We start from the raw sequence: 57,671 nt of genomic DNA, 5'->3' as shown, positions 1-57,671 counted from the left end.
TCCACGCATGGAGTGCCTCCTGTTCAGTGCGCTTGCAGTGCACTTTCCGTGCGCTGTGGCTCCGGCGCGGGAGCGCTGTGCCTTCAGCGCCCAATATCGGGGCACAAAGGACGTGGCGCCCATTCATCCCACTCTTACGAGTGGGAACACCCTCCGAATGCACGTATGCCGAAACATGGCGAACCGCATATCGGACCTCGCTTTGGTCATGGCAGTACCAAGCCACGCCAAGCGGGCGGCCAGGCTCGGGTCAAGCGGCAAAAGACCAGATCAAAGCCGTCAACGTTTCATTGACGCTGCCTGAACGGCGTTGAAATGGTCGCGCTAGGCCGACAGGGCCTTGCTCGTGGGTCGCATCCCGCAGACCCGCACGACGTTCGGGCCAGGAGCACGATGACCTCGCCTACACCCTCAGCCACCGCCGCACCCATGGTGGTGGCCGAAGACGCCGTACCGACGGCGCCGAAGACCCCGCCCCGAGGCGGCACCAGCCGCTCCCCCGGCCGGCTCGCCTGGCTGCGCTTCAAGCGCGACCGCACGGGTGTGGTCTCGGCCTGTGTGGTGCTGGTCTTCTTCGTCGCCGGAGTCGGCGCCCCGCTGATCGCCAGGCTGTACGGCAAGGATCCGTACACGACCTACGGTCAGAACACGGCGGGTCTGCTCAACGACTTCGGTTTCCCCGTCCGGCCCAACGGCGGCATCAGCGGCGACTTCTGGTTCGGCGTCGAACCGCAGCTCGGGCGGGACGTCTTCACGCTGCTGCTCTACGGCATCCGCAACTCGCTGCTGATCGCCACGGTGACGACCCTGCTGGTCACCCTGCTGGGCATCGTCGTCGGGCTCACGGCCGGCTATCTCGGCGGCCGGACCGACTACCTGGTGGGCAGGGTCATCGACATCCTGCTGGCCTTCCCCTCAACGCTCTTCTTCATCGCCTTCTGGCCCGTGATGATCTCGATCCTCGTCTCGCCGGAGGACGCCACCCCGACCTGGCTCACGGTGGTCAGCCTGATCTCGGTGATGACCGCGTTCGGCTGGGCGCCCATCGCCCGGCTGCTGCGCGGCGAGGTACTGGCCCTGCGCGAGCGGGAGTTCGTCGAGGCGTCCAAGGTGACCGGGGCGTCACCGGCCCGGATCATCTTCAAGGAGCTGCTGCCGAACCTGTGGACGCCGATCCTCATCCAGGCGACCCTCGCGCTGCCGATGTACGTCACCACGGAGGCCGCCCTCGCCTTCCTCGGCGTGGGGCTCAGTGATCCAACGCCGGACTGGGGCGTGATGATCCAGCGCGGGGCGCAGGTCTATCAGAACGACATCACTTACATGCTGTTCCCCGGCTTGACGATGGTGATCTTTGTGATCGCCTTCAACCTTCTTGGCGACTCCGTTCGGGATGCGCTCGATCCGAAGACAAGGCGTCGATAGCTCCGCTGGATTTGTCGGTTTGAACCTGCGGGTTCGTCGTGGCTGGTCGCGCAGTTCCCCGCGCCCCTGAAAGACAAGGGGCGCGACCCTCTCCCCTCATTCAGGCAGGACACCCATGTCTCTCTCGCGTAGAAACTTCGTCATCGCCACCTCCGTCGCGGCCGGCGGCTCCATGGTGCTCTCGGCCTGCAGCAGTGGTGGGGGCGGCGGCGGTACGGGTGGTGGTTCGGCGAGTACCGCCAAGTACTCCGCCGTCACCATCGGCACGGCGGACGACTCCACCGGGCCCGCGCCCGCGGTCGCCGGGGCACGCAAGGGCGGGACGATCCACCCGATAGGGCCGGACGACTTCTCGCACCTCGACCCGCAGCGCATCTACTACTCGTGGAACTCCACGGTCGGCAACCTCTACATCCGCTGTCTGACCGGGTACAAGATCGCCTCCGGCGGCGCCATGAAGCTCGTCGGCGACCTCGCCACCGACACCGGCACCATGTCGGACGACGGCAGGACCTGGACCTTCACGCTGAAGGACGGGCTGAAGTGGGAGGACGGCAGCGAGCTCACCGTGGACGACGTACGCCACGGCATCGAGCGCGGCTTCGCGAGCTTCACCACCGAGGGGGCCACCTACCTCCAGTCCGCGCTGACCGGCACGAACGACTTCCGCTCGGTCTACAAGGGCCCGTACGGCGGCAAGCACCTCAGCTCGGTCGTCACGGACACCGCGAAGAAGACCATCACCTTCCATCTGAAGACGGCCCGCCCGGACCTCAACTGGACGCTGGCGATGCACTCCTACGGCGCCGTGCCCGTCAAGCACGACACCAAGGAGAAGTACGACAAGGACCCGGTCTCCTGCGGCCCGTACCGGATCAAGCAGCACTCGGTCGACAAGTCCCTGACGCTGGTGCGCAACACCCACTGGGACCCGGCGACGGACCCGATCCGCAACGCCTACCCGGACTCCTTCGTCTTCGAGTTCGGCCCGGAGGGGCTCCAGGCCACGGATCGGCTGATCGCCGACTCCGGGGACGACCAGTTCGCCGTCATGGCGTACAGCGGGGTACCGGCCGAGCGCATCCAGAAGGTGCTCGGCACGGCCGACCTCAAGGCCCGTACCGTCGACGGCCTGCTGACCGGCCTCTACTACTACGCCATCAACTGCAAGCGGATCACCGATGTGAAGGTGCGCCAGGCGCTCAACTACGCCTGGCCGCTGGAACAGATCCGCCGGATCTACGGCGGCCCCTCCGCGGGCGAGTACGCGACCACCGTCCTCTCCCCCGACATCGCGGGCCGGGTGAAGTTCGACATCTACGGCAAGCTGACCAAGCCGCAGGGCGACACGGCGAAGGCGAAGGCCCTGCTCAAGGAGGCCGGGAAGCTCGGCCAGAAGATCGTCTACACCTATCCGCAGGGCGCGAGCGACGCGTACGACAAGACCAAGGTCGTCATCGCCGCCGCCCTGAAGGAGGCCGGCTTCGACCCGGTCGTGAAGCCCGTCGAGTCGACCAGCTACTACGACCAGGTGCAGCAGATAGACAACCAGTTCGACGTGATGTGGTTCGGCTGGTCCCCCGACTGGCCCACCGGCTACACCCTCCTCCAGCCCCTCTTCGACGGCACCACGATCGCCAACGGCGCCAACAACGTCTCCCAGCTGAACGTGGACTGGGTGAACGCGGCCATCAAGAAGGACGCGGTCATCGCCGACCCGACCAAGGCCAACGCCGCCTGGGCCGCGCTGGACCGGCAGATCATGGAGAAGGAGGCGCCGATCATCCCCGAGACGTACCAGCGGCGCTACTACCTGTACGGGGACAAGGTGGGCGGGGGCGAGTTCGACCCGCTGTTCTCGGCGTTCATCCTCTACAAGCTGTACGCCAAGGCCTGAGGCCACCGGCAACCGGCAATCGGCCACCAGGGAATCGCCTCGCCATGTTCCGCTTCCTCGTCCGTCGGACGCTCGGCGCGCTGCTGATCCTGCTGATCATCAGTGCCCTCACCTTCGTGCTCTTCTACGTCGCCCCGCGGGACCCGGCCCGCGCGGCCTGCGGCAAGCTCTGCACGCCCCAGACGCTCGCGCTGGTCCGGCACAACCTCGGGATCTCCGATCCGCTGCCGGTCCAGTACTGGCACTGGCTCGTGGGCATGTTCGCCGGCCGGGACTACACGGGGCTCGGGCACTGCCCCGCCCCGTGTCTCGGCTACTCGTTCACCAACCACGAGCCGGTGCTCGGCCTGATCACCGACCGCTTCCCGACGACGCTCTCGCTCTCCATCGGCAGCGCGGTGGTGTTCGTGGTCTTCGGCGTCGGTACGGGCATGATCGCGGCGGTCAAGCAGGGCAAGGCACTGGACAAGATCGCGTCCTCCGCCTCGCTGGTCGGCTCGTCGCTGCAGATCTACATCGTCGGTGTGGTCGCGATGTACTACCTCTCCGACGAGTGGCATCTGCTCCCCCGGCCGCAGGACAGCACGGGGTTCACCCAGGATCCGGGCGCCTGGTTCAAGGGGCTGCTGCTGCCGTGGCTGGTCCTCGCGCTGATCTTCACGGCCAACTACACGCGGATGACCCGCTCCCAGCTCGTGGAGAGCCTCAGCGAGGACTACGTACGCACGGCCCGTGCCAAGGGCCTGTCCCGCCGGACGGTCTTCTTCCGGTTCGCCTGGCGGGGCGCCATGGGCCCGATTGTCACGATCCTCGGCCTCGACATCGGCTATCTCCTCGGCGGCGCGATCATCACCGAGGAGACGTTCGGGCTGCACGGCATCGGCGCGCTGTCCATCAAGGCCGTACGGGACAACGACCTGCCGCTGCTGCTCGGCGTCGTGCTCACCGCGGCCGCCGCGATCGTCGTCGCCAACATCGTCGTCGACGCCGTCTACGCCCTCATCGACCCGCGGATCCGGCTCGCCTAGGAGAGGACGACCTCATGAGCACCCCTTTCCTCTCCGTACGCGACCTGCGGGTCGCCTTCTCCACCGAGGACGGCCTCGTCAGGGCCGTCGACGGGCTCTCCTTCGACCTGGCCCAGGGCAGGACGCTCGGCATCGTGGGCGAGTCCGGCTCGGGCAAGTCCGTCACCAGCATGGCGATCCTCGGCCTGCACGAGCGCGAACACACCGATGTGGACGGCGAGATCCTGCTCGACGGCAAGGATCTGCTGACGGCGACCGAGCGGGAGCTGGAGCGGCTGCGCGGCAACACCATGTCCATGATCTTCCAGGACGCCCTGGCCTCGCTCTCGCCCTTCCACACGGTCGGCAGGCAGATCGGCGAGACGTACCGCAAGCACACCGGGGCCTCCCGGCACGAGGCCCGGGCGCGGTCGGTCGAGATGCTCCGGCGGGTCGGCATCCCGCAGCCCGACCTGCGCGTGGACGACTATCCGCACCAGTTCTCGGGCGGCATGCGCCAGCGCGCGATGATCGCCATGGCGTTGGTCTGCGACCCTGAGCTACTGATCGCGGACGAACCGACCACGGCCCTGGACGTGACGGTCCAGGCCCAGATCATGGATCTCCTCAAGGACCTCCAGCAGGAGTTCGGCACGGCGATCGTCTTCATCACCCACGACCTGGGCGTGATCGCCAACATCGCCGACGACGTACTGGTGATGTACGGCGGCCGCTGTGTGGAGCGGGGCACCCGCAACCAGGTGCTGCGGACACCCCAACACCCGTACACCTGGGGCCTGCTGGGCTCGATGCCGAGCCTCGACGGGCCGGTCGACGTGCCGCTGTCGCCGATCCCCGGCCTGCCGCCGTCCCTCCTCGACCCGCCGTCGGGCTGCCGTTTCCACCCGCGGTGCGCGTTCGCCGAGAAGGTCCACGGCGGGCTGTGCGCCACGGACAGCCCGCCGCTGGAGATCAACGGCGGCGGCTGCGGTACGGCCTGCCACCTGACGGCCGATCAGCGCAGGGAGTTCTTCGTCGACTATGCGACGCCCCAGCCCAACTGACGCCCGGCTCTCTGCCCTTCAAGCCCAACCGCCGTACGAGAGAAGGTATTTCACGATCATGAGCGGCACGGACCCCCTCCTGGACGTCACCGGGCTCACCAAGCACTTCCCGGTACGGGGCGGCTTCCCCGTCCGCCGTACGGTGGGCGCGGTGCAGGCGGTGGACGGTATCGACCTGACCGTCGCCGAGGGCGAGAGCCTGGGCCTGGTAGGCGAGTCCGGCTGCGGCAAGTCGACGACGGGCCGGCTCATCACCCGCCTCCTGGAGCCGACCGCCGGGAGGATCACGTACGCGGGACAGGACATCACGCACGCCTCGCGCAAGCAGATCGCACCCGTACGGTCCGAGATCCAGATGATCTTCCAGGACCCGTACGCCTCGCTGAACCCCCGGCACACGGTTGGGAAGATCGTCTCCGGCCCCATGGAGATCAACGGCATCGACCCGGTGGGCGGGCGCGAGAGGCGGGCCCGCGAACTCCTGGAGATCGTCGGTCTGAACCCGGAGCACTTCAACCGCTTCCCGCACGAGTTCTCCGGCGGCCAGCGTCAACGGATCGGCGTGGCAAGGGCGTTGGCCGTGAACCCGAGGCTCATCGTGGCGGACGAGCCGGTGTCGGCCCTGGACGTGTCGATCCAGGCCCAGGTGGTGAACCTCCTCCAGACCCTGCAGAAGGACCTGGGCATCGCGTTCGTCTTCATCGCCCACGACCTGGCGATCGTCCGCCACTTCTCGCAGCGCGTCGCGGTGATGTACCTCGGCCGCATCGTCGAGACGGCCGACCGCGACGACCTGTACGAGAATCCGCGGCACCCGTACACGCGGGCGCTCCTGTCCGCGGTCCCGGAGGCGACGTCATCGGACGCCCCGTCCCGGACACGCATCCGCCTGACCGGAGACGTGCCCTCCCCACTCAACCCTCCGTCGGGCTGCCGCTTCCGCACCCGATGCTGGAAGGCGACGGAGAGGTGCGCGGCGGAGGTGCCGGCGCTGGTGCGGGTCGAGGGGAACGGGGTGGGGCATCTGACTGCTTGCCATTACCCGGAGGGCAGGGACACGGCCCCTGGGCCCCGACCCTCCGAGGGCCCCGGGATCGCGGCTTGAGACCTACCCTGGAGTCATGGACTACGCGAGGATGCGCGTGATCGCCGAGGAGCTCACGGAGTACGCCGAGCACCTTGAGGGAGCGTGGATCGTCGAGATCGGGCCCTCCGGACCGCTCCTTGCCATGATGAGCCGCTCCAAGCGCCACGAGGGCGCGGTCCGACGCATCCGGAACCAGCTCAACGAGCAGCTCCCCGCCACCCACCCCGGCTACGTCTGCGAGAACGGTCCCGAGATCGAGCACCCGTCGATCGGCCGCATGCGGCGCCCCGACGCGGTCGTCATCCCCGAGGACGTACTCGACGAGGAGGGCCTCGCCGTCGACGCGAGCCAGGTGCTGGCGGTCATCGAGATCGTCTCGCCTTCCAATCCGGACAATGACTACGGTGCAAAGCTCACCGAGTACCCGGCCATGGGTATCGCCCACTACCTGATCGTCGATCCGCGCACAGGCACGATCGAGGTGCACTCCGACCCGTGCAGGGACCGATACCAGCACAAGGACCCCTACATCTTCGGAGACACTGTTCCGTTCGGCCCGTGGACCGTGGAGACTGCTGCCTTCCGTCGCTACGGGAAGGCGGGAGGCACGCAGCCGTAGCCAGTGGCGGGCTCAGCCCGACTCCCCGCGCTCCACGCAGAATTCGTTCCCCTCCGGGTCCTCCATGGTGACCCAGCCGCCGCCGTCGGGGCGCCTGCGGTCCTCGATCACCCGGGCGCCGAGGGCGATCGCGCGCTCGACCTCCTCCTCGCGGGTGCGGCCCTTCGGCTTGAGGTCGAAGTGGATGCGGTTCTTGGCCGTCTTGCCTTCCGGGACGCGGACGAAGAGCAGCCTCGGGCCGCCGTCCGGGTCCTGGATCAGCGCCTCCGGGTCACCGGGCTTGTCGTCGTCGGCCAGTGACCGTCCGAGCAGCTCGCTCCAGAACAGCCCGAGGTCGTACGGGTCTCCCGTGCAGTCGAAGGTGATGCTGTGAATCCCCGGCGCCAATTGCTTCTCCCGACTCAACTGTCTCCTCCCAAACGAGTCTTCGCCCCCGCCGCCCCTACCCATTCCCGTCACTACTCGGGGGCCAGCCCCCGAACCCCCGCTCCTCAAACGCCGGAGGGGCTAAAAGATTGGGCAGTTCCCCGCGCCCCTAGGTTTTTAGGGGCGCGGGGAACTGCGCGACAAGCCACATCCGGGCCCGCACCCGAAAACGCAACCGACGGGGTCTGGGGCGGAGCCCCAGGGGACGGGAATGGGTAGGGGCGGCGGGGGCGAAAACCGTCAGTTCTTCGTGACGTCCTGTTCCAGGGCCGCCAAGGCCGGGTCGAGGACGATGTCCTCGTCGCGGGCCTCGGTCGTCGGGTCCTCCGGGAAGTGGCAGGCCGTCAGGTGCCCAGCCCGGTTGCCGGAGATCTGCACCAGCGGAGGCTCCTCCGTGGCGCACTTGTCCTGCGCCTTCCAGCAACGGGTCCGGAACCGACAGCCCGACGGCGGATGGATCGGCGAGGGCACGTCCCCGGAGAGCCGGATCCGCTCCCGGTCCTCGACCTCGTCGTCCAGCGCGACCTCCGGAACCGCCGACAGCAGAGCATGCGTGTAGGGATGCCGCGGCCGGTTGTAGATGGAGTCCCGGTCCCCGACCTCCACCACCTTCCCGAGGTACATCACCGCGAGCCGCTGCGAGAAGTGCCGCACGATCGCCAGGTCGTGGGCGATGAAGAGGAAGGCGATGCCCATCTCTTCCTGGACCTTCTGGAGAAGGTTCACGACCTGCGCCTGGATCGACACGTCCAGGGCGGAGACCGGCTCGTCCGCCACGATCAGCTTCGGGTTCAGCGCCAGGGCCCGGGCGACCCCGATGCGCTGACGCTGGCCGCCGGAGAACTCGTGCGGGAAGCGGTTGTAGTGCTCCGGGTTGAGACCGACCAGTTCGAGGAGTTCACGTACGCGCGTCTCCCGGCCGCCCTTCGGGTTGATCCCGTTGACCTCCATCGGCGACTTGATGATCGTGCCGACGGTCTGCCGCGGGTTCAGCGAGGAGTACGGGTCCTGGAAGATCATCTGGATCTCGGACCGTACGGGTGCGATCTGCTTACGCGAGGCGTGCGTGATGTCCTGTCCCGCGTACGTGATCTTCCCGGCGGTCGGCTCCAGGAGGCGGGTGATGAGCCGGCCCGTCGTCGACTTGCCGCAGCCGGACTCACCGACCAGGCCGACGCTCTCGCCGACGCCGACGGTCAGGTCGACCCCGTCGACCGCCTGCACGGCTCCGACCTTGCGCTTGATCGGGAATCCGCCGTAGATCGGGAAGTGCTTGGTCAGGCCCTCGACGGAGAGCAGCGGCTCGCCGACTCCGTCGACGGGGCCCTGCGGCTTCGGCAGGGTGAGTTTGTCGCTCATGTCTCGTTCTCCCTAGCCCAGCCGGGGTTTGATCTGCTCGATGAAAATGGTCGACTTCTGCGCCGCGTCGAGATGACAGGCGGAGCCCCGGCCCTCGGGCAGCTGCGGCCGCTCGTCGGAGCAGCGGGTTCCGCCGACCTCGGCGGTGAAGCCGCAGCGCGGGTGGAAGGGGCAGCCCGACGGCGGGTTCAGCAGGCTGGGCGGAGTTCCTGGGATCGGCGTGAGCGCCTGCGCGGTGTCACCGCCGAGTCGTGGCATGGAGCTCAGCAGACCCCAGGTGTAGGGGTGCTGGGGGTTGCGCAGCACTTCGCGGACGGTGCCGCGTTCCACGGCCCGGCCCGAGTACATCACCAGCAGGTCGTCGGCCATGTTGGAGATGACGCCGAGGTCGTGGGTGATGAAGATGATCGCCGAGCCGAACTCCTGCTGGAGGTCCTTGAGCAGGTCGAGGATCTGCGCCTGGACGGTCACGTCCAGGGCCGTGGTCGGCTCGTCCGCGATCAGCAGGTCGGGGTCGCAGATCAGCGCCATGGCGATCATCGCGCGCTGGCGCATACCGCCGGAGAACTGGTGCGGATAGTCGTTGAAGCGCATGGCGGGCTGCGGGATGCCGACCTTGTCGAGCATCTCGATGGCCCGCGCCTTCGCCTCCTTCTTGGAGGCTCCGGTGTGCTTCATGAACGGTTCCGCGATCTGCCGGCCCACCGTGTAGTACGGCGAGAGCGCGGTCAGCGGGTCCTGGAAGATCATCGCGACCTTGTTGCCGCGAAGCTTCTCCATCTCCTTCTCGGTCGCGGTGACCAGTTCCTTGCCGTCCAGGACGATCTCGCCCTCGACGGTGGAGGTCTTCGGGTTGTGCAGGCCGAGGACGGTCAGGTTGGTGACGGACTTGCCGGAGCCCGACTCGCCCACGATGCCGAGCGTCTTGCCCCGTTCGACGTCGAAGGAGAGCCCGTCGACCGCCTTCACAATGCCGTCCTCGGTGGAGAACCGCACCCGCAGGTCGCGGACCGAGAGGAAGGACTCCGGCCCGCTCGGGGCCCTCTCGCCTTCGGTCTTGGTCAGTGTGGTCACGGTATTTCTCCTAGGCGAGGCGCACGCGCGGGTCGATGTAGGCGTAGGCGAGGTCCACGATGATGTTCAGGATCAGGATGAAGAAGGCCCCGAACAGCATGACGCCCATCGTCAGCGGAAGGTCCTTGGTCAGCGAGCCCTCGACCGCGAGACGCCCGATACCGGCCAGGTCGAAGGTGAACTCCGTGACCACCGCGCCCGAGAGCAGCGCGCTGAGGTCCATGCCGATGATCGTGACGATGGGGATGAGTGAACCACGCCAGGCGTAGCGGAAGAAGACGTACCGCTGCCGCATGCCCTTGGCGCGGGCGGTGCGGACGTGCTCCTCCTGCAGCTGCTCGATCATGGTCGAGCGCGCCATACGCGTGTACTGGGCGGTGAAGATGGTGGCCATCACGGCCCAGGGGATCAGCATGCCCATGAACCAGCCGCCCGGGTCGTCCGTGAACGACACGTACTTGGGGTTCTCCAGCCAGCCGGTGTTGTAGACGAGGAGGCTGAGGACGATGGGACCCAGGAAGTAGATCTGGAACGAGCTGAGCACCATCGAGGAGCCGCTGACCGCCTTGTCGACGGCGGTACCGCGCTTCCAGGCGGCGAGCAGACCCGTACCGAGACCGAAGAGCAGGAAGATCACCAGGCCGCCGATGGTCAGCGAGAGCGTCAGCGGGAAGCGGTCCATGATGGAGTCCCAGACGAAGTCGCCGCTGTCGAAGGAGACGCCCAGGCACGGGGCTGAGCAGTGTCCCTGCGGGAAGTCCCGGCCGGACACGATGCCCATCATGAATTCCCAGAACTGGGTGGTGATGGGCTTGTCGAGGCCGAGGTTCTCACGGATGACCGCGATGTTCTCGGGGGAACAGTTCTTGCCGCAGGACAGCTGCGCGAAGTCCTGGGGGATTGTGTAGAACAGGAAGAACGTGAAGGCGCCGATCAGGAACATGATCACGACGGCGCCGCTCAGCCTGCGGATGAGGAACTGAAGCATGGCGGGTGGGTGCTCTCTTCGGAACGCGGCGGCAGGAGGGGGATACCGTCCGTGGGGGTGCGCTCCGCCTGGCGCACACCCCCACGGATCAGCCGAGCTGAGGGATTACGGCTTCTTCAGGTACAGGTCGTTGATGTCGATGTAGCTCGACTCCGTGCTGTACCGGGCACCGCCGATGTTCGACCCGTAGAGCTGGATCTGCTTCGAGTAGTACACCGGGGCACCGGGGTTGATCTCCTCCACGATGCGGTGGTGAGCCTGCTCCCAGGTCTTGGCGGCTTCCTCGGGCTCCTGCGTCACGGCCTTCTGGATGAGTTCGTTGACCTGCTTGTCGTCGATGTGCGAGTAGTTCGGCGAACCGTCGGCGACCTGCGTGCCGTCGTAGACCGGGGTGATGACCGTGCCCGGGGACGGCCAGTCCTGGCCCCAGCCGGTCATGTAGAGGTCGTACGGGTTCTTCAGCTTGCCGACCTGCTCGTAGAAGGTCGCGCGGTCGATCTCCTTGGCCTGGACGTCGAAGCCGAGCTTGTTCAGCGCGTCCTTGATGATGACCATCTGGGCCTGGCCACGCGGGGTGTTGGAGTAGGCGTAGCTGAGCTTGGTGCCCTGCTTGAAGCCCGCCTCCTCCAGCAGCGCCTTGGCCTTCGCCGGGTCACCGTTGGGCTTCTTCAGCTTGCCGAACGGGTCGTACGTCGGGTCGAAGCCCGGCAGGGTCGGCGCCATCAGGCCGCCCGCGACCTCGCCGCCGTAGCGGCCGCCGTCCGCCTGGACCATGGACTGGTTCGGGATCGCGTAGGTGATCGCGTCGCGGACCTTCTTGTCCTTCATCTTGGCGCTGTCGAGGTTGAAGGAGAGCTGCCACACGTAGGGCTGGTAGCCCTGGATGGTGCGCTTCTTCGCCGCCGCGTTGCCGATGACCGTGGACAGCTGGGCCGGGTCCACCGAGTCCGTGAACTGGATGGCGTTCTTGGCCTCGCCCTGGTCGGCGAGCAGGCGCTTGGTCTGGCTGGCCTGGTCGATGGTGTTGCTGAAGTTGTAGCCGTCGACGTACTGGTGGCGCACCGAGTCCGTCTTCGGGTCCCACTGGGTGTTCTTGACCAGCGTCACCGACTTGCCGGCCTTGTACTCGGAGACCTTGTACGGGCCGAGGGAGGCCGGAGCCTTGTCGTACTTCTCCTTCGTGTCCTGCTTCTCGGGCACGATGGCGTAGCCGGCCATGGCGAGGGCCTGCGGGAGGTCCGGCTGGGCCGTCTTGAAGTGGAAGACGACGGTCTTGTCGTCCGGGGTCTCCAGGACGGAGTCCGGCAGGTGCTTGCCCTTGTACGGGCCGTCCGGCAGCGCCTTGCGGTACTCGGGGCCCGAGAGCCAGTTCTGGACGTAGGTCGGGCCGTCGAAGATGAACTTGGCGTACTGCCGCTCGATGGTGTGGCGGACGTCGGCGGACGTGATGGCGTTGCCGTCCTCGTCCTTGATGCCGTCCTTGAGGGTGTACGTCCAGGTCTTGCCGCCCTCGGACGACTTGCCGGAGTCGGTGGCGACGTCACCGACGACCGTCAGGTTGCCCTTGTCGTCCTCCTGGAAGTTCGTCAGACCGCGGTGGACCAGGTTGGCGAACTGGCCGGCGTCGCTGACGTAGATCTGGCCCGGGTCCATGTGGGTCAGGTCGGACTGCTGGTAGACGTTGATGGTGCCGCCGGTCTTGGCCCCCGCCACCGCTTCGGCCGGGCCGTTGGACGCCTGGGCATCACCGTAGGCGACAGGCGTCGACTGCGCGGCGGCATCGTCCTTGGACTTGGAGTTGTCCTTGGAGTTGTCCTTGCCGCTGTCACTGGAGCAGCCGGTCAGCGCCAGCGACCCCGCTGTGATGGCGACGGCTATGGCGCGCACAGTGCGCGTTCTGATGGGCTTCATGATGCCGATGCACCTACCTGTCGATAGTTGTCCACGAGTACTGCCTGACGGTCCGGTCTCCCGGAACGGGGGTGGCAGTCCCCCCACCACCAATGGACGGTTAGCGTCCGGTCTTGGGGTCGAAAGCGTCCCGGACGGAGTCGCCGAGAAGGTTGAAGGCGAGCACGAAGACCACCATTGCCACGCCCGGGAAGAACATGAACATGGGGTCCTGCTCATAGATCTCGGAGCCGATGGCGAACATCCGGCCCCAGTCCGGCGTCGGCTCGACGAAGCCCACACCGACGTACGAGAGGAAGGCGATGGAGAGGATCGAGCTGGGCAGCATGTAGGTGCCCTGCACGAGGATCGGCGTGACGATGTTCGGCAGGATCTCCTTGCGCACGATGCGCGTCGGAGAGGCTCCCGAGACCTTGGCCGCCTCGACGAACTCCCGCTCCCGCAGGGAGAGTACGGAGCTGCGTACCAGACGGGCCATGCCCATCCAGCCGAGGAACCACATCACGAGGATGATCGCGACGGCGCGCAGATAGACCGGGGTCTCGTCCGTCGGGGAGACGAACAGCGCCGTGACCACGGGCATGAAGGCGATGAAGAACAGCTGCTGCGGGAACGCCAGGAAGAAGTCGGTGACCCGGCCGAGCCAGTAGTCGACCTTGCCGCCGAAGTAGCCGCTGACCATGCCGATGACGACGCCCGTCAGAACGCTGAACACCGTGACCAGCACGGCCATGTAGAGCGACGTCCGCATGCCGTACAGCAGCATCGTGAACACGTCGCGCCCCAGCTTGGGCTCGACTCCGAACCAGAAGTCACCGGATATTCCCCCGAAGGAGCCGGTGGGCATGGCGAAGTCGTCGAGCAGGAAGGGGTAGTCGGGCTCCTGCGCGTACAGCGTGTACGGATCCTTCCCGTACAGCGCCGAGATGACCGGGGCCAGTGCGGCGATCGCGAAGAAAAAAATCACCACGCACGCGGAGATGACTCCGGTACGGTCGCGCTTGAAGCGATGCCACATCAACTGCCCGGGGGAGCGGCCCTCGAGCTTCTCCGCCTCGACCGGCTCGGTGTTCGACGCGAGCTCGGGGTCCAAGGCCGCCGACGGCCCGGAGCCCTCGGCCTTGGTTGGACTGGTCATCTTTGTTCTTCCCCCGGGGGATGGAGAGTTGAGCGCAGCACAGATACCGGCAGGTTCTGTGGTTTCAGGGAACTTTCACCAAGTGGGTCAACGCGCGTCAAGGGCGGAAGACATAGGGATCTCCCTACCGTCCATATTTTGAGCAAAAATTGCAAAGATTGACACCTGCGCGCGCTTGACAGGTGAGAAGAGAATCCGGCGAACCGGACATGATTGACGAAAATTTCGTTTACGTGTCCGAAACTTGATTGGGCAATGCCCGATATGCGAACGCCGCCGCTTCCACTGCACCGTTGCCCGAACTGACACGGTTTCGGCGTCCGGGTACGCCGAAGGCCCGGCTCCCCACCTTTGTGCGGAGAACCGGGCGTTCAGCAGCCCTGAGAGGGCGTCAGCCGTGCTTGGCGCGGCTCGCGGAGCGGGCGCGCGTGCGGGCGTCCAGGTTCACCTTGCGGATGCGGACCGACTCCGGGGTGACCTCGACACACTCGTCGTCGCGGCAGAACTCCAGGGACTGCTCCAGGGAGAGCTTGCGCGGCGGGACGATCGCCTCGAACGAGTCGGCCGCGGCCGACCGCATGTTGGTGAGCTTCTTCTCCTTGGTGATGTTCACGTCCATGTCGTCGGAGCGCGAGTTCTCGCCGACGATCATGCCCTCGTACACCTCGGTGCCGGGGTCGGTGAACAGCACACCGCGCTCCTGGAGGTTCGTCATCGCGAAGGCGGTGACGGCGCCGGCGCGGTCGGCGACCAGGGAGCCGTTGTTACGGGTCGTCAGCGTGCCGAACCACGGCTCGTGGCCCTCGTGGATGGAGTGCGCGATGCCCGTGCCACGCGTGCCGGTCAGGAACTCCGTACGGAAGCCGATGAGACCGCGGGACGGCACGACGAACTCCAGACGCACCCAACCCGAACCGTGGTTGGACATGTTGTCCATCCGGCCCTTGCGGACACCCATGAGCTGCGTGACCGCACCCATGTGCTCCTCGGGCACGTCGATCGTCATGCGCTCCACGGGCTCGTGGACCTTGCCGTCGATCTCCTGGGTGACCACCTGCGGCTTGCCGATGGTCAGCTCGAAGCCCTCGCGGCGCATCTGCTCGACCAGGATGGCGAGCGCGAGCTCACCACGGCCCTGGACCTCCCAGGCGTCGGGACGCTCGGTGTCGAGGACACGGAGGCTGACGTTACCGACCAGCTCGCGGTCGAGACGGTCCTTGACCTGACGGGCGGTGACCTTGCGGTCCTTGACCGCGGCCTTGTTCTCCGCGCCCTTGCCGGTGCCGCCACGGCCGACCAGCGGCGAGGTGTTGGTGCCGATGGTCATGGAGATCGCCGGCTCGTCGACCGTGATGAGCGGCAGCGCGATCGGGTTCTCGGGGTCGGCGAGGGTCTCGCCGATCATGATGTCCGGGATACCGGCGACGGCACAGATGTCACCCGGGCCGGCCATTTCGGCGGGCTTGCGGGTGAGCGCCTCGGTCATCATCAGCTCGGTGATGCGGACGTTGGACATCGTGCCGTCGCGCTTGATCCACGTGACGGTCTGGCCCTTGCGCAGCTCGCCCTGCTCGACGCGGAGCAGCGCGATACGGCCGAGGAAGTTGTCGGCGTCCAGGTTGGTGACGTGCGCCTGGAGGGGAGCCTCCGTGTCGTACTCCGGAGCCGGAACGTGCGACAGGATCGTCGAGAAGAACGGCTCCAGGCTGTCGCTGTCGGCCGGGACGGTGCCGTCCTCCGGCTTGGTCAGCGAGGCCACACCGTCGCGTGCACACGCGTAGACGATGGGGAACTCGATCTGGTCCTCGTCGGCGTCGAGGTCCAGGAAGAGGTCGTACGCCTCGTTCACGACCTCGTCGATACGGGAGTCCGGGCGGTCCGTCTTGTTGATGCACAGGATGACGGGCAGGCGGGCCTGCAGCGCCTTGCGCAGCACGAAGCGGGTCTGGGGCAGCGGGCCCTCGGACGCGTCGACGAGCAGCACGACCGCGTCGACCATCGACAGACCGCGCTCGACCTCGCCGCCGAAGTCGGCGTGGCCCGGGGTGTCGATGATGTTGATCGTGATGACGTCGCCGCCATCCTTCGGGTGGTACTTCACGGCCGTGTTCTTGGCCAGGATCGTGATGCCCTTCTCACGCTCCAGGTCGTTGCTGTCCATCATGCGGTCGTCGAGCGACTCGGCGGCGTGCGCGGCGAAGGCACCGGCCTGCTTGAGCATGGCGTCGACCAGGGTGGTCTTGCCATGGTCGACGTGGGCGACGATGGCGACGTTGCGGATGTCGTGGCGCGTGGCCATATTGAGGCGCTTCTCCCGGAGTGAGTGAACGGCCTCCGCTGCGCGGGGCCCTGCCGGGCTGAAACGTGCCACGGCCTTACCCCATGGTACGTGCACGCTGCCGCTGGGGCTTCGCGGGCTGGGCGGGCCGGTTCTCACAGTGCGGGCTGTGGGGGTCGATCGCGCAGTTCCCCGCGCCCCTTACGGGGCCGCGGCCCCGCTCAGGACGATGGGCTCACCTGCGGCTTTGCGCCCTTCTTCAGGAAGCCCATGTCCTCGTAGAGAGGGGTCTGGAAGCCGAAGGCGCCCGCGTTGGCGAGGTTGGTCCGGGCCGCGGTGAGCTGAGGTCGCTGGTAGAGGGGGATCGAGCCGGCGGCGGCCCAGATGCGGGCGTCCGCCTTGCGGACCAGGGAGCGGGACTCGCTCGGGTCCAGTTCGGCGATGGCCTGGTCGAAGAGCTGGTCGACCTGGTCGGTACCGACCCGGGTGTAGTTCTGCTCGACGTTCAGGGAGCCGTCGGCGGCCGGGACCGGCTTGGAGTAGATCGGCCGGGCGTCGGTCGCGGGGAACGCGGACGCGGGCCAGGAGTACAGCGCCAGGTCGTACTGGCCCGAGGCGATGTGGTCCTTGAAGTAGCTCTCGTCGGCGACCTTGGAGATCTCCGTACGGATGCCGATACGTTCCAGCATCCGCACGATCCGCTCGCCGACCGCCCGCAGCGACTGGGAGCCGGGGCCGGACGGCAGCACGAAGCGCAGCGACAGCGGCTTGCCGTTCTTGGCCAGCGGTCCGGCCGCGGCACGCCCCGGGGCGGCGGTGCCCTTCGGCGCGTACGCCCCGGGGGCGCCGCCGTGCTGGAACTGCGACTTGCCTTCGCGGGCGAGGTTCTTCTCCACCTTGCCGGACGTGCCCGGCCCGTCCATCCTCTGCTGCTTCTCCGGATCGGCCTGCTGCTTCCTGCCGGTCCGCTGCTTCTTCCCGGCCTTCTGCTTCTGCCCCTTCTTCGCCTTCTCGGCCTGACCGCGTACCCCCAGGACGTAGGCCTGATCGAGAAGCGCGACCCGCTGCAGTTCGGCCAGGGGCGCGGGCACGAGCAGGGCCGGGGCGCGGTCGGCACCCGGCTTGTCGTCACCCGGCTTCCCGTCCTCACCGACGATGTACGTACCGTCGTCCCCGGAGCTGTCGGAACTGTCCGAGCTGCTGGATCTGTCCGAGCTGCTGGAACTGTCGGAGCTCCCGGAGCTTTCGGAACCCGTGGAGCCGTCGGAGCCGCTGGAACTTTCCGAGCCGTCGGAACTGCTGGAGCTGCCCGAGCTGCCGGAATCCTCGGAGCCGGTCGAGCCTTCGTCGGAGTCGGAGTCGGATTCCGAGCCCGAGTCCGAGCCCGAGTCCGAGCCCGAGCCCGCGGGGGTCCCCGACGCCTCCGACGCCTCCGAGCCCACCGGTTCCTTGGAGGCCCCGGCGCCGGCCGCCTTCTTCTCCTTCTGCTCCTCCTTGACGGGACCGCCGGACACCCACCCGGCGTCGGCCAGCAGGGCCTGCGCCTCCTTGGTGTCCTGGCCGCCGAGCGCTCCGCTGTTGTCGGCGTACGCGTGCTGTCCGGAGAGTGCGAGATGGCTGCCGACCGGTTCGGCGGGCAGGCCGAGCGGCCGCAGGACGACCCGGGCGAGCTCGTCCCGGTCGAGGGCGCGGGCCACGGCCCGGCGGACCCGCTCGTCGGCGAGCGGCCCCTCCTCGCCGTTCAACGCGAGCTGGGTGAAGGCGGGTTCGAGGGACTTGCGGACCTCGAAGCCGCGCAGGGACGACTGCTCGTCCGCGTACTTCGCGACGGCCTTGCCCCGCTTCTTGCGGGCCAGGATCTCCTCGTCGGCCGCCTCCTCGTCGGAGCCGTGCGCGATGGCCCAGGAGCGCAGCGACCTGCCGGGCGTGAGGGCGGCGCCGGGGCCGTGGGCGAGCGGCGCCCCGTTGCCCTGGTCGCGGGCGGCGAGCGTGATGCGGCGGGCCTCGGCGGAGTCGATCTCGGCCAGGTCGACCTTGCCCTCGGCGAGCGCGGCGGTGCGCTTGTCCCGCGGTACGACGCGCAGGACCAGCTCGGAGAGCTTGGCGGGGCGGCCCCACCAGCGCGGGTTGCGCTTCAGCCTGACCTCGCCGGAGTCCTTGTCGACGGTGTCGAGGGCGAAGGGACCCGCGGTGACCTTCAGCTTGCGGCGGGCGCCGTCGTTGAAGGCGTCCGGGGTGCCCATGACCTCCTTCGGGTACAGCGGCGAGAAGAGCGACTGCCAGTCGGCGTACGGCTTGCTGAAGGTGACCCGCACCTCCAGGTCGTCGGCACCGCGCTCGATCTTCTCGATGCGGTCGTAGCCGGCGTTGCGGGCAGTCCAGTACGCGGTGTCCTTGCCGGACAGGGCGCGCCACTGGGCGGCGAAGTCGGCGGCGCCGATCTCCCTGCCGTCGCTCCAGACCGCCTGCTGGTTGAGCTTGTAGAGCACGACCTGTCTGGGCTCGCGGTCGACGATCTTCGCGGACTCCAGATAGTCGGGGTTGCGCTGCGCCCGGCCGTTCGCGTCGAGCCGGTACATGGAGGGCAGCACGGCACCCGCGACCTTGGAGGTGGCGGCGTCCGCGTCGGCCTGGAAGGTGTTGAGGGTCTCCGGGAGGGCGTCCACGGCCCAGTGCAGGGTGCCGCCGTCCGCGATCTGTCCGCGCTCGGCGGGGGCGATCTCCTGCCCGGCGGTGGGCTTGCCCGCCGGGTCCTTCTCGCTGCATCCGGCCAGGGCGGGCACCGCGAGCACGCCCGCCGTGAGGAACGCGACCGAGCGCATCACCGCGCGGGGTCCGACGCCGTCGTGGGACATGACTGGTACCTCCGGGGCGGTGCTGATCACGATGAGCAGTACGGACAGGGCAGGCCAGGTCAGGCACTGTGATGTAGATCACTTTTGGCGGTATAATGGAGTTGATCTGATCTATCGCCCCACTGAAGGGGAGAGTCGCCGCCTCCGGGCGGCGACACGGCGACCGGCCCACGAAGCCCACCCGTGCGGCCCAACAGCTCCGCGCCACCGTGCGCGCCCCCTCCCGGCCGGGGGCGCGCGACCAGCGCGCAGAGAGCGACACGATCCGTTAATCCATGCAGATCCCTTCACAGGGGCCGATGTGACGCGCGACACTCGCAGGCGCATGAACGTTGCCGCCTTGGGCCGGAGGTCCGCGGAAGTGAGGGCACGCCATGTCCGTGCACGATGACCTGACGTCAGTCCAGCGCTGTCTCGACGACCTGGTGAGGTCCGTGAAGCGTCTGGAACAGCAGATGGGTGGCGGCGGCCTGGAGATGCGCAGGGTGCGCACCGACGCCGACCACCTCCGCGAGAGCGTTGCGCTGCTCCGCGAGGCCGCACCCGGCCTCGGCAAACCGCGGCGCCCCGACCTCGTGTCCATCCCCGACACCCCGTACGACAACACCCTGTGGACGGACTCCGACGACGAGGGTCTCGGCGCCCGCGACCGCCACGCACCCTGAACCCGACCGGAGTCTGAAGTTGGCCACTGGTACGGAACCCCAAATGAACAGCGGCGGCGTACGGACCCGTACGCGCGCCGCGATCGACGCCCCGCATCTGCGGACCGACCGCTGGTGGCTGGCGCCCGCCGCCACCGCGGCCGGGCTGCTGGCCTTCGTCGTCTACTCGACCTGGCGGGCGTTCGCGAACAGCGACTACTACGCGGCCCCGTACGTCTCGCCGTTCTACTCGCCCTGTCTGGCGGAGAACTGCGAGCCGATGCGGAGCGGCCCGAACTGGGAGATCTTCGGCAGCTGGTGGGGCCTGTCCCCCGCCCTGATCGTCCTGATCTTCCCGCTCGGCTTCCGGCTGACCTGCTACTACTACCGCAAGGCCTACTACCGCGGTTTCTGGGCCTCACCGCCGGCCTGCGCGGTCGCCGAGCCGCACAAGAAGTACACCGGCGAGACCCGCTTCCCGCTGATCCTCCAGAACATCCACCGCTACTTCTTCTACGCGGCGGTGCCGGTCGCCGGGATCCTCACGTACGACACCGTGCTCGCCTTCCGTGACGAGCACTACGAGTGGGGCCACATGGGGCTCGGCACGCTCGTGTTCCTGGTCAACATCACGCTGATCTGGGCGTACACCCTCTCGTGCCACTCCTGTCGGCACATCGTCGGCGGCAAGCTCAAGCACTTCTCCAAGCACCCGGTCCGGTACAAGACCTGGCAGTTCGTCGGGAAGCTGAACGCCCGTCACATGCAGCTCGCCTGGGCGTCGTTGGTGAGCGTCGCGCTCGCCGACTTCTACGTGTACCTGGTCGCCTCCGGCGCTTTCGACGATCCGAGGTTTTTCTAAATGAGTGGGGCCTTCTGATGTCCGTGGTCGACCGGCAGGAGTGGGACGTCGTGGTGGTCGGTGCCGGGGGCGCCGGCCTCCGGGCCGCCATCGAGGCCCGCGAGCGAGGCGCCCGTACAGCCGTGATCTGCAAGTCCCTGTTCGGCAAGGCGCACACGGTGATGGCCGAGGGCGGCATCGCGGCGGCCATGGGCAACGTGAACTCCGGGGACAACTGGCAGGTCCACTTCCGCGACACCATGCGCGGCGGCAAGTTCCTCAACCAGTGGCGGATGGCCGAACTGCACGCGCAGGAGGCCCCCGACCGGGTCTGGGAGCTGGAGACCTGGGGCGCCCTCTTCGACCGCACGAAGGACGGGCGCATCTCGCAGCGCAACTTCGGCGGGCACGAGTACCCGCGGCTCGCGCACGTCGGCGACCGTACGGGACTGGAACTGATCCGGACCCTCCAGCAGAAGATCGTGTCCCTCCAGCAGGAGGACTTCAAGGAGACCGGTGACTACGAGTCGCGCCTGAAGGTCTATCAGGAGTGCACGGTCACCCGGATCCTCAAGGACGGCAACAAGGTCTCCGGAGCCTTCTGCTACGAGCGCGAGTCCGGCCGTTTCTTCGTCCTCGAAGCCCCCTCGGTCGTGGTCTCCACCGGCGGCATCGGCAAGTCCTTCAAGGTGACGTCGAACTCGTGGGAGTACACGGGCGACGGGCACGCGCTGGCACTGCTCGCGGGTGCGCCCCTGCTGAACATGGAGTTCGTGCAGTTCCACCCGACGGGCATGGTCTGGCCGCCGTCCGTGAAGGGCATCCTCGTCACGGAGTCCGTGCGCGGGGACGGCGGAGTCCTCAGGAACTCCGAGGGCAAGCGGTTCATGTTCGACTACATCCCCGACGTCTTCAAGGAGAAGTACGCGCAGTCGGAGGAGGAGGGCGACCGGTGGTACGAGGACCCGGACCACAACCGCCGGCCCCCTGAGCTGCTCCCCCGGGACGAGGTGGCCCGGGCCATCAACTCCGAGGTGAAGGCCGGCCGCGGCTCCCCGCACGGTGGCGTCTTCCTGGACGTGTCGACCCGTATGCCCGCCGAGGTCATCAGGCGACGGCTGCCGTCCATGTACCACCAGTTCAAGGAACTCGCGGACGTCGACATCACCGCCGAGGCGATGGAGGTCGGGCCCACCTGCCACTACGTGATGGGCGGGATCGCGGTCGAGTCGGACAGCGCGTCGGCGCGTGGCGTGCCCGGTCTCTTCGCGGCCGGGGAGGTCGCCGGCGGCATGCACGGCTCCAACCGGCTCGGCGGCAACTCCCTCTCCGACCTGCTGGTGTTCGGGCGACGGGCCGGTCTGCACGCGGCCCAGTACGCCACGGGACTCACCGGGGCACGGCCCCTGGTGGACGAGGTCCAGGTGGACACGGCTGCCGCGGAGGCCCTGCGGCCCTTCTCCGCCGAGGGCCCCGAGCCCGGTGCGGACAGTGCGGATCTGGGGGACGCCCCCCAGACCCCCGGTGGCCGGCCGCCGGAGAACCCGTACACCCTCCACCAGGAACTCCAGCAGACGATGAACGACCTCGTCGGCATCATCCGTCGTGAGGCGGAGATGGAGGCGGCCCTGGAGAAACTCGCCGACCTGCGCGTACGGGCCCGGCGGGCCGGGGTCGAGGGGCACCGGCAGTTCAACCCCGGCTGGCACCTCGCGCTGGACCTGCGGAACATGCTGCTCGTCAGCGAGTGCGTGGCACGGGCCGCGCTGGAGCGGACGGAGTCGCGGGGCGGCCACACGCGGGAGGACCATCCGACGATGGACCGGGCCTGGCGGCGCGTGAACCTGCTCTGCCAACTGGTCGATCCCACCGGCGGGTTGGCGGCGACCGACCCCGTGCGCGGGCAGATCGACCTGGTCCGCGAGACCACCGAACCCATCCGCCCCGACCTGCTCGCCCTCTTCGACAAGGAGGAGCTGGTCAAGTACCTCGCCGAAGAGGAGCTCTACGAGTGAGCAGCTATGAGGCCCGCTTCAAGGTGTGGCGCGGGGATGCCGAGGGCGGCGGCCTGGAGGACTTCGGGATCGAGGTCAACGACGGCGAGGTGGTGCTCGACATCATCCACCGCATCCAGGCGACCCAGGCACCCGACCTGGCCGTGCGCTGGAACTGCAAGGCGGGCAAGTGCGGTTCGTGTTCGGCGGAGATCAACGGCCGCCCGCGGCTGTTGTGCATGACGCGGATGTCGGTGTTCACCCGCGAGGAGACGATCACCGTGACCCCGCTGCGGGCGTTCCCGGTCGTACGGGACCTGGTGACGGACGTCGGCTTCAACTACACGAAGGCGCGGGAGGTGCCCTCGTTCGTGCCGCCGGAGGACCTCGGTCCCGGTGAGTACCGGATGATGCAGGAGGACGTGGACCGGTCGCAGGAGTTCCGCAAGTGCATCGAGTGCTTCCTGTGCCAGGACACCTGCCATGTGGTGCGCGACCACGAGGAGAACAAGACCGCGTTCGCCGGCCCGCGCTTCCTGATGCGGGTGGCCGAACTGGACATGCATCCCCTGGACGCGGCCTCCGAGTCCGGCCTCGACCGCAAACGCACCGCCCAGGACGAGCACGGCCTCGGCTACTGCAACATCACCAAGTGCTGCACGGAGGTCTGCCCCGAGGGCATCAAGATCACGGACAACGCGCTGATTCCCTTGAAGGAACGGGCAGTCGACCGTAAGTACGATCCGCTGGTGTGGCTGGGCGACAAGATCCGCAGGCGGCCGTCCGGTTCGGTGTAGGAGGTCGGACCCGGCCGGGGTCAGAAGAGGCTCAGTAGCGCCTCTGCCGGGTCCGCGAGGCCCTTCCCGCCGTTGGGGAGGGGCAGTTCGAACCACACCGTCTTGCCGCGGGGTGTGCGGCGGGAGCCCCAGGCCGCGCTCAGGAGGCCCACGAGCTGGAGGCCGCGGCCGCCCTCGTCCGTGTCGCGGGCACGGCGGCGGCGGGGCTGCACCAGGCCGGCGTCCCAGACCTCGCATACCAGCGTGCGGTCGAGGAGGAGACGCAGACGGATCTCGCCCTCGCCGTAGCGCAGGGCGTTGGTGACGAGTTCGCTGACGAGGAGTTCGGCCGTGTCGACGAGGGGTTCGAGGTCCCAGCTGAGGAGCTGGCCGCGCGCGTACTCCCGTGCGCGGCCCACGCTGCGCGGCTCGCGCGGCAGCGTCCAGTCGCCGACGGAATCGGCCGGCAGACCCTGTACACGTGCCATCAGCAAGGCGATGTCGTCCTCGCCGTGATGCGTGTCGAGCGTGTTGAGAACGTGGTCGCAGACGTCCTCCAAGGGACTGGAGGGGTCCGTGAGGGCGCCCACGAAGGCCTGTAGGCCCTCGTCCAGGGGGTGGTCACGGGATTCGACCAGTCCGTCCGTGTAGAGCGCCAGAAGGGCTCCTTCCGGCAGCTCCACCTCCACCTCCTCGAACGGCTCGCCGCCGACGCCGAGCGGCATGCCCGGCGGTACGTCGAGCATGAGGGCGCTCTCGCCGGGCTCGACGAGGACGGGCGGGAGATGGCCCGCGTTGGCGAAGGTGCAGCGGCGGGTGACGGAGTCGTAGACCGCGTACACACAGGTGGCGAGGTAGACCTCGGAGAGGTCGGCGTCCCGGGACTGGCGAGCACCGCGCGTAGACTGCTGGACTCCGCCGGGCGTTCCCAGACCGCGGGCGATCTCGTCCAACGCGGAGAGGACCTCGGCCGGTTCGAGGTCGAGCAGCGCCAGGGTGCGTACGGCCGTGCGGAGTTCACCCATCGCGACGGCCGCGCGCAGACCGCGGCCCATCACGTCACCCACCACCAACGCGGTGCGGTGGCCGGGGAGTTCGATGACGTCGAACCAGTCGCCGCCGACCTCGGTGGCCGCGTTCCCGGGAAGGTAGCGGCAGGCGATGTCCAGGCCGGAGGCCTCCGGGTCGCCCGGGGGGAGCAGGGAGCGCTGCAGTATCAGGGCACGCTCGTGCTCCCGGCGATAGAGGCGGGCGTTGTCGATACAGACCGCGGCGCGCGAGGCCAGTTCGACCGCCAGGGAGCTGTCGCGTTCCCCGAACGGCTCGCTCCCCTTCGTACGCGAGAACTGGACCAGGCCGACGACCGTGTCGTGGGCGACCATCGGCACCGCGAGCGTGGACTGGATCAGGCCGCCCTCCTCGGCGGCGACGCTCTGCGGGCGGGCGGTGCGCAGGGCGTCCGCGAAGGGCGAGTTGAAGGCGTAGTGATGGACCGCGCCGACGTTCACGGGCTCCGGGCCACTGATGAAGGGCGCGTCCGAGACGGCGCTGGCGTAGGCGACGCGGCGCAGCTCGGCGCTGCCGTCGGCGAGGCCCGGCGGGGTCTCGTCGCCGGCCAGGAGGCCTTGGTAGAGGTCGACGGAGGCGAGGTCGCAGAAGCCCGGGACGGCCACGTCGAGGAGTTCGCGGGCGGTGGTCTCCAAGTCGAGCGAGTTGCCTATGCGCGCGCCCGCCTCGTTCAGAAGGGCGAGATTGCGCCGTGCCTGCGCGGCCTCGCGGGCCGCGGCGCGGCGCGAGGTGATGTCGGTGCCCAGCCAGGCGATGCCGATCGGACGGCCCGAACCGCTGTGCACGCGATAGAGGTTGATGGACCAGTGGCGGCGCTCGCTGGAACCGGGCACGGTTCCGCTGACCAGCAGCTCGTTGACCATGTCGCCGGTCTCCAGGACCCGCCGCAGAATCGCGGAGACCCGCTCGGCCTCGCCCGGTGCCAGATAGTCCTTGACGGTGCGTCCGCGGTGGTCGTCGACCGTGCCGCCGAAGACCGAGGCGAACCGCTCGTTGGCACGGCGGATGCGCAGGTCCGAGTCGATCAGCAGGAAACCGAAAGGAGATTGGCCGAAAATGGCCTGCGACGCGGCGAGATCGGTCTCGATCCTGCGCAGAATGCGAACGTCCACGACTATGCAGACGGCGGCCCGCTCGCCCTCCTCGGTCCGCGTCGGCATGACGTAGACCTCGGCGAGTCCTTCGGCGGCCACGCCGGTGCCTTCGGGGTCGGGCAGCCGGAAGGGGACCACACCGGTCCACTCGCGGCCGTCGAGGACTTCTGCCATCTTCCGCTGGCCCAGCTCGCGCTTGTCCTCGGCGACGAAGGCCTCGATGGGGTCCATGCCGACCGCGCGCTCGGTCGGGATGCCGAAGAGCTGCTCGGCGCGCAGACTCCACTGGTCGACGAGGCCGTCGGGGCCTATGGAGAACGAGGCGACCTTGATGTAGTCGTAGATCGATCCGGGCGGACTGCTCTGCCACACGACCTCGCCGGGCACCTCGCCCGGCGCCTCGACGGGCACACCGGATATTCCGCCGCGCCCCGCGCCCCGGGCCACGTCCGGCACCGGCGATGCGCCATCGCCTGTCGTCGCATCAGCCATCGCGCCGCCCGACGGGTCCTCGGACTCCGTGGCCTTCGCTGGTATCTCGCTCACGCGAACCGTCCCCTCCAGCTCACCGCGTCCGGCACCGGTCACCGGAGGCGGCTGCCCGCAGTATCCAGCACTACGGTGCCGCACAACACGGTGTTCACGATCACAGCACGGTCCCGATGCTTTTAGGACCGGCCGCGACAAACACTCCCAGTCTTCTAACCATGTGGGACCCCGTCGAACCACGGACTTGGGGGTGGCTCGTGTGTCCGAGGGGTCGGGGGTGGTTCGGGGGGTGCTTGGGGGCGGCTGTGGGACAGCCGCGGATCGGCTGCGGAATGGCTTGGGACTGGTTGGGGGTGGGTGCGGGGCGGGTGCGGAATGGCTGGAGAGAGGCAGCCGCGGAGCGGCCGGCCGTCAGCTCGGGAGTGCCAGTTCGAACCACACCGTTTTGCCCTTTCCACCTGGTCGGGTGCCCCAGCGGCGGGAGGAGTTCGCCACCAGCTGAAGACCACGGCCGCTTTCGTCCCCGGGCTCCGCGTCGCGTTCCTGCGGTGGATCGGGGAGGGGGTCGGAGACCTCGACGAGCAGGACGTCCATCGGCTCCGTGGGGCGTACGAGGCGAACCCCGATGGGACCCGTGGCGTGCCGCAGGGAGTTGGTGACCAGCTCGCTGACCAACAGCGCGGTCACGTCTCCGAGGGAGTCGAGGTCCCAGGCACGGAGCTGGCCCCGGACGACGGTTCGGGCGGTCCGGACGGCGCCTGGATCCGCGGGAAAGGTCCACTCGGCGATATCGCCCTCGGTGTGGATCACGCAGATCACTCCCAGGCCAGAAGCGGACCATGTCCGGTTTCATGGGGTTAATGGGCACATACCCGATATCCCGGGCGGAGTACCGTGCGCGAGGGCGCACTGTGGCGCGAACGGCGTACTCGGCGCTCGTCTCAGCCGCCACATGCGCCTCGCGAGCCCGAGCGTCCCACGTACGGTGTGCGTCCCGCACCCCGCAGACTCGAGTGCGCGAAGTTGTGATGGTCACACCTTTTCTTCGACCCCGCCGCCCCTACCCCGCAGCCGCCCCACTCCCCCAAACCCCCCGCGCGACCTCCATGACGGCCGCCACATCCTGCTCCAGCCACTCCACGTCCCAGAGTTCGTCGGGGGTCAACCAGCGAAGCTCGTCGTGGTCCTGGAGCGGCTTGGGCGCAGGCGAGCCGGCGAGGAGCCGCACGGTCCAGACCTGAAGGGCATACGGCGACCGCAAAGGCCACTCACCCGGAACCCGGGCCAGCACCTCCGACTCGACCCCGAGCTCCTCCCGAAGCTCCCGCACGAGCGCCCCCTCGGGGGTCTCCCCGGACTCCACCTTCCCCCCGGGCAGCTCCCACCGCCCGGCCAACTCCGCGGGCGCACTGCGACGCGCGGCAAGGAGGCACCCGTCGCTGAGCACGGCGGCTCCCACCACCACGATCCGTTCGGTCATGCGCCGGAGCCTACGGGAGCCCCACGGACACACCCGCACGCGTCACTTCGAGCCGTTCTGCCCGATCCGCTCGACCCAGTAGAGCTGCTTGTGCCCACGGTCGTCGAGGCTGTCCGCGATCTTCTGGGCCTCGGCCCTCGTCGCGTACCTGCCGACGCGGTAGCGATTGCCGTTGTCGTCCTGTCGTATGACGAGCCAGGGAAGTGTGATGGTGCCGTCGTTCATCGCGCCCCTCCGCTCCCCGCCCCCGGCTCGCGTCCTGCCCCGCCACATAAGGAAACCGCAATCCGCATATGCCCGAGCCTACGCCTAACCTTCACGCAGCGAATACGGCTTTTCACAAAGAGGTATGCGCGGGATGCCCGAGAGGTACGCAATCGGCCAGCACGAAGGGGGCGCATCCTTACGGACACGCCCCCTCATCCCCCTCAGGCTCCCGCCGACAGCGCGGAGACCGCGCCGAACACCCCCCACGAGAACGACCGGATTCCACCGGCACGGCACCAGCCAGTCACCAGCCGGCAACCAGCAACCAGCAACCGACCCCAGTCGTAAACAGCTGCGGCGGCTACGGCAGTTGCGTCGGCTGCGGCCTATTTCACGGGCAAGTGATAGGCGATCCGGTACCGGTCCGCCGGCACCACCACGTCCGCCGTCTCCACCGGCCGCCCCGACGCGTAGTACGTCCGCTGGATGACGACCACGACATGCCCGGGCACACCCCCCAGCGCCGACAGTTCCTCGGCGAGGCCCGGCCGGGCGCCCACCTCCTCCGTGACGTTGTCCACGATCACGTCGATGGCGGCCATGCGCTCGACGACGCCCATGCCGCCCAGGGGGCCCTCCTCGGGGAGCATCACCGGTGTGCGGCCCGTGACGGCGAGGGGCTCCCAGGAGGTGGAGAGCATCATCGCCTCGCCCGCGTCCCGGAAGACGTACTTCGTGCACATCACGCGGTCGCCGGCCTGGAGGCCGAGCCGCTCGGCGATGGCACCGCTCGCCTCGGCCTGCGCGCTGTGCGACTCCCACGTACCGCGCGCGGAGACGTCGGCCTGCTCCTGGCGGAACGGTGTCGCACCGCTGTCCGGCCGGTACCCGGAGCGGGCGACGCGGCGCGGCACCGGGCGCTCGCGCACGTACGTCCCGGACCCGGAGCGGCCCTCGACCAGACCCTCGGCCATCAGGACCTTGCGGGCTTCGAGGGCGACCGTGTCCGAGACTCCGTACTCCTCGCGGATTCTGGCCTGTGACGGGAGCCGTGTGTGCGGTGGCAGCGATCCGTCGACGATCTTCTTGCGAAGATCACCTGCGACGCGCAGATACGCCGGCTGCTCACCGAATGTCACTGGCCACTCCCGTCAGGTTGTACAGACAGCTACAGGGTGGCAACCGTGGGTTGTGCCAGGCAAGCGAAGGCCAGAGAATCACTCGATGTGATGACTTGGGGCCGCCCAAGGCTTTACGCAGGCACTTTCTCCCCGCTATGGCCGCCGTCACACCTCTGCACCGCTGCCTCCTGTGCCGCCTCCCGTTCCGGCGTCCTCGCCGCCGTCGTCCTCGTACGACTCCGGCGGCGCCGAGGCGAGGCCCAGAGCCTTGCGCGTGGTGACCGACTTCTTGGCGTCGGTGAGTTCCAGCGCCTTGTCGTAGTGCGCGTAGAAGACGTCCGCGTCGGCGGCTCTCGCCGCTGCCGACCACTCCCCCTGCGCCTTGTCCAAGTCCTTGACCAGCGCGGCGACCGGCTCCTTCGCGTCGGCGGGCCAGTCGTGGCCGCGCAGCATTCCGAGCTGCTCGGTGAGGGCGGCCGAGACCCTGGTCGCCCACTCCTTGTGGCCGGGCAGGTCGTCCTCGACGTACTCCTCCTCGGGCGCCGACTCCATGGCCTCGTTGAGGACCTGGGCCGCCTTCAGATAGGTGAGCTGGTCCGCGTCGAGGGTCGTCTCGTCCTGGCGCAGCGAGCCGGTCAGGCTGCCCTTCTCGTCCACGTTGCCGAACAGGCAGCTGATCTCGCGGTCACCGAGGCTCCAGCTGTCCCGGGTCGGTGTGAAGTAGTAGATGTCGACGTTGTCCGGGATGGCCCAGGTGTCCATGGCGTAGGCGTACTGGAGTGTGTAGCACTTGTCGTCGGCGGCCTCGGTGATCGCGCTGTCACCGGGGTAACTGCCGCTCGCCATCCTGAAGTTCGCGAAGACCTCGCCGTCGTGCTTCTCGTCGCAGGACACCGTGTCCACGTCGTACGCCATGCCCTCCAGCGAGCCGCCCGGCGTGTCGAAGCACTCTCCCTCGTCCACGGAGAAGGTGGTGCCGTTCTCGCTCGCCTCGCGCGCCCCCTCCTGGAAGCCGTCCCAGAACTCGGCCGCTCCGCCGGTGGCGAGCGCGAGGGCGAGGATCGCGGCGCCGATGCCCGACAGGATCATGCCGGCGATCGCCATGCCCTTGCCGCGCTCGCCCTTCCTCCTGATCTGCGCCAGCGCGAAGAAGCCGAGGATCAGGCCGACCAGGGGCAGGAAGCAGAGGATGCCGAGCACCAGTGCGGCGATGGCGAGGCCGTTGACCGGTGCCGGGGTGTTGTACGGGGAGTAGCCCTGCCCCCAGGGCTGATAGCCGTACGGGCCCGGTCCCTGGACCGGGCCCTGTGGCTGGCCCGGGTACGCGCCGTACGGGCCCTGCGGCTGGCCCGGCGGCGGGTACGGCCCCTGGGGTTGCCCCTGAGGCTGCCCCTGCGGGTGCTGGGGCCCGGAGGGCGGGGGTATCTCCACTAGTACCGTGCTCCTCGTCCGAGTGCTGTGTCCGGGTGGTGCGGAACTGACGTACGACAGGGCGCATCGTAAGCGCGGCCCGGACAACGACGGAACACAGGGAACGATCCCGACGATTCGGTCCCGACTACATTTCTTCGCCCCCGCCGCCCCTACCCATTCCCGTCCCTTTTCGGGGGCCGGCCCCCGAACCCCCGCTCCTCAAACGCCGGAGGGGCTGAAGACTCGGACGCCCGAGAGCCTGAAGAAACGCCGGACGGGCTGAAGACTTCGCGGCCAGGCTCAAGGCTTCACAGGCTGGACTGGACTTCGCGGGCTGGGCTGAACTTCTACAGCCCAGTCCAGGCGCATCTCAGCCCGTCCGGCGTTTGAGGACGAGGCCGTTCAGGCCGATTTCCCACCCACCCCGGTCAACCCACCCACGTCCGCCCCCGCCAACCTTTTAGCCCGTCCGGCGTTTGAGGACGAGGCCGTTCAGGCCGAAAGGGGGGTCTGGGGGCGCAGCCCCCAGGGATGGGACGGGTAGGGGCGGCGGGGGCGAAATCCAATGCGCCTCGCCCCCGCGGCGGCCCAGGTCGAGGACCCGAAGGCGTGCCACGAGGGCGAGGAGGAGGACTACCTACGTGCCGCTACCACCGGCGTCATGTAGTCGTCAGTCGGATCAGAACTGGAGTCCCCAGGAGTTGATGTACCCGGTGTCGAGCGAGGCGTTGTCGCTCACTCTCAGCGTCCACGTCCCGTTGGCGACCTCGGAGGAGGCGTTCACCGTGTACGTGGTGTTGATGTTGTCCGTCGACCCCCCGGTCCCGTACGCCTTCAGCGTGTAGGCCGTCCCGTCGGGAGCGATCAACTGGACCTGGAGGTCACCGATGTAGGTGTGGACGATGTTCACCGGCACGCTCAGCGCGGCGGGCGCGTTGCCGGTGACGCCGCTCACCGTGACCGGCGAGTTGACGGTGGAGTTGTCGGCGATCGCGTAGTCCGCGGTGTTCTCGAAGAGGTCACCCGTCGGAGGCGGAGTGGTACCGCCGCCACCGACCTTCAGCAGCCGGTTGGGCGAGCCCGTACCGGGGCTGGTGACGACCCCGGTGGTGGCGGAGTTGACCAGCGCGGTCTGGACGGCGGCCGGCGTCGCGGCCGGGTTGTCGGCCAGATAGAGCGCGGCGGCCCCGGCGACATGCGGGGTCGCCATCGACGTACCGGAGATGGTGTTGGTCGCGGAGTCGCCCGTGCCCCAGGCGGAGGTGATGGAGGAGCCGGGGGCGAAGAGGTCGAGGACCGTGCCGTAGTTGGAGTAGCTCGCCTTGGCGTCGGTGCTGGTGGTGGCGCCGACGGTGATGGCCTCGGTGACGCGGGCGGGCGAGCGGGTCGAGGCGTTCGTCGTCTCGTTGCCGGCTGCCACGGCGTAGGTGACGCCGGAGGCGATGGAGTTGCGTACGGCGGTGTCGATCGCCGTGTCGACGGTCCCGCCGAGGCTCATGTTGGCGACGGCCGGCTTGACGGCGTTGGTCGTCACCCAGTCGATGCCCGCGACGACCTGGGCGGTGGTGCCGGAGCCCGCGTTGTTGAGGACGCGGACGCCGACGACCTTCGCCTTCTTGGCGACGCCGTAGGCCGTGCCGGCGACCGTGCCCGCGACATGCGTGCCGTGGCCGTGGCCGTCCTGGGCGGTGTTGTCGTTGTCGACGGCGTCGTAGCCGTAGGAGGCCCGGCCGCCGAAGTCGGTGTGGGTGATACGGACACCGGTGTCGATGACGTAGGCGGTGACACCCTCACCGGCGGTGTCGTCGTAGGTGTAGCTCTGGTTGAGCGGGAGGGCCGCCTGGTCGATGCGGTCCAGGCCCCAGGAGGGCGGGTTCGGCTGGGTCGTCTCGATGGAGAAGACGCGGTTCTGGACGACGGAGGCGACGGCCGGGTCGGCGGCGAACCTCTTCGCCTCGGCCTCGGTGGCCTCGACGGCGTAACCGTTCAGCGCCTTCTTGTACGTACGCTCGATCGTGGCGCCGTACTCCTTCGCGAGGGCCCTGCCCTCGGCCGAACCGGACTTCGCGGCGTCCGGGTGGAGCGTCACGATGTAGCTGTTCGCGATCGTGCCGGGCGCGCCGGCGTACTGGATCCGGCCTTCGGGGCCCGCGGCGGCCTGCGCCGGGAGGGCGGAGACGAGACCGGCGACGAGGGCCGCCGTACCGATGCCCGCGATACCGGCGAATCGGTTGACACCGGTGAACCCGGTGAACCCGGTGATACCGGCGAGTCTTCGCCGGGCATGACGCATCACTGCCATCTGAGGATCCTCCTCAATCGGTGGTGCGCTGGTGGTGGGGGGTGGTGCGGTCGTACGCACACGAAGACGACAGGGGCATGTCAAGAACCGGCCACTTCGTCCCTGCGCTCAGCCGAAAGATTGAGGGTTCCCAAGGAATTGCACAAGAGCCCTGCACAGACGTAACACAGGTGCCATATGCCAGTCATGACGCTCCGTCACCAATCGGTGCATCTAACCTGCCGACATGACTCCCTTGCCGGATTGTTTCTGCCCGGTGGACGGCACGCGCGTCCCCATGGACTCGCTCGCGTGGTGCTGTCCGGTCTGCCGCGGCCCGCTCGACCTGGACTTCGCGCCCACGCCCGCCTCCCTCAAGTCCCTCGCGGGCAGGGTGAACTCCCTCTGGCGGTACGCGGAGTGCCTGCCCCTGTCGTCCCCGTCGGTGTCGCTCGGCGAGGGCCGCACCCCGCTGATCCCGCTCAAGGACGGCGTTTCGGCCAAGCTGGACTTCCTGATGCCGACGCTCTCCTTCAAGGACCGCGGGGCCGTCCTGCTCGCCGAGCTGGCCCTGCGGCTGCGACCGGGCCGGGTCGTCGCGGACAGCAGCGGGAACGCGGGCACGGCGGTCGCCGCGTACTGCGCCAGGGCCCAACTGCCCTGCACGGTCTACGTACCCGACGGCACGTCCGCGAAGAAGCTGGAGCAGATCGGGGCGCACGGGGCCCGCCTCGAAGTCGTCCCGGGCGACCGGGAGGCGGCCGCGCGGGCGGCCCGGGAGGCGGCAGACGCATCGGGCACAGACGGCACGTTCTACGCCTCGCACGTCTTCAACCCGTACTTCCTGCACGGCACGAAGACGTACGTCCACGAGCTGTGGGAGGACCTCGGCGGCCGGCTCCCCGAGGTGATCGTCGTCCCCGTCGGCAACGGCACGCTCCTGCTCGGCGCGTCCCTCGCGATCGCCGAGCTGCACGCGGCGGGAATGATCGACCGCCGGCCCGCCCTGTACGCGGTCCAGTCCGCCGCCGTCGCCCCGCTCGCCCACGCCTGGCACGAGGGCGCCGACGACCTGGTCGGAGTCACCCCGGCGGCCCCCACGTTCGCCGAGGGCATCGCGATCCCCCGGCCGCCGCGGGCCCGGCAGATCCTGCGCGCGGTCCGGGAGTCCGGCGGCACCTTCCTCACCGTGACGGAGGACCAACTCCGCCACGCCCAGCGGGACCTGGCCTCGCAGGGTCTGTACGTCGAGTCGACGGGGGTGGCCTGCTGGGCGGCGGTGCGGGAGGGGGCGCTGGGCGCGCGCACCGCTGTCGTGCCCCTGTGCGGCGCGGGCCTGAAAACGGGTCTCGCACAGTCGTAGGGCTTCGGGCTGCGAACGGCACCCGCCCCCTACTCCCCCCGCGGAGCGCCCCCGCCGGGGACGGCCAACCGCTGCTGCTCCTCCTCCACGATCCGCCGGGCAATCGTGCCGTCCGACACATCGACCGCATCCGGCGTCGCCTCGGCGACATCGCTGCGACGGGCGTACGCGTCGAAGAGGCGGGACTTGCTCTCCAGGATCCGCAGCAGCCGGTCGTCCACGCTGTCGGTGGCGAGCAGCCGGTGCACCTGGACCGAGCGGACCTGGCCCATGCGGTGGGCGCGGGCGACGGCCTGGTGCTCCAGGGTCGGCTTGACCTGCGGCTCGCAGAGGATCACGACGGACGCGGCCTGGAGATTGAGGCCGACACCGCCGGCCTCGATCTGGCAGAGCAGCACGGCGTGTCCGGACGCGGCCGTGAACTCGTCGACCAGCTGCTGTCGCCGGGTGGCGGGCACACCACCCGCGAGCGGCCCCAACACGCCTTCGCCGACGGCCTGTTGGACGGTGGCGAGGACGTCCCGGAAGTAGGAGAAGACGACCACCTTCAGGTCGTTCGCGGCAGCTTCCGCGACCAGCTCGCGCAGCCGCTGCAGTTTCGCCGACTTCTCGGCGTGCGCGTACGCGGCTCTGCGCATCGCCATGAAGTTCCCGGCGGCGACCGCCTCGCGGTAGGCGTCCTGGTCGGCGGCGCTGAACTCCTCCCACTCGTCGACCTGGACAAGCGCGGGCAGTTCGGTGAGCACGTCCTGCTGGTTGCGCCGCAGATAGGCGGGGGCGACGGACCTGCGGAACGTGTGCGGGCCCGCGACGGCGTCGCTGCCCTGGATCCTCGGCACCAGCTCGGGCTGGAGGTAGCGGACGAGGGTGCGGAACTCCTCGACACGGTTCTCCATCGGCGTACCCGTGAGGAACAGGACGCGTTCGCACCGGTCGGTCCAGCGCGCGACGGCCCGGGAGCGACGGGCGTCGGGGTTCTTGACGTAGTGGGCCTCGTCGACGACGAGCGCGGCGGGGGCGGCGTGGGCGGCGGCCGGGCCCTTCACGCTCTTCCCGCCCTTTGCGCCCTTTGCGCCCCGCGCACCCTTCGCCTGGTCCGGGTCCGGCAGGCTGTGCAGCACGTCGAAGGTGGTGACCGCGACGCCACCGCGCTCACGCCACTCGGCGTACGCGTCCTGCCGGCCGGGTCCGTGCACGGGCACCGCGCGCAGGGTGCTGCGGGAGCGGATCTCGCGCGTCCAGTTGATCAGTACGCTCGCCGGGCACACCACCAGGAAGTGCTTGTGTCCGTCGGCGGCGAGATGCGCGAGCACCGCGATGGCCTGGACGGTCTTGCCGAGACCCATCTCGTCGCCGAGGACCACCCGGCGCTGGGCGAGCGCGAACCGCGCGCCGAACGACTGGTATCCGCGGAGTGAGACCCGCCGATGGGTGTCGTCGAGCCCCTGCGCGTGCACCCGGTCCGCGACCTCGGCAGGCAGGAACCCCTCGGCGGCCTCGACGTCGGGCGCGCTACCGGCGATCTCGGCGAGCTGACTGTAGTACTCAGGGGCCCGCAGCTCGAAGTCCACCCACGCCTCGGCGTCGGACGCGGACTCCCTCAGCAGGTCGGTGGATGCCTGCGTGAGCAGCATCGGTACGCCCTTGGCGACGGCGTCGCCCGTCAGCGCGCGGAGTTCCGCGACGGCGGCGAGGGCGCTCTCCCGTCTGGCCCTGCCCGTGAGGGCCATCCGCAGCCGCCCGGTGGCCGGACGGGCCGCCGGGAGGAGCGTCCTGAACCTGCGGTCGAGTTCTGTGGCGGCGTCCACGGCCCGGCGCAGGTCGGGTCCGGCCTCGACGAGCCTGCGCAGCGCGATGACGAGGGCGGTGGTCCGCGGTTCGGGGTGGTCGACGTCGATCCGTACGGACACGGTCTCCTCGACCGCGCGGGCGATCTGCCGGGCGGCGGCGAGTGCCTGGTCGGCGGTCTGGGCTCCGACGCCCGGTATCTGCCGCAGCTCGTACCGGCTGGCGCCGAACACGCCGCGCACCGATCCGAGCCCCGCCGCCTCAAGGGCCCCGAGCCTGAGCCGTCCCTCGGTGACGTCCTTCAGGCGTGAGACCGGGATGCCCTCCAGCTCCTGGGCGACCAGCTCGGCGAGGACCGGCGCCAGGGCCGTACGCACCTGGCCGACGGCCCGCGCGTGATCGTCGAGCACTCCTCGCGCGAGGCCGCGCAGCCGCTCGCCCCGCCCGACGACCGTACGGGTCCTCCGCCCCACCGGTACGGGGCTGTCGACCGCCCCCTCGCCCTCCGCCATGACGCCCCTCGTGTGCCGTACGCCGCGATGAGCGGTCATCCTTCCACGGGGGACCGACAGTCGCGCCGGACGCCGGACGGGCCGGGCGCCCGGTCCGCCGAGGCACTTCGGCTATGTTCGGGCGTCGCGGGGCCGGCGGAACGCGAACGCCGCGGTCACTCCGCCGATGAGGCCGAAGAGATGGCCCTGCCAGCTGACTCCGGTCGTCGTCGGCAGTACGCCCCACAGGATCGAGCCGTAGACCGCGCCGACGATGAGCCCTATGACCACGTCACCGATCCGGCGGTCCACGAAGCCGCGGACCAGCAGATAGCCGAAGAGACCGAAGACGACGCCGGACGCGCCCGCGGTTATGGAGTGTTCGGACGCGGTGAGCCAGACGCCCAGACCGCTGACGAGGATCGTCACGGTGACGACGGCGAGGAAGCGGCGGATCCCGGACAGCGCGGCGAGGAAGCCCAGGAGCAGCAACGGCACGCTGTTCGCCGCGAGGTGGTCCCAGCCGAAGTGCACGAAGGCGGCGGGCACGATGTCCCGCAGCTCTCCGAACTCGCGCGGCGTGATGCCGAACGTGTCCAGGGCGTGGCCCGTCGCCACGTCGATGGCCTCCAGCACCCAGAGCAGGGCGACCCAGCCGCCCGTCAACAGGGCCGCGTTCTTGACCCGCTCACCGCGCGACACCGGCGCGGGAACAGCCACGCCGTACGGCCCGTACGCCATGAGAACCTCCTGGCTTCCCTCGTGTAGTCCTCAACGTACGGAAGGCTCGGCCCGGTTCCCACCCCGCGGCCACCGAAGCGGAATCACGGTGACCACTCTCGGTCTCGTACTTTTTACGCATTGTGAGCGAGTGCCCATGGCCTCACTGTGATCTGCCATGGACAACGGATCACAGGCCGGGGAGACCCGCCTGGTCGAGCTGGTCGTGCCCGGCATCGGTCCGGTGGACCGCGCGGAGGCGCTGGAGCCACCGGCCGTCCACCGGATCAGCGGGGACGAGGCCGCCGGCTGGTACGGAGCGGTGGAGGAGGACGACACCGAGCCGCTCGTCGAGCGGCAGGTGTACGACTGGAACCGGCTCACGATCGGCGGCGCGGGCCGGGCGATGTGGCTGCTCCTGCTGCCCTTTCTGCTGATCAACCTGGTGACGTGGATGCAGCCCAGACTTCCGCGGCACAGCAGGGTGTCGGGCTGGCTGTACGACTTCGGGGCCAGGCTGCTCGGACTGTCGCTGACGGTGATGCTGGTGGGCGTGTTCGGGCAGGCCGCCATGGACCAGGTCGTGTGGCAGTGCGGGGCGCCCGCGCACTCCGCCTGCGGTGCGGAGAACCCGTTGGTCGGAGCCGCACGCGACGTGGGCACCGGACTCGGGCTGACGCTCGCGGCCGTGGTGCCGCTGCTCGTCGGAGCGGTGATGGCGTTCAGCGCGCGGGACGCCAAGAAGGAGTACCGGCCGGTCCTGAAGACGGTGGAGGGCGAGGAGTACCGGCGCCTGGACCGGGCGGACAAGCGGCAGGCCCGGGGGACCGGCAAGGTGCGGCGGCCGCTGGAGGTGCGCGGTTTCTGGGAGTACAACTGGCGGGCCGAGGGCCTCACTTCACAGCACCGGTGTGCGGGACTGCTGACCGTCGCGATGCTGGTGATCGTTCCGGGGCTCCAGTACGACCTGCGCCGGGACGGCACGGTCGTCGGCCTGGTGCTGTTCGTGCTGATTCTGGTGCTGGCGGCGCTGATGGTCGCCGACGGGCCCTGGTTCAGAAGGGTGGCGTGGGCGAAGCGGTGGCTGCCCAACCACCGGCGCACCACCCTCGGCGTGTGTCTCGGCGTGACGGCCTCCGCCATGCTCTACTGCGCGCTCCCCGAGCGGGACTGGCTCGCGGCGCGCGGGAGTTCCCGGATGCTGCCGGGAATGGGCGAGGAGGCCAACGACGTCGTGATCGCCCAGGGCGTCGGCGTGCTGTTGATGATCGTCGCCTGTCTGGTGATGTGCCTCAGGGACCGCGACCGTGCGGGAAGGACGTCCCTGTACGGACTGCTGGGGCCCGTGGTCGCGGTGGTGGCCTGCTTCATCGGATGGCTCTACACGGCGGCGTTCTCCCTGTGGGTGCAGGGCTGGCTCACCCCGGACGGCGACCCGTACGCCACCGAACTCCCCAGGGCGGTGCGGGTGATCGCCGCGGCCTTCCCGCTGGTGGTGGTCCTGGGCGGTCTCGCGGCAGGGGCCAACGCCCTGTGGAAACTGTGGAGGCGCAGGACGGGAGCCCCGGCCCACCCGGGGGAGGAGAAGGAGGACAGGAAGCACCGCAGCGAGATCAACTGGGCCCGGAACGTGGGAGAGGACGGCCTGAACTGGTACGACCAGGGCCTCGCCGCGCTGGCCTCCCTCATCGTGGTCCTGGTCCTCGTCCTGTACCCGGCGAGCTGGGTGGGTGACGGTTCCCTGACGACGAGCGTCCGCCGGACCACGAACGACACGGTCAAGCAGCTCACCACCCTCGGCGCCCTCGCCCTGATCGCCCTCGTGGCGGTCGCGGTGCTCGCGGTACGGGCCGTCGCGCTCCGTCCCGAGATGCGCAGGAACACGGGCATCGCCTGGGCCTTCGGCGTGTTCTGGCCGCGCGCCGCGCACCCTTTCGCCCCGGCGGCCTGGACCGTACGGACCGTGCCCGAACTCGTGCACCGCATCGAGCATCTGCTCGACTCCGATAGCCGTACGCGGATACTGCTGCACGCGCAGTCCATGGGGTCGGTGATCGCCGTGGCCGCGTTGTGGCAGATCCCGCCCGGACTGCGTCCGCGTATCGGCCTGTTGACCACGGGAAGTCCGATCGGCGCGGTGTTCGCACGCCACTACCCCGGCTATGTGACGGCCGAGTCCCTCGACGCCCTGGTCCGCAACGAGAACGACGGCGAGGACGACGGCGACCCGGACAGGACCCGCCTGCTCAGGACGTGGGTCAACATCCACCGCGAGACCGACCTGCTGGCCGGCCCGACCGGCGTCGGCGGCGTGGACCGGGAGTGGAAGGACGGGGTGGCGCCGATGGATCCCGACACCGGGCGGTCGCATGCCCGCACCCGCGCCCAGCCCGTCTTCTGGCCCCTGGAGCGGCACAACGGATACCGCCGCGACCCCAGGATCGCGGCGGTCCGCAGAGCGATCCTCGACACCCTCGCCGAGTCGGCCCCTCCCCCGTCCACTCCCCCGGTGACACCCGCTCCACGCAGGCCTACGCCCTCACCCGCGCCCTCACCCTGACCGGCACCGGCACCGGCACCCGCGCCGACGCGAAGGGGGCCGACCCCTGACCGGACCGGCCCCGCTTTGAAGCCCGCGGGGCCCCGTGCCGAGACCGCCGCCCCGCAATCCCGGGTGGCTCCGAACGAGTGGACTCGCCGGAACGATTACCGGACGGGGACCTCCGCCCGGGGTCCCGGTGGTGACGTTGCCGTCCGAGCCCCTGACCTGGAAGAGGCGCCCCGACATGCGACGTACCCCCTCCCGACGGCTGTTCACCGCGGCGCTCCTCGTGGCGTCGGTGCTGGCGCCGATGACAGCGATTCCCGCGACCTCGGTCCACGCTGCGGCCGTCAACCCGTACTCCGTCGACCGGCACGACAAGGACGACTGCCCGCCGAACGGTCTCGGTCCCAAACTGACCACCCGCCTGGACAAGGCCATCGCGGACGTCCGCGAGGAGGCCCACATCCCCGGTGTCATCGTCGGACTGTGGATGCCGGGCAAGGGATGCTACGTACGCGCGACCGGGGTCGCCGACACCGCCACCGGCAGGCCGATGACCACCGACCCGTTCATGCGGATCGGCAGCGAGACCAAGACCTTCACCGTCACCGCGCTGCTCAAGCTCGTCGACGACGGACGGATCCGCCTGGACGACCCGATCTCCAAGTACGTCCACGGCGTGCCGGGCGGCAAGCGGATCACGCTGCGTCAGCTCGCCGAGATGCGCAGCGGCCTGTTCCCGTACAGCGCCGACCCGGACTTCGTGCACGATCTGCTGAGCGACCCGAGCCGCTCGTTCACCCCGCGGGAGGTGCTCGCGTACGGCTTCGAGCACAAGAACACCTTCAAGCCCGGGAAGCAGTTCCAGTACTCCAACAGCAACCTCGTCCTCCTCGGCCTGGTGATCGAGAAGGTCAGCGGGCACCGCCTCGTCGACTTCATCGACAGGGAGGTGCTCCACCCGGCCCACCTGCGCCACACGCTGTTCCCCGAGGGCGCCGAGTTCCCCGAGCCGCACCCGCGCGGCTACACCAACCAGACGCTGAGCGGCGAGGTCGAGGACTCCACGGACTGGAACCCCAGCTGGGGCTGGGCGGCCGGGGCGATGATCTCGAACCTGCACGACCTGCGCCGCTGGGCGAAGATCGTCGCCACCGGGACACTGCTCAGCCCTCAGACCCAGAAGGAGCGGCTGAAGACGCTGCCGACCGGCTTCCCCGGCACGAGCTACGGCCTCGGCATCCTCAATTCCGATGGCTGGATCGGCCACAACGGCTCCATCCCCGGATACGAGAGCGTGACCGTCTACCTGCCTTCGAAGAAGGCCACCTTGGTGATCCTCATCAACACCGACATCACCCACGAGGGCCAGGAGCCGTCCTCGCTCCTCGGCCGGGCGATCACCGAGATCGTGACCCCGGACAACGTCTACGACCGCCCGGTCCCGCCACGCTAGAGGTCCGGGCGGCCCTACGGCCTGGCCCTGACCAGCCCGGCATCGTACGCCATGATCACGGCCTGGATGCGGTCGCGGGCACCGATCTTGGCGAGGACGCGGCCGACGTGCTTCTTGACCGTGGACTCGGTGAGGACGAGGTGCTCGGCGATCTCCGTGTTCGTCCAGCCCTGGGCGACCGCGACGAGGACCTCTCGTTCGCGGTCGCTGAGGGTCCGCAGCCGGGGATCGTCCGGGGCGGGCGCGTCGGCCGGTGCGAGGACCTGGTGGGCGTAGGCGTCCAGCAGCCTGCGGGTCAGACGCGGGGCCACGACGGCGTCGCCGGTGGCGACCGCGCGGATGCCGGCGACGAGTTCCTCGGGGCGGGCGTCCTTGAGCAGGAAGCCGCTGGCGCCGGCCCGCAGGCCTTCGTAGGCGTACTCGTCGAGGTCGAAGGTGGTCACGATGAGGATGCGGGTGCGGCCGCCGGCGGCGACGATGCGGCGGGTGGCCTCAAGGCCGTCCATGCCGGGCATGCGGATGTCCATGAGGACGACGTCGGGGCGGAGTTCGGCGGCCATGCGGACGGCCTCGGCGCCGTGCTCGGCCTCGCCGACCTCGTCCAGGCCCGGGGTCCCCTCGATGAGCATGCGCACGCCCATGCGCTGGAGGGGCTGGTCGTCGGCGATGAGCACGGTGGTCATGACAGCTGTTCTCCCGGCGGTACGTCGAGCACGACATCCACCGTCCAGCCGTGGCCGGTGTCACCCGGACCCAGGACGACGGTCCCGCCGTACATGGCGGCCCGCTGGCGGATGCCGACGAGGCCGTGGCCGGGATTGTCGTCGAGTCCTCCCGGCGTCGCGCGCGCAGGTACCCCCGGCGGTACGCCCGTGTCGGCGACCCTGATCCTCACCTGTTCCGCCTCGACCGCGATGGTGACCTCGGCGGACGTGCCGGTCCCCGCGTGTTTGAGGGTGTTGGTCAGGGATTCCTGGACGACGCGGTACACGGTGAGCTGTACGCCGCTGCCCAGGGCGTCGAGATCACCCACGGTCCGGTACGTCACGGACAGCCCGGCCGTGCGCACCCGTGAGACGAGGGGGTCCAGGTCACGGATCCCGGGCTGCGGGGCGAGCAGACGTTCGCCCTCCTGTTCCTCGCGCAGCACCCCCAGCACCCGGCGCAGTTCGCTCATGGCCTGCCGGCCGGTGTCGCCGAGGACGCGCAGCGCCTCGGCGGACCGCTCGCTCCGGTTGGCGGCGAGGGTCGCGGCGCCGTCGGCGACGCTGACCATGACCGAGAGGTTGTGGCCGACGATGTCGTGCATCTCCCGGGCGACCCGGGAGCGCTCGGCGGCGGCGGTGAGCCGGACGCGCTGCTCCTGCTCGATCTCCAGCCGTCTGGCACGGTCCTCCAGAGCCGCCAGGTACATCCGGAGGATTCGGAGTGTCAGGCCGACGGCGACGGCCGCCGTCGTCGTGCCCAGCAGGAAGAAGCCGCCGATCATGGGGTGATCGGCCTTGCCGGGGACCAGTACGAAGGCGGCCAGCAGCAGTTCGACGGCCGCCAGCGCGACGGCCCAGCCCAGCACCCGTACGGACCCGTAGCGGGCCAGGGTGTACAGGGCGACGAGTCCGGCGATCCCGGTGGGGAGCCACACTCCCAGCGACCACTGCGCGACGGACACGAACGAGATCACGAGGAACGTGGTCGTGGGGGCCCTGCGGCGCCAGAAGAGGGGAACGAGGTGCGCGGCGACCAGGAGGCACAGGATGCCGGTCGACAGCTGGGGTCCGGGTTCGGTGTCGCCGAAGGGAGACGTCGGGGCCGTGTCGTTGTGGATCAGGTTGGGCAGGGAGATGGCCAGGATGAACAGCACCACAGCGGTGTCGAGCAGCCACGGGTACCGGCCCAGCGGCCCCGGCCGGCGCCTTCGGTCGCCCAGCAGCCGGTCCAGGAGCGGGTGGGCCCACGCCGCGTCGAACTCGGGGGGCGTCGCCGCCGGGCCGGTCTCCGTGGCAGCTGCCGCGTGGTGCGGGCTCATGACCACCATTGTCCGGTACCCGATCAGGCGTCGGTACTGACGAGCCGGTACGCCGCCCCCGCAAGGGCCAGGGCCACCCAGCCGGCGAAGACGGCGAGCCCCGCCCCGGGCGAGAGCGCGTCGGAGGACTGCTGGACGGCGTAGACGGCCTGGCCCGCGGTGCTGGGGAAGTACGGGCTGAGCGTGTCGTACAACGAGTCCGGCAGCAGCCCGGCCAGGCCGGGCAGGATCAGCAGGATGCCGACCAGGGTCGCGATGGCCCCGGCGGAGGAGCGGATCAGCATGCCCAGGGCCACGCCGAACACGGCGACCAGGGCGAGGTAGACGCCGGCGCCGGCCAGGCTGCGCAGCACACCGTCGTCGCCCAGGGACAGGGCGACGCTCTCGCCGTCCAGGCCCGGTGCTCCGAGCAGGAACGCGGCCAGGACGCCCAGGGTGGCGAGGACCAGGACGACGGGCGCGATCACGGTGACCTTGGCCCACAGGACCGGCAGCCGGCGCGGGACCGCGGTGAGCGTGGAGCGGATCATGCCGGTGCTGTACTCGCCCGCGGAGAGCAGCACACCGAGCACGCCGATGGCCAGCGACCCGAAGGTCACGCCGGTCAGGGCCAGGCTCACGGCGTCGGTGCTGCCCGCGTCGGGACCGAGCGGTCCGCCGCCGTCCGCGGTCTCCTGGGGACTGTAGGTGTGGGCGGCGATCGTCCCGAAGAGAACGACCAGGAACACGGCGACGCCCAGGGTGATCCAACTGGAGCGCAGGGTCCAGAACTTGGCCCACTCCGAGCGCAGGACGCGTGGGCCGGTCACCTTGCGCACGATCGTGCGGGGTGGGGCCGTGGACAGGTCGGTGACAGTCATCATGCCGCCTTTCGTGCGGTGTCGGCCGGGGCGCTCTGGTACTCGACGGCGTCGCGGGTGAGATCCATGAACGCCTCTTCCAGGGAGACGGCCTGCGGGGTGAGTTCGTGGAGCGCCAGCCCGTGCGCGGCAGCGACGGCGCCGATCTCCCGGGCATCGCGTCCGTGGACCATGAGCTCATCCCTGGAGGAGGACGTGATCGTGACATCGGGGCCGACCAGCAGTGAGCGCAGCCCGGCGGTGTCGGCGGTGGCGACCTTCACGCCTCCGCTGCCGGCGTCCCTGATGAAGTCGTCGACCGTGGTGTCCGCGAGCAGCCGGCCGCGTCCGATGATCACCAGATGGTCGGCGATCTGCGCGGTCTCGCTCATGAGGTGCGAGGAGAGCATCACGGCGCGGCCTTCGTCGGCCAGCCGCCGCAGGAGGTTGCGTACCCACAGCACGCCCTCGGGGTCGAGGCCGTTGACCGGTTCGTCGAGCATGACGATCGCCGGGTCACCGAGCAGGGCCGCGGCGATGCCGAGCCGCTGGCCCATGCCGAGGGAGAAGGCGCCCACGCGCTTGCCTGCCACACTGGTCAGCCCCGCCAGTTCGATGACCTCGTCCACCCGGCTGCGGGCGATGCCGTGGGTGTACGCGAGCGCCATCAGGTGGTTGAACGCGGTGCGCCCCGGATGGACGGACTTGGCCTCCAGCAGGCTGCCGATCTCGTGCAGGGGCGCCGGGTGCCGGGCGTAGGGGCGGCCGTTCACGGTGACCGAGCCTCCGTCGGGCGAGTCCAGCCCGACGACCATGCGCATGGTCGTGGACTTGCCCGCGCCGTTGGGTCCGAGGAAGCCCGTCACCTCACCGGGCTTCACGGCGAAGCTCAGATTGTCGACGACCGTCTTGTCTCCGTACCGCTTCGTCAGCTGACGTGCCTCGATCATGGGGGCGCCTCTTCCCGCGTGGAACTCGGCCGCGGATACGCCGCGGTGTCCGTGTTCGACGCTAGGAGCGGGACGGCCCCCGACCGTGGGCCCCAGGGGGAATCTTCGGTGGGTGGCTGGTACCGCGGTACCAGCCACCCACCGAAGGGGCGCTCACTGCCAGCCCGGCACAGGGGGTCGGGCTACGAAGTGATCAGCTCCGCGGCTGTCGGGGCTGCCACGCCCGTACGAGGTCCTCCGGCCCCCAGTGCGCGGTGAGGGGCAGATCATCGGCCACCCCACAGCGGGAGACCGCGACCAGCGGGGTGTCCGGGGTGGTCCCGGGGACGGCGGCCATGTCGCGTACCAAGGCGTCGTACTCATGGCGGCCGAAGGGCCGGCTCTCCAGCCACTTGACCGACCCGACGAAGTGCACCTGCCGGGCGACCGGCTCGCGGTCCGCGCCGATGAGGTCGACCTCGGGGTTGTTCTGACGGTTCCACCAGCCGCCGACGGCCTCGGTCTCGGGCCACTCTTCGTTGGGCATCAGACGCAGCAGGGACTCGCGGACCAGTGGCTCGACCGCCCGTCCGCGCCAAGTGGTCCAGGACCGCTCGATGCGTTCCAGTGCCAAGTCGCCCCGGCCGCGCTCGATGAAGGGGATCGCACGTGCCAGGAAGGCCAGCCAGAACCGCAGATACGGGTCGGCGATCCGGTAGCGCTTGTTCTTGCTGTCCGGCTTGGCGGACAGCGGAAGGTCGGCGGCCAGGGCTCGCTTGGCCTGCAGCGCGGCCAGCAGCGGGGAGAGCGTGCCGGACGGCAGTGCGCCGGCGCCGCCGGCCTGGGCCGCGATCGCGCTGAACGTACGCTCACCGCTGCCGACCGCTTCCAGTACGGCCCGCGAGTGCGAGGCCTCGGGAAACTCGCCCAGCAGGGACAGCTCGCCGGCCACGAGCAGGGGCGAGAGCGGATTGGCGACCGAGGCCCGCAGAAAGTCCGTACGTCCCATTCCCGGCCGCCAGGACTGCACGATCTCGGGGAATCCGCCGGTGATCAGCTGGGCGTCGACGGCGGCCGCCGCGTCCAGCCCTGTCATGGCCTGCACGTCGGCCAGGTTCAGGGGCTGGACGGTCATCTTCGCGGCCCGCCCGAAGAACGGGCGTCCGTACGACTGCAGCGCCTCCATCACCGACGTGTCGCTGCCGACCAGCACCAGAAGCACGGGCTTGGCGGACAGGTGCCGGTCCCAGACGGTCTGCAGCGCGCCCTCGAACTCCTGATCCTGTTCGACCAGCCAGGGCACCTCGTCGATCACCGCGATGCTGGGTGAGTCATCGGGTACCGCGAGGGCCAGCGAGCGCAGGGCCTGGTTCCAGTCCTGCGCCTGGAGTCCGGCGACCAGCTCCGCCCCCGGCAGCAGCGACTGCGCGAGGGTCGCGGCGAAGTCGGCACGCTCCGTGACCGGGTTTCGCCCCCGGGTGGCCTGAAACACCACGTACGGCGCTCCCGACCGATCACAGAACTCCTGCACCAGCCGCGACTTCCCCACCCGACGCCGGCCCGTCATGATCACGGCCCGCCCTCGGGTGGTCCCACCGCCCTCTGCCACGGTCCGGTACTGCCCGGCCAGCAGCTCAAGATCTCCGGTCCGGCCTTGGAACTCCACGAGCACCTCACGCCAACCAACGTAGATGGATTCTTACGTAGATTGAATCTTACTTTACTCGTTCGCCCCCCGCTCGCGCCGCCACCCGGCTGAACGAGGTCGGCGCGACGGCGCCGGGATGGACCGGGGCCTACCGGCCTACCGGGACTACCGGGACTACCGGGACTGCCGCATGATCCAGTCCCGGATGCCGGGGATGGTGTAGGCGATCTGCCAGGTGGCCCTGTGCGCGCTGGTGGTCGAGCCGGAGGGTACGGTCGTGCCGGTCTTGAAGGCGGAGAAGTTCACCGGGGTCCGCTGTGCCGTCATGCTCCGGACGTCCGCGGCGAACTCCGCGGCCGTGGACTGCCCGTCCCACAGGGCGGTACTGACCTGCGTGCCCTGGTCCTGGATGACCTCCATGATGGCCTGCTCACCCGGGTAGGCCTTGGTGTCGTCCGCGGAGACGAGGACCCACAGCTTCTTCTGGGCCAGCGGCGCGACCTTGGCCTCCGGCCACTGGCCGGCGACGATGAACGCGGCCGCGAACAGGTCGGGGTACCTGATGTTCAGCCCCAGCGACATCATCGCGCCCATCGACTGCCCGGTCGTGTAGAGCCGGTTCGGGTCGATGCCGTACTGCTCCGTCACCGACCGGACGAGGTTCGCGGTGGCCTCGAACAGCGTCGACGGCTCGTAGTTGTCGTCGATCACCACGGAGCCGTACTCGGGGGCCAGGACGAAGGACTCGTGCCGGGCCTGGTCCTCCGGGTTCGCCCAGCACACGGCGCCGAGTCCCTGGACCAGGGGGCCCTCCGTCGCGACGTTGACCACGCTCGCGTCGTGCATGAACAGGACCATCGGGTAGCTCCTGCGACGGTCGTAGTTCTTCGGGACGAACAGGTTGTACCGCAGGGTCTGTCCGGTCGCGGGGTCGCTGAACGAGAACTGCCGGAAGTCGTCGACGATCAGGTTCACCACGGCGTCGGTCGTCCGCGCCGTGCCGTCCGCGGCGTAGCGGGCTCCGCGCGTCGTGGTGACGGTGCCGGACTGGGTCAGCGTGACCTGCGCCGCGACGATGGTTCCGCCCGGCGTGGTGTCGCCGACCTTCGGGCCCCCTGCCCCGGGCTCGCCGCCGTCATCGCCGGACCCGCTGCGACCTGGGGATATCGCTGTTCTCGGGACGCTATCCAGCAGGTATCCAGCGACGGGACCGGAATGTCCGACCAGGGAGCCACGCGGGCCTGCGACAGACCAGTCGCGTCGTCCGGCCGAACGACGCGACTGGTCGCTAGTCGTTCCTCGTGTAAGTCAGACGCTCGACCTGGCCGGGCGGAGAATCATTTCGGACCTTCCTTCCGTTGACAACGAGCCCGACCGCGGCCGCATCGCCGAGTACGAGGTCGATGCGTTCCTTGTCCGTGAAGGTCTTGGTCTCGCCCTTGTTGAGCACTCCGTCGAACAGGAGTTGGCCATCGGCGTCCTTGGCCGAGACCCAGCTCCGCCCGTCCTCGCCGCTGATCAGCACCGTGACCTCGTCCTTGGGCACGCCGGTGACCCCGCTGTTCGCGGGGGTGGGTTCCGGCGAGGGTGAAGGTCCTTGCCGAGATCCCGACGGGGAGGCGGAAGGAGCGTCGGTGTGGTCGCCCTGCTGCGTGAGGTAGACGGCGCCGCCGACGAGCGCGCCCGTCGCGGCCGTGGCCACGAGCACCATGATCAGGATTCGCCTACGCGAACGCTTGCCTCCGGTGGGCCGACGTGGGCCGGCGGTGCCGATCTCATCCCGGGCAGGCAGGATGTCCTGGCTGCCGGAGCCGAGAGTGAGTGCGTCGCCGTGCGTCCCACCATCACTCGGGCCGGCCGCAGCGATGAGGACGGTCTCAGAACTGTCCGTACCGCTTTCCTCCCCGGCCTGAGGCCGGGAAGCCTCGGGCAGGGTCGGTGCCTCCGCCCCTGGGGGGACCAGAGTGGGCGTGTACGCGGCCGGGCCAGGCACGAAAAGCTCCAGGAGCCTCTCAGGTGTGGGCCGGTGGACCGGGTCCTTGGACAGACAGTCGGCGGCCACGGAGCGCAAGTCCTCCGGCACGGCGGACAGGTCCGCGGGCTCGTGCACGGAGCGGTACATCAGCCCTATGGGCGTGCCCGTGCCGAACGCGCTGCCGCCCGCCGCCGCAACCAGTACCGCGCCGAGTGCGAACACATCGGCGGCGCCGCTGACTTCAAGGCCCTGCGCCTGCTCGGGGGCCAGGAAGCCGGGCGTGCCGAAGGCAGCTCCGGTAGCGGTGAGCCGGGTGGACTCCAGCGCCCGTGCGATGCCGAAGTCGAGGACCCGGGGACCGTCCTCGGCCATGACGATGTTTCCGGGCTTCAGGTCGCGGTGCACGAGGCCGCAGCCGTGGATGGCCTGCAGCGCTTCCGCCAGGGCGGCGCCCAACAGCCTCAGACGGTGTTCGCCCATCGGCCCTTGGTCCGCGAGCAGCCCGGACAAAGTGGGACCCGGGATGTACGCCGTAGCCAGCCACGGGGTCTCCGCGTCCGGGTCGGCGTCCACGACCGGGGCTGTGTGGAAACCGCCGACTCTGCGGGCGGCATCCACCTCGGCACGGAACCTTTCACGAAAGTGCCGGTCAGCGGCCAACTCTGGGCGTGCCACCTTGACGGCCACAGCACGGCCACCACGCGATCGGGCCAGGTAGACCGTGCCCATGCCACCCGCACCCAACTGCCGTTCCACGGTATATACGCCGATACGCTCCGGCAGGTCTGCCCCGGACCCCATGTGCTGCACGCCTCCCCCGCTGCGACAGGTCCACCAGTATGGCCGCGACGGCCGACACCACGCGGCTGTTCGGTCACCCGCCGCGCGGCACCCGCGCCCAGGAAGGCCGTTCGTAGAAGCGGTGAGCTGTGTCCTCTTGCCCGCCGTGACCCGGAGTACTGCTGCCGGGCCGAGCAGACCAGTGGTTGCTCGCTGATGGACCACTGGCCTTTCGCCTGCGTCAGATCAACCACCTCCCGGGCCCCGCCGACCGGATCTTGCAGGTGCCGAACGGGTCGCGAGCTCGGCATGTCGCTCGCTACGCTTCCGACGGGACTGAGAACCAGTGCCACCCGCGCCTCACCAACAGGGAGACACATGGCCGAAGTTCGGGTCGAGACGGTGCCTCTGGACGCAGCCGGCAGTCGCCAGATCTCCAGTCGTACGCGGTCCAGTTCCTCCCTCGGTGATCGTGCCGCCGAGCTGGAGGAAGCCATCGTCCAGGCCTCGGCCATCGCCCAGCAGTCCCTCTCCCAGGTACCTCGCCGGGACGGCTGGCAGGTATCGAGCATGGACGTCACCTTCGGACTCACCCTGGCGGCAGAGGCGGGAGTCATCCTGTCCAAGGCGTCGGCCGAGGCGTCGTTCGAGGTCACTCTCACCGTGGAGCGGGCCCCGGAGACACCATGACCGGCGCGGGCTACTGGGTCGAGCTCTTCCAGTCCGAACAGCGCCTCGGCGGTGGTTTCCTGCTGACGCGCCGCTATGTGGTGACCGCACTTCACTGTTTGCGGGGTCTCACCTCACTGGACGAGCACGTGGACATCGTCCTGGCCGACGGTAGCCGGCTTCCGGGCCAGGTGTGCCGCCGTGAGAAGGACGCCGACCTGGCCCTGATCATGATCTCCGCCACGTACGAGGTCCTGCTGCCGATACCCCAGGCCGGCGTCGCTCACGGTGGGGACGACTGGCACAGCCCATACCGTCCCGCGGCGTCCGAGGTGCATCTCGGAGGGCAGGTGGACAGCGGCAGGGCGGAGTACCTCTGCGAGGGGGGTGCGGTCATCCAGGCGCTGCAACTGACAACGCACCAGCACCTGGGCGACTACTCGGGTTACTCCGGCGGGCCGGTGGTCAAGGGCGTTCCAGAGGCGCGTGAAACCGTGGTCGTGGGCATCCTTCTGGAGCAGGCCCCGGACCGGGCCACCGCCGGCCGCTCTGCCAACGTCCTCTTCGCCGCCACCATCGGGGAGGCCATGCGCCGCTTCGACCAGTTCGATGTGGGGCATCTGATGGATGTGCTCCACCCGGCGACCGCGGCGCCCCAACAGGCGGCGAACAGTGAGAAGTTGACCGTGGACGCGGCCGCCGCCGCGGCGGAGTCGTGGTTCGGTCTCATCGACGATTGGGCGAAGCGCCAGGTTCTCGATCCGTCCCAGGTCGCCGAACTCAAGTTCACGGCCGCGAAAGCGGTCATGGAGCGTCAGCTGCGGGGTGACGGGGCATGACCGATCTCTGGCAGCAGGCCATCGCCGGCGCCGAACGCGCCCTCCGTGGAAACGTCCCGGCCCGCCTGACCGCGTCAGAGGCCGCGGTGGCACTGCGCGAAGACCCTGATCCGCTCCGGCGGCCGACGCTCGGCAGGGATCTCGCCTACCTGACGTCGCTGCTCGAAGCGCTCCGCCTGAACGAGGAATCACGCGCGCTCCTGGAGCACGTGGTCTCACGTCTTCACTGGGACCCGAAGTCCCCCTCGCTGCCTGGCGACGTCAGGAACGAGTTGGCCGTGCTCCTGGCGGACCGCGGCTTTGTCACTGCCGCGGTCACCGTCCTGTCACCGGCCGTCGCCTTGGGGGCGAAGGACGACCAGGGCGGGGCCGCCACCCGGAACCTGGCCAACCTGGCGGCGGTCAAGCTCCGGCTGGGCGATCTCGCCGGAGCGACGAGCACGGCTGAACAGGTCCTGGGCGGCGGCACCCCTGACGGCTCCCGCCAAGAACAACTGGAAATCCAGCTGCTGGCGAGGTCGGTGCTGGCGGAGACCGCCCGCCGACAGGGACGCCACGCCGAAGCGGACGAACTGGTGCATGGTGTCGCCCGCACGGCACGGCAGCTGGTACGGCTTCTCGGCAGCGACCATCCGCAGTCCCTCTCGGCGCTGATCACCCTGGCCCGGGCCGAGTTCAGGTCGGCGATGGCAGCGGACGACCGCGAACGATGGGAGCGGGCGGCCGACGTACTCGCCGTCGCCGCGCAGAAGGCGTCCGCGATGCTCGGGCCACGCCATCCGCTGTCCCTCTCCGCTCTGGAGAACCTCGCGACCACGGAGTTCGAGGCCGCGCGGGCTCTGGGCGACGAGCGGCGGCTTGCCGGAGCTCAGGCCATGGTTGTCGCGGCGGCACAACGTTCCGAAGGCGAACAAGGAGTGGCTGCGGTGCGGACGCGTTTGCCGCCGGCGCCACCCCCTTCGGTCCCACCCGGAACAACCGCGGGACCGGCCGTTCAGCCGATCCCGAGAGTGCCGGAGAACCGGTCACCTCTGCCACCTGCGTCGCAGTGGCGGGCGGCAGAAGAAACCGGGGACCTGCGCTTCAGCGTGCTCGGGCCGGTGCGCGCCTGGCGCGGCGCTGACTCGCTGCCCACCGGCTCGCCACAGCAAAGGGCCCTGCTGGCCGCACTGCTGCTCCGCGAGGGCCGTATGGCCACGGCGAGCGAGCTGATCGACGCGCTGTGGGGCGACGAGCCGCCCTCCCAGGCGCTGGCGGCTGTGCGGACGTACGGGTCCCGGCTGCGCAAAATCCTGTCCTCCGAGGTATTGGTCAGTGAGTCGGGCGGTTACGCGATCCGGCTCTCCGCAGAGCGCGACTCCCTGGACCTGGCGATGGCCCAGGAGTTGGCCGCGGACGCGGAGAGGGCGAAGGAAGCCGGGGATCTGCTCCACGCACGTGATCTGCTCAACAAGGCGCTGAGCCTGTGGGACGGGGAGGTCTTGGCGGGCGTTCCGGGTCCGTACGCGGAGGCGCAGCGGCAGCGGCTGAACGAGTGGCGCCTCCAACTCGTCGAGTCCCGCCTGGACATGGACCTGGAACAGGGCTCCCACACGGAGACGGTGTCGGAACTGACAGCGCTCACGGCAGCCCACCCCGTGCGGGAACGCCTCCGCGAACTGCTCATGCTCGCCCTGTACCGCAGCGGACGCCAGGCCGAGGCGCTCGCCGTGTACGCGGACACGCGGCGCCTGCTGGCCGACGAACTCGGCGTCGACCCGCGCCCCGGCCTGAAGGAACTCCAGCAGCGGATTCTGCAGGCGGACCCTGGCCTGGCGGAACCGTCGGCACCGGTGGCGGAGCCGACGGCCGCGCCCGTGCGTCCGACCCAACTCCCGGCCACAGTCCCCGACTTCACGGGTCGGACACGCCTCGTGGCCGAGCTGAGCGAGGTGCTGCCCCCCGCCGCCGAGGGGCAGGTGATGGCGGTGTCGGCGCTGGCCGGGATCGGGGGCGTGGGGAAGACGACGCTGGCGGTCCATGTCGCACATCAGGTACGAACGGCGTTCCCGGACGGGCAGTTGTACGTGGACCTGCAAGGCTCCGGGACACGGCCCGCCGAGCCGGAGACGGTGCTGGGCTCGTTCTTGAGAGCCCTCGGAACCGTCGATTCCGCGATCCCGGACACTCTGGAGGAGCGGGCAGCGCTGTACCGTGCCGCGCTGGACGGCCGCCGGGTGCTGGTACTGCTGGACAACGCCCGGGACGCGGCCCAGGTACGGCCCCTGCTGCCCGGGACCGAGGGGTGCGCGGCCCTGGTGACCTCCCGGGCGCGGATGGTGGATCTGGCGGGGGTGCATCTGGTCGACCTGGACGTGATGTCGCCCGAGGAGGCCCTCCAACTGTTCGCGAAGATCGTGGGCGAGGAGCGGGTGGCCTCGGAGAGGGAGTCCGCGCTGGACGTGGTGGCGGCGTGCGGTTTCCTGCCACTGGCGATCAGAATCGCCGCGTCGAGGCTGGCCGCACGTCGTACGTGGACCGTCTCGGTCCTGGCGGCGAAGCTCGCGGACGAGCGCCGCCGTCTCGACGAACTCCAGGCCGGGGACCTTGCCGTGAAGGCCACCTTCGAGCTCGGCTACGGACGGCTGGAGCCGGCACAGGCACGGGCGTTCCGGCTGCTGGGCCTGGCCGACGGCCCGGACATCTCCCTGGCCGCCGCTGCGGCCGTACTGGATCTCCCGGCCGACGACGCCGAGGACCTGCTGGAGGCATTGGTCGATACGTCCCTGCTGGAAGCGGCAGCGCCCGGCCGCTACCGTTTCCACGACCTCGTACGCCTCTACGCGCGCGCCTGTGCCGAACGGGACGAACAGCCGCCGGGCGAGCGTGAGGCGGCGATGTCCCGGCTGCTCGACTTCTACCTGGCCACAGCGGCCGGGGTGTACGCGATCGAGCGGCCCGGAGACCGGCTGGTGGACGATCTGGAGCCCACGGACTACGCGGGGCTGCGGTTCTCCGAGGGGACCGCGGCCCTGGACTGGCTGTACTCGGAGGCGGTTCCGCTGCTGGCCTGTGCACGGCAGGCCGCGGGGACGGGTCGGCTGCGGCGGGCGGTGGATCTGCTGTGGGCTGCCAGGGACCTCGCCGAGTCGGGGGCCATCTCCCACCAGTACGAGACGACGGCGAGGGCCATGTGCGACGCCACCCGGGCCGCCGGAGACATCCGTGCGGAGGGCAGAGCCCGTACGGTCCTCACCGAAGTCCTCCTGGACTCCGGTCATGTCCGGCAGGCGGAGGAGCAGGCGCAGCTCGCCATGGACTTCGCGGGCCCCGCGCAGGATGCCACCGCCATCAGCTGGGTGGCCAACATCCGGGGCCTCATCTGCCTTCACCAGGGCCGGTACAGGGAGGGCAAGACCTTCTTCGACCAAGCCATCGAGGGGTTCCATGCACTCGGCAACCTCCCCTTCGAAGCGACCAGCCTGTGCAACCTCTCACAGGCCCACCTGCGCATGGGCAACATCGCCAAGGCCGTCGAGATCGCACAGCGAGGCCTCGCGGCACATGCCGAGTTCGGTCGGACGGTGCGCGTCGCCAATGGTCATTACGCCGTGGGCATCGCTTTGAACAGGGCCGGCAGTCACGCCGAGGCTCTCGGCCAGTTCACCGAGGCCCTGGATATCTTCGTCGAGCACCGGCAACGGCTCTGGGAGGGAACGACGCACTTCCGCATCGCCGAGGTCCACCTGGCCGCGCGACGCCCCGCCCAGGCGGCGCAACACGCCGAACAGGCCCTCGCCCTGCGATGCATCGGGGGCGACTGGATGCGGGGCCATGTTCTGACGCTCCTGGGGCGGGCCCTGTCCGCTCTGGGGCAGGACGACCGGGCCAGGGCCTGCTGGCGGGAGGCTCTCTTCATCCTTGAGCAGACAGGAAGCACGGAAGCAGCTGAACTACGCGCCCTCATCGCACCGGCACAGAGCGCCTGACCAACCCCGCTGATCCTGACAAGAGAACCAGCCATCCCGGGATGCGCACGGTGCGGCTACCCAGAAATGACAACAGATGACGACATATCAGATGATCCAGCACGGTGACGGTTCATCCTGTACACCCCGAACGACCGGCTCCGTTGTGGTACAGGTGAGCCACTCGGCCCCATGACGGTGACCCTGACCCACATGCTGCTCTCCAGCTACGCCGAACGGACATGTGGCGGATGGGCTGGCGTTTCATAGTGGTGGCAGAGTGGACTGCGCGGAGATCCGCACCCCCAAGGGCAGCCGCTCACGACCATTCCCATCGCCCGACGCCCTGCCCAGGACTCGAACCTGTAGCCAGCGCAACATGGTCACCGCTCAGCTCCTTCCCACAGCCGACCCGCCACGACGGGCCGAGCTCGGCCTGGCCGGACTGCAACGTCCTTGCATGTCGCAATGAATTGACTGACGAGGGCACCTCAAACAGCTGGGCGTTCGGGTTTTGATACCAGGGTGCGAAGAACAAGTAGGGCCCTGGACCAGTACGAGGTCCCCTTCCCCTGAGCTACGGCCGCGCACGAAGCCCCCGCAAGGGGCGTGGCGGCGCAGTCCGTACCTGAGCACCCGCCGAAGACTGGACTGGGTATCGACGAAGCTCCAGACCGCCGCCTGCCCGGCCCATTTTGGACTTCCAGCCACGCCGACCGAACCAGCAAGAATCCAGCAACCGGAAACCCCGCCCGGATTCAACTACCGGACGGCAACACCCTGACCTTTGCAAACACTCGATCGCAACTCGCAAAACCCAGCCCTTGAACGTTCCGCCGCAGCGCACGGACCCAGACAGCAAATAGCCCCCTGACCTGTACAAACGCAGACCAAGGGGCGATTCCAAGCGAAGCTAAACGTTGAAGCGGAACTCCACCACGTCCCCGTCCTGCATCACATAGTCCTTGCCCTCCATGCGGGCCTTGCCCTTGGAGCGGGCCTCGGCCACTGAGCCCGTTTCGACGAGGTCTTCGAAGGAGATGACCTCCGCCTTGATGAAGCCCTTCTGGAAGTCGGTGTGGATGACTCCGGCGGCCTCGGGGGCGGTGGCGCCCTTCTTGATCGTCCAGGCGCGGGATTCCTTGGGGCCGGCCGTGAGGTACGTCTGCAGGCCGAGGGTGTTGAAGCCGACGTGGGCGAGCGTGGCGAGGCCGGGCTCCTCGACTCCGACGGACTGGAGGAGCTCCAGGGCCTCCTCGTCGTCGAGCTCGGCGAGGTCCGCCTCCAGCTTGGCGTTGAGGAAGATCGCCTCGGCGGGGGCGACCAGCGCGCTCTGCTCGGCCTTGAAGGCGTCGTCGGTCAGCTCGTCCTCGTCGACGTTGAAAACGTACAGGAACGGCTTGACGGTGAGCAGGTGGAGGTCGTGGAGGAGCGCCTCCTGGTCCGAGTCCTGCTTGATGCCCGCGGCGAAGAGGGTCTGGCCGCCGTCCAGGATCTCCTTGGCCGCCTCGACCGCCGCCACCTTCGCCACGACGTCCTTCTTGATCCGCGACTCCTTCTGGAGGCGCGGCAGGACCTTCTCGATGGTCTGCAGGTCGGCGAGGATCAGCTCGGTGTTGATCGTCTCGATGTCGTCCTTCGGCGAGACCTTGCCGTCCACGTGTACGACGTTCTCGTCCTTGAAGGCACGGATGACCTGGCAGATCGCGTCGGACTCACGGATGTTCGCGAGGAACTTGTTGCCGAGGCCCTCGCCCTCGCTCGCGCCGCGCACGATGCCCGCGATGTCCACGAAGTCGACCGTGGCCGGGAGGATCTTCTGGGAGCCGAAGATCTCCGCCAGCTTGGTCAGCCGGGCGTCGGGGACGCCGACCACACCGACGTTCGGCTCGATCGTGGCGAACGGGTAGTTGGCCGCCAGCACGTCGTTCTTGGTCAGGGCGTTGAACAGGGTCGACTTGCCGACATTCGGCAGACCGACGATTCCGATCGTGAGCGACACGTTGCGACTTCCCGTACGTAAGGGTGGAGGGCGATCCAGACGATCCACCAGTCTACGGCGTTCCGCGCCCCGCACCGGCGACGTATCGAACGCTTGCCCAAGGTCGGCCAAAGCGCGTGTCCCAGGGCCCATTCCGCACATAACCCGACCTAAGTTGGACCTGTGGAGCAACACAGAACTCGTCCCCCTCAGTCACCGCCGCTGCGACGCGGCGCGCCCCTTCCCCCGCAGGCCGGCCGGGGTGGGGCCCGCACGCCCCGGCAGGCCGGGGCCGGTGTCCCGAGGACCGCGCCGGCCGTGTCACCGCTGGTGCAGGCCGTACGCCGGTTCCCCAACCCCCGGCTCACCGGGCTGGGCAGCGGGCTGTTCTGTGCCGCGGTGATGTTCGCGCTGGCCTGTCTGGACGCGCTGCTGTTCGGGTCTTCGCTCGTCGTCTACGGGGTGCTGTTCCTGCCGGTGTGCGCGTTGACGGCGGTGTGGGTGCGGCGGGCCGACCTCGTCACGGCGGTCGTCGCCGTGCCGATCGCCTTCGCCGTCGGACTGCTGCCGATCGCCGACAGCGGTGGCGGGCTCTTCGGACGGCTGATGGGGCTGGTCACCGCCCTCGCACTGCACGCGGGGTGGCTGTACGGGGGCACGCTGGTCGCCGGACTCATCGTCACCGTGCGCAAGGTACGGATGATGAGCCGCCGTGCGGCGCAGCGGCGCCGGGCGGCCGCCTGAGGTTCCATTTCCTCTGGTTCCCCCTGGGCGGTCGGCGCCCGGCGTCGCCGGCGGTGGTCGTCAGCCCGCCTTCGCCGCCCTCATCGCCGCTCCCACGATCCCCGCGTTGTTCTGCAGCTGGGCCGGGACGATCTCCGCCTTGATGCCCTCGATCAGGGGCAGGAACTTGTGGGACTTGCGGCTGACGCCGCCGCCGATGATGAAGAGCTCGGGCGAGAAGAGCATCTCCACATGGGCGAGGTACTTCTGGACGCGGTGGGCCCAGTGCTCCCAGGAGAGGTCGTGGTCCTCCTTGGCCTTGGTGGACGCGTGCTTCTCCGCGTCGTGGCCGTTCAGCTCCAGGTGGCCCAGCTCCGTGTTCGGCACGAGGATGCCGTCCACGAAGAGGGCGCTGC

44 protein-coding genes (2 of these 44 cut by a window edge) are annotated in these 57,671 nt (G+C 69.3%); 17 read left to right on the top strand and 27 right to left on the bottom strand.

All coding sequences use genetic code 11. From position 1 onward, the window contains the following. Positions 1–9, bottom strand: the start of a protein-coding gene (locus ACZ5VQ_RS05675) for a peptide ABC transporter substrate-binding protein (RefSeq protein ID WP_469103822.1). Its footprint begins 1,629 nt before the window's first position; the window shows 9 of its 1,638 coding nt (coding positions 1–9); its start codon is at positions 7–9; its stop codon lies beyond the left edge, outside the window. Positions 10–393: 384 nt separating this feature from the next. On the opposite strand from ACZ5VQ_RS05675, the gene ACZ5VQ_RS05670 reads away from it, so the two are divergent. From ACZ5VQ_RS05670 to ACZ5VQ_RS05645, 6 genes are all read left to right on the top strand, one after another. Beyond that, positions 394–1,425 carry an ABC transporter permease gene (locus ACZ5VQ_RS05670; protein WP_469103821.1) on the top strand — a complete coding sequence of 344 codons (1,032 nt, stop codon included), beginning with the start codon at positions 394–396 and terminating at the stop codon, positions 1,423–1,425. A gap of 115 nt (positions 1,426–1,540) precedes the next feature. Then, complete coding sequence (locus tag ACZ5VQ_RS05665; RefSeq protein WP_469103820.1) at positions 1,541–3,322, top strand: ABC transporter substrate-binding protein; 1,782 nt, start codon at positions 1,541–1,543, stop codon at positions 3,320–3,322. Between the two features lie 44 nt (positions 3,323–3,366). Beyond that, the gene (locus tag ACZ5VQ_RS05660; RefSeq protein WP_469103819.1) at positions 3,367–4,350 is read left to right on the top strand and encodes an ABC transporter permease; all 984 of its coding nucleotides are present in this window, start codon (positions 3,367–3,369) and stop codon (positions 4,348–4,350) included. A 14-nt stretch (positions 4,351–4,364) separates the two neighbouring features. Next, positions 4,365–5,393 carry an ABC transporter ATP-binding protein gene (locus ACZ5VQ_RS05655; protein WP_469103818.1) on the top strand — a complete coding sequence of 343 codons (1,029 nt, stop codon included), beginning with the start codon at positions 4,365–4,367 and terminating at the stop codon, positions 5,391–5,393. Positions 5,394–5,451: 58 nt separating this feature from the next. Further along, positions 5,452–6,498: an ABC transporter ATP-binding protein gene (locus ACZ5VQ_RS05650; RefSeq protein WP_469103817.1), complete on the top strand. Its 1,047-nt coding sequence runs from the start codon at positions 5,452–5,454 to the stop codon at positions 6,496–6,498. A gap of 16 nt (positions 6,499–6,514) precedes the next feature. Further along, positions 6,515–7,099 (top strand): Uma2 family endonuclease, encoded by a 585-nt coding sequence (locus tag ACZ5VQ_RS05645; protein WP_469103816.1) that lies wholly within the window; start codon positions 6,515–6,517, stop codon positions 7,097–7,099. Between the two features lie 12 nt (positions 7,100–7,111). On the opposite strand, the gene ACZ5VQ_RS05640 is transcribed toward ACZ5VQ_RS05645, so the two are convergent. The 8 genes from ACZ5VQ_RS05640 to ACZ5VQ_RS05605 form a co-directional block, all read right to left on the bottom strand. Next, positions 7,112–7,486, bottom strand: coding sequence for a VOC family protein (locus ACZ5VQ_RS05640; protein ID WP_469103815.1), 375 nt, complete (start codon positions 7,484–7,486; stop codon positions 7,112–7,114). A gap of 279 nt (positions 7,487–7,765) precedes the next feature. Then, positions 7,766–8,884 carry an ABC transporter ATP-binding protein gene (locus ACZ5VQ_RS05635; protein ID WP_362081296.1) on the bottom strand — a complete coding sequence of 373 codons (1,119 nt, stop codon included), beginning with the start codon at positions 8,882–8,884 and terminating at the stop codon, positions 7,766–7,768. A 12-nt stretch (positions 8,885–8,896) separates the two neighbouring features. After that, positions 8,897–9,958, bottom strand: a complete 1,062-nt coding sequence (locus tag ACZ5VQ_RS05630; RefSeq protein WP_469103814.1) for an ABC transporter ATP-binding protein — start codon at positions 9,956–9,958, stop codon at positions 8,897–8,899. 10 nt (positions 9,959–9,968) lie between these two features. Continuing rightward, positions 9,969–10,946, bottom strand: coding sequence for an ABC transporter permease (locus ACZ5VQ_RS05625; RefSeq protein ID WP_362081290.1), 978 nt, complete (start codon positions 10,944–10,946; stop codon positions 9,969–9,971). Positions 10,947–11,051: 105 nt separating this feature from the next. Beyond that, entirely contained in the window at positions 11,052–12,857 is a 1,806-nt protein-coding gene (locus ACZ5VQ_RS05620; RefSeq protein ID WP_469103813.1) for an ABC transporter substrate-binding protein, read from the bottom strand. Positions 12,858–12,957: 100 nt separating this feature from the next. Continuing rightward, a complete protein-coding gene (locus ACZ5VQ_RS05615) occupies positions 12,958–13,995 on the bottom strand; it encodes an ABC transporter permease (RefSeq protein WP_469103812.1) in 1,038 nt (345 codons plus the stop codon). A 391-nt stretch (positions 13,996–14,386) separates the two neighbouring features. Then, on the bottom strand, positions 14,387–16,294 hold the full coding sequence (gene typA, locus ACZ5VQ_RS05610; RefSeq protein ID WP_469103811.1) for a translational GTPase TypA: 1,908 nt from the start codon (positions 16,292–16,294) through the stop codon (positions 14,387–14,389). 200 nt (positions 16,295–16,494) lie between these two features. Beyond that, the gene (locus ACZ5VQ_RS05605; protein WP_469103810.1) at positions 16,495–19,128 is read right to left on the bottom strand and encodes an ABC transporter family substrate-binding protein; all 2,634 of its coding nucleotides are present in this window, start codon (positions 19,126–19,128) and stop codon (positions 16,495–16,497) included. A 374-nt stretch (positions 19,129–19,502) separates the two neighbouring features. Here ACZ5VQ_RS05605 and ACZ5VQ_RS05600 point away from each other — a divergent pair, with 374 nt between their 5' ends. The 4 genes from ACZ5VQ_RS05600 to ACZ5VQ_RS05585 are packed head-to-tail and all read left to right on the top strand — an operon-like array spanning position 19,503 to position 23,404. Then, entirely contained in the window at positions 19,503–19,793 is a 291-nt protein-coding gene (locus ACZ5VQ_RS05600) for a hypothetical protein (protein WP_055615711.1), read from the top strand. Between the two features lie 19 nt (positions 19,794–19,812). Then, a complete protein-coding gene (locus ACZ5VQ_RS05595; protein ID WP_469103809.1) occupies positions 19,813–20,634 on the top strand; it encodes a hypothetical protein in 822 nt (273 codons plus the stop codon). Positions 20,635–20,651: 17 nt separating this feature from the next. Further along, positions 20,652–22,628 carry a fumarate reductase/succinate dehydrogenase flavoprotein subunit gene (locus ACZ5VQ_RS05590; protein ID WP_469103808.1) on the top strand — a complete coding sequence of 659 codons (1,977 nt, stop codon included), beginning with the start codon at positions 20,652–20,654 and terminating at the stop codon, positions 22,626–22,628. Further along, entirely contained in the window at positions 22,625–23,404 is a 780-nt protein-coding gene (locus ACZ5VQ_RS05585) for a succinate dehydrogenase/fumarate reductase iron-sulfur subunit (RefSeq protein WP_469103807.1), read from the top strand. The genes ACZ5VQ_RS05590 and ACZ5VQ_RS05585 overlap by 4 nt, the downstream gene beginning before the upstream one ends. Positions 23,405–23,424: 20 nt before the next feature. Here ACZ5VQ_RS05585 and ACZ5VQ_RS05580 read toward each other — a convergent pair whose 3' ends face one another. The 7 genes from ACZ5VQ_RS05580 to ACZ5VQ_RS05550 form a co-directional block, all read right to left on the bottom strand. After that, positions 23,425–26,091: a SpoIIE family protein phosphatase gene (locus ACZ5VQ_RS05580; RefSeq protein WP_469103806.1), complete on the bottom strand. Its 2,667-nt coding sequence runs from the start codon at positions 26,089–26,091 to the stop codon at positions 23,425–23,427. Between the two features lie 354 nt (positions 26,092–26,445). After that, positions 26,446–26,853, bottom strand: a complete 408-nt coding sequence (locus ACZ5VQ_RS05575; RefSeq protein ID WP_362081265.1) for an ATP-binding protein — start codon at positions 26,851–26,853, stop codon at positions 26,446–26,448. Positions 26,854–27,094: 241 nt separating this feature from the next. Then, the gene (locus tag ACZ5VQ_RS05570; protein WP_469103805.1) at positions 27,095–27,514 is read right to left on the bottom strand and encodes a (deoxy)nucleoside triphosphate pyrophosphohydrolase; all 420 of its coding nucleotides are present in this window, start codon (positions 27,512–27,514) and stop codon (positions 27,095–27,097) included. Between the two features lie 42 nt (positions 27,515–27,556). Then, entirely contained in the window at positions 27,557–27,739 is a 183-nt protein-coding gene (locus ACZ5VQ_RS05565; protein ID WP_055618615.1) for an SPOR domain-containing protein, read from the bottom strand. Positions 27,740–28,107: 368 nt separating this feature from the next. Beyond that, positions 28,108–28,860, bottom strand: coding sequence for a GntR family transcriptional regulator (locus ACZ5VQ_RS05560; protein WP_055618616.1), 753 nt, complete (start codon positions 28,858–28,860; stop codon positions 28,108–28,110). Between the two features lie 147 nt (positions 28,861–29,007). Then, positions 29,008–30,273, bottom strand: a complete 1,266-nt coding sequence (locus tag ACZ5VQ_RS05555; RefSeq protein WP_469103804.1) for a DUF4190 domain-containing protein — start codon at positions 30,271–30,273, stop codon at positions 29,008–29,010. A 661-nt stretch (positions 30,274–30,934) separates the two neighbouring features. Continuing rightward, entirely contained in the window at positions 30,935–32,557 is a 1,623-nt protein-coding gene (locus ACZ5VQ_RS05550) for a S8 family peptidase (protein ID WP_469103803.1), read from the bottom strand. 226 nt (positions 32,558–32,783) lie between these two features. On the opposite strand from ACZ5VQ_RS05550, the gene ACZ5VQ_RS05545 reads away from it, so the two are divergent. Further along, complete coding sequence (locus ACZ5VQ_RS05545; RefSeq protein ID WP_469103802.1) at positions 32,784–33,899, top strand: threonine synthase; 1,116 nt, start codon at positions 32,784–32,786, stop codon at positions 33,897–33,899. 29 nt (positions 33,900–33,928) lie between these two features. Here the strand turns inward: ACZ5VQ_RS05545 and ACZ5VQ_RS05540 are convergent, their stop codons facing one another. Together ACZ5VQ_RS05540 and ACZ5VQ_RS05535 are read right to left on the bottom strand one after the other, a co-directional pair. Next, positions 33,929–36,199: a DEAD/DEAH box helicase gene (locus ACZ5VQ_RS05540; RefSeq protein ID WP_469104072.1), complete on the bottom strand. Its 2,271-nt coding sequence runs from the start codon at positions 36,197–36,199 to the stop codon at positions 33,929–33,931. A 111-nt stretch (positions 36,200–36,310) separates the two neighbouring features. Beyond that, positions 36,311–36,919: a rhomboid family intramembrane serine protease gene (locus tag ACZ5VQ_RS05535; RefSeq protein WP_469103801.1), complete on the bottom strand. Its 609-nt coding sequence runs from the start codon at positions 36,917–36,919 to the stop codon at positions 36,311–36,313. Positions 36,920–37,076: 157 nt separating this feature from the next. Between ACZ5VQ_RS05535 and ACZ5VQ_RS05530 the strand changes: the two genes are divergently transcribed. Then, entirely contained in the window at positions 37,077–39,458 is a 2,382-nt protein-coding gene (locus tag ACZ5VQ_RS05530; protein ID WP_469103800.1) for a hypothetical protein, read from the top strand. Positions 39,459–39,684: 226 nt separating this feature from the next. Continuing rightward, on the top strand, positions 39,685–40,899 hold the full coding sequence (locus tag ACZ5VQ_RS05525) for a serine hydrolase domain-containing protein (RefSeq protein ID WP_469103799.1): 1,215 nt from the start codon (positions 39,685–39,687) through the stop codon (positions 40,897–40,899). 14 nt (positions 40,900–40,913) lie between these two features. Here the strand turns inward: ACZ5VQ_RS05525 and ACZ5VQ_RS05520 are convergent, their stop codons facing one another. The 7 genes from ACZ5VQ_RS05520 to ACZ5VQ_RS05490 all read right to left on the bottom strand — a co-directional run bounded on the left by ACZ5VQ_RS05520 (position 40,914) and on the right by ACZ5VQ_RS05490 (position 49,117). Then, entirely contained in the window at positions 40,914–41,582 is a 669-nt protein-coding gene (locus ACZ5VQ_RS05520; RefSeq protein ID WP_469103798.1) for a response regulator, read from the bottom strand. After that, positions 41,579–42,925: a sensor histidine kinase gene (locus ACZ5VQ_RS05515; protein ID WP_469103797.1), complete on the bottom strand. Its 1,347-nt coding sequence runs from the start codon at positions 42,923–42,925 to the stop codon at positions 41,579–41,581. The genes ACZ5VQ_RS05520 and ACZ5VQ_RS05515 overlap by 4 nt, the downstream gene beginning before the upstream one ends. A gap of 23 nt (positions 42,926–42,948) precedes the next feature. Further along, the gene (locus tag ACZ5VQ_RS05510; RefSeq protein ID WP_469104071.1) at positions 42,949–43,785 is read right to left on the bottom strand and encodes an ABC transporter permease; all 837 of its coding nucleotides are present in this window, start codon (positions 43,783–43,785) and stop codon (positions 42,949–42,951) included. Beyond that, entirely contained in the window at positions 43,785–44,714 is a 930-nt protein-coding gene (locus tag ACZ5VQ_RS05505) for an ABC transporter ATP-binding protein (RefSeq protein ID WP_469103796.1), read from the bottom strand. Before ACZ5VQ_RS05505 ends, ACZ5VQ_RS05510 begins: the two co-directional genes overlap by 1 nt. Before the next feature lie 193 nt (positions 44,715–44,907). After that, positions 44,908–46,359, bottom strand: coding sequence for an ATP-binding protein (locus ACZ5VQ_RS05500; protein WP_469103795.1), 1,452 nt, complete (start codon positions 46,357–46,359; stop codon positions 44,908–44,910). Positions 46,360–46,515: 156 nt separating this feature from the next. Further along, positions 46,516–47,319: a carboxylesterase family protein gene (locus ACZ5VQ_RS05495; protein ID WP_469103794.1), complete on the bottom strand. Its 804-nt coding sequence runs from the start codon at positions 47,317–47,319 to the stop codon at positions 46,516–46,518. A gap of 310 nt (positions 47,320–47,629) precedes the next feature. Beyond that, positions 47,630–49,117 (bottom strand): RodZ domain-containing protein, encoded by a 1,488-nt coding sequence (locus ACZ5VQ_RS05490; protein ID WP_469103793.1) that lies wholly within the window; start codon positions 49,115–49,117, stop codon positions 47,630–47,632. 357 nt (positions 49,118–49,474) lie between these two features. Here ACZ5VQ_RS05490 and ACZ5VQ_RS05485 point away from each other — a divergent pair, with 357 nt between their 5' ends. The 3 genes from ACZ5VQ_RS05485 to afsR all read left to right on the top strand — a co-directional run bounded on the left by ACZ5VQ_RS05485 (position 49,475) and on the right by afsR (position 54,572). Continuing rightward, on the top strand, positions 49,475–49,786 hold the full coding sequence (locus tag ACZ5VQ_RS05485; protein WP_469103792.1) for a CU044_2847 family protein: 312 nt from the start codon (positions 49,475–49,477) through the stop codon (positions 49,784–49,786). Next, positions 49,783–50,604 carry a trypsin-like peptidase domain-containing protein gene (locus ACZ5VQ_RS05480; protein ID WP_307521712.1) on the top strand — a complete coding sequence of 274 codons (822 nt, stop codon included), beginning with the start codon at positions 49,783–49,785 and terminating at the stop codon, positions 50,602–50,604. The genes ACZ5VQ_RS05485 and ACZ5VQ_RS05480 overlap by 4 nt, the downstream gene beginning before the upstream one ends. Positions 50,605–51,479: 875 nt before the next feature. Next, positions 51,480–54,572, top strand: coding sequence for an SARP-family global regulator AfsR (gene afsR, locus ACZ5VQ_RS05475; RefSeq protein WP_469104070.1), 3,093 nt, complete (start codon positions 51,480–51,482; stop codon positions 54,570–54,572). Between the two features lie 892 nt (positions 54,573–55,464). Here the strand turns inward: afsR and ychF are convergent. Continuing rightward, complete coding sequence (ychF, locus tag ACZ5VQ_RS05470) at positions 55,465–56,553, bottom strand: redox-regulated ATPase YchF (RefSeq protein WP_362088241.1); 1,089 nt, start codon at positions 56,551–56,553, stop codon at positions 55,465–55,467. 297 nt (positions 56,554–56,850) lie between these two features. On the opposite strand from ychF, the gene ACZ5VQ_RS05465 reads away from it, so the two are divergent. Continuing rightward, positions 56,851–57,276, top strand: coding sequence for a DUF6542 domain-containing protein (locus ACZ5VQ_RS05465; protein ID WP_469103791.1), 426 nt, complete (start codon positions 56,851–56,853; stop codon positions 57,274–57,276). 60 nt (positions 57,277–57,336) lie between these two features. On the opposite strand, the gene ppgK is transcribed toward ACZ5VQ_RS05465, so the two are convergent. After that, positions 57,337–57,671, bottom strand: the 3' end of a protein-coding gene (gene ppgK / locus ACZ5VQ_RS05460) for a polyphosphate--glucose phosphotransferase (RefSeq protein WP_469103790.1). The gene runs 412 nt beyond the window's last position; the window shows 335 of its 747 coding nt (coding positions 413–747); its start codon lies beyond the right edge, outside the window; it ends in the stop codon at positions 57,337–57,339.

This window comes from Streptomyces sp. NPDC033178 (genome assembly GCF_055577685.1).
Note: the sequence above shows the minus strand (reverse complement) of the source record. Positions and strands in the feature narration are given on the sequence as shown.

Bases quoted from the DNA above. Each gene is read 5' to 3' on its own strand.
- ACZ5VQ_RS05485 (WP_469103792.1), top strand. From the start codon at position 49,475: ATGGCCGAAGTTCGGGTCGAGACGGTGCCTCTGGACGCAGCCGGCAGT.
- ACZ5VQ_RS05570 (WP_469103805.1), bottom strand. From the start codon at position 27,514: ATGACCGAACGGATCGTGGTGGTGGGAGCCGCCGTGCTCAGCGACGGG.
- ACZ5VQ_RS05565 (WP_055618615.1), bottom strand. From the start codon at position 27,739: ATGAACGACGGCACCATCACACTTCCCTGGCTCGTCATACGACAGGAC.
- ACZ5VQ_RS05605 (WP_469103810.1), bottom strand. From the start codon at position 19,128: ATGTCCCACGACGGCGTCGGACCCCGCGCGGTGATGCGCTCGGTCGCG.
- ACZ5VQ_RS05660 (WP_469103819.1), top strand. From the start codon at position 3,367: ATGTTCCGCTTCCTCGTCCGTCGGACGCTCGGCGCGCTGCTGATCCTG.
- ACZ5VQ_RS05520 (WP_469103798.1), bottom strand. From the start codon at position 41,582: ATGACCACCGTGCTCATCGCCGACGACCAGCCCCTCCAGCGCATGGGC.
- ACZ5VQ_RS05535 (WP_469103801.1), bottom strand. From the start codon at position 36,919: ATGGCGTACGGGCCGTACGGCGTGGCTGTTCCCGCGCCGGTGTCGCGC.
- ACZ5VQ_RS05590 (WP_469103808.1), top strand. From the start codon at position 20,652: ATGTCCGTGGTCGACCGGCAGGAGTGGGACGTCGTGGTGGTCGGTGCC.
- ACZ5VQ_RS05655 (WP_469103818.1), top strand. From the start codon at position 4,365: ATGAGCACCCCTTTCCTCTCCGTACGCGACCTGCGGGTCGCCTTCTCC.
- ACZ5VQ_RS05530 (WP_469103800.1), top strand. From the start codon at position 37,077: ATGGACAACGGATCACAGGCCGGGGAGACCCGCCTGGTCGAGCTGGTC.
- ACZ5VQ_RS05525 (WP_469103799.1), top strand. From the start codon at position 39,685: ATGCGACGTACCCCCTCCCGACGGCTGTTCACCGCGGCGCTCCTCGTG.
- typA (WP_469103811.1), bottom strand. From the start codon at position 16,294: ATGGCCACGCGCCACGACATCCGCAACGTCGCCATCGTCGCCCACGTC.
- ACZ5VQ_RS05665 (WP_469103820.1), top strand. From the start codon at position 1,541: ATGTCTCTCTCGCGTAGAAACTTCGTCATCGCCACCTCCGTCGCGGCC.
- ACZ5VQ_RS05510 (WP_469104071.1), bottom strand. From the start codon at position 43,785: ATGACTGTCACCGACCTGTCCACGGCCCCACCCCGCACGATCGTGCGC.
- ACZ5VQ_RS05545 (WP_469103802.1), top strand. From the start codon at position 32,784: ATGACTCCCTTGCCGGATTGTTTCTGCCCGGTGGACGGCACGCGCGTC.
- ACZ5VQ_RS05625 (WP_362081290.1), bottom strand. From the start codon at position 10,946: ATGCTTCAGTTCCTCATCCGCAGGCTGAGCGGCGCCGTCGTGATCATG.
- ACZ5VQ_RS05645 (WP_469103816.1), top strand. From the start codon at position 6,515: ATGGACTACGCGAGGATGCGCGTGATCGCCGAGGAGCTCACGGAGTAC.
- ACZ5VQ_RS05490 (WP_469103793.1), bottom strand. From the start codon at position 49,117: ATGGGGTCCGGGGCAGACCTGCCGGAGCGTATCGGCGTATATACCGTG.
- ACZ5VQ_RS05600 (WP_055615711.1), top strand. From the start codon at position 19,503: ATGTCCGTGCACGATGACCTGACGTCAGTCCAGCGCTGTCTCGACGAC.
- ACZ5VQ_RS05620 (WP_469103813.1), bottom strand. From the start codon at position 12,857: ATGAAGCCCATCAGAACGCGCACTGTGCGCGCCATAGCCGTCGCCATC.
- ACZ5VQ_RS05670 (WP_469103821.1), top strand. From the start codon at position 394: ATGACCTCGCCTACACCCTCAGCCACCGCCGCACCCATGGTGGTGGCC.
- ACZ5VQ_RS05550 (WP_469103803.1), bottom strand. From the start codon at position 32,557: ATGGCAGTGATGCGTCATGCCCGGCGAAGACTCGCCGGTATCACCGGG.
- ACZ5VQ_RS05505 (WP_469103796.1), bottom strand. From the start codon at position 44,714: ATGATCGAGGCACGTCAGCTGACGAAGCGGTACGGAGACAAGACGGTC.
- ACZ5VQ_RS05540 (WP_469104072.1), bottom strand. From the start codon at position 36,199: ATGGCGGAGGGCGAGGGGGCGGTCGACAGCCCCGTACCGGTGGGGCGG.
- ACZ5VQ_RS05635 (WP_362081296.1), bottom strand. From the start codon at position 8,884: ATGAGCGACAAACTCACCCTGCCGAAGCCGCAGGGCCCCGTCGACGGA.
- ACZ5VQ_RS05480 (WP_307521712.1), top strand. From the start codon at position 49,783: ATGACCGGCGCGGGCTACTGGGTCGAGCTCTTCCAGTCCGAACAGCGC.
- afsR (WP_469104070.1), top strand. From the start codon at position 51,480: ATGGTTGTCGCGGCGGCACAACGTTCCGAAGGCGAACAAGGAGTGGCT.
- ACZ5VQ_RS05650 (WP_469103817.1), top strand. From the start codon at position 5,452: ATGAGCGGCACGGACCCCCTCCTGGACGTCACCGGGCTCACCAAGCAC.
- ACZ5VQ_RS05615 (WP_469103812.1), bottom strand. From the start codon at position 13,995: ATGACCAGTCCAACCAAGGCCGAGGGCTCCGGGCCGTCGGCGGCCTTG.
- ACZ5VQ_RS05515 (WP_469103797.1), bottom strand. From the start codon at position 42,925: ATGAGCCCGCACCACGCGGCAGCTGCCACGGAGACCGGCCCGGCGGCG.